Source organism: Kitasatospora sp. NPDC002543 (assembly GCF_053594915.1).
The window spans coordinates 57672-114987 of record NZ_JBSFWR010000008.1 but is presented as its reverse complement, the minus strand read 5'-3'; the positions used below and the strand labels follow the sequence as shown (position 1 = coordinate 114987).

The following is a 57316-nucleotide window of genomic DNA, read 5'->3' as shown; positions in this document are numbered from 1 at the left end:
CTCCTCGACGGTGACCTGGGAGATCCGCGAGTAGACCACGGCGGCCGGGTCGGTGATCAGCTCCAGGGCCTCGGCGATCGGCCCGCCGAAGCCGGCCAGCCGCTCGCGCAGCTGCTCGTGGGCGCGCTCCGGGTCCGGGCGGAAGTCCTCGGCCTCGGCGAAGACCGATCCCAGGTACATGTGCTCCGCGCTGATGGGGGTGAGCAGCGCCTTGGCCCGGAGGTTGCCGGAGGACATCACCACGCCCTGCACCTCGGGCGAACGCGGCAGCGTGACACGCCAGTTGGCGAAGCCGGTGTACTCGGGGAGGTACCTGTCGCCGTACAGGCGGCGGCGCAGTGGCGAGCCGATTCCGTCGAATCCGACGACCAGGTCGTAGCGGCCGGCGTGCCCGTCGCTCAGGGTGGCGTCGACGCCGTCGGCGTCCTCGGCCAGGGTGTCGACGGTGGTGCCGAAGCGGACGGTGACGCCCGCCTTCGCGGCGGCGTCGGCGAGGACGCGGGCCAGCGCCGGGCGCGGTATGCCGTTGTTGGCGGGGGCGTCGCCCATCCGGGGCTGCGGGATCCGCGCGAGGGTGGTGCCGGCCGGGTCGCAGATGGTCAGCACCTCCCATGCGAAGCCGACGGACAGGCAGTCCTCCAGGACGCCGATCTCGCGCATCACGTGCAGGGCGTTGGAGGGCTGGATGATGCCGACGCCGAGGGCCTCCGGCTGCTCGCGCAGCTCGGCGACGTCGACCTGGTGGCCGCGCTGGGCGAGGGCGGTGGCGAAGGTGAGGCCGCCGATGCCGCCGCCGTTGACGAGGACGCGCAGGGGTCTGGTCATGAGGGGTGCTCCGAAGGGAAGTTCACGGGGTGTCCGGTGTCCGGCCGGGAGCCGGTGCGGCGGGAGTCGGTCCGGCGACGGGCGCGGTGTCCGGCCGGAGTCGGTCCGGCCGGAGCCGGGTCAGCGGGCGGGTGCGGCGGCGAGGTCCATCAGGTGGTCGACCAGGGCGAGCAGCAGGTCCCGTCCGAAGGCGCGTTCGCGCACGTCGCCGAGCAGCATGGGGACCTGCGGGTCGAGGTCGAGGGCGGCCCGGATCTCGTCGGGGGTGCGGGTGTTGGTGTTGTGGAAGCAGTTGATCGCGACCACGAACGGGATGCCCCGGCTCTCGAAGAAGTCGATGGAGGCGAAGCTGGTCTCCAGCCGGCGGGTGTCGGCGATGACGATCCCGCCGAGGGCGCCGTTGACCAGGTCGTTCCACATGAACCAGAAGCGTTCCTGGCCGGGCGTGCCGAACAGGTAGACGACCAGCTCGGGGCTGACCGTGATCCGGCCGAAGTCGAGTGCGACGGTGGTGGTGGTCTTCTGGTCGACGCCGGCCAGGTCGTCGACGCCGACGCTGGCCCGGGTCAGGTACTCCTCGGTGCGCAGCGGGGTGACCTCGCTGACCGAGCCGACCAGGGTGGTCTTGCCCACGCCGAAGCCGCCGGCGATCAGGATCTTGACGGCGGCCGGGGCGGCGGGGGCGTCGATGGCGGAGTGGGGTGTTGCCATGTTCAGAGTCTCCGGAGTCCTTCGCGTACGGCCGTGAGCAGGCCGAGGTCCACGCCCCCGGCGGCCCGGGCCACCGAGAGCGGCGCCCGGGCCTTCAGCAGGCCCTGGGCGACCAGGTCGCCCAGCAGGATCTTGGTGACCGAGACCGGGAGGTCCAGGCCCGCCGACACCTCGGCGACGGCGATCGGGCGCCGACAGAATTCGAGGATCAGCCGGTGCTCGGGCTGGAGGCCGCGAGCACCGGCGCGGCTGCCCCGCGCCAGGGCCGCGTCGGCCTCCTCCTCGACCGTGGTGAGCACGGTGATGAGGGTGAGGTCGTCGCGTTCGGGCGCGGTCCGGCCGCGGGTGATCGTGTACGGGCGCACCATGCTGCCCGTCTCGTCCTCCGCGTCGTCCTCCAGCTCGCTCCAGTGCGGCACCGCGCCGCGTCGCCAGGCGTCGTCCCGGCCGGCCTGCGGGCCGGACCGGGGGCCCGGGGCCGTGTCGGGCCGCGGACCGTCGGCCGGACCGGTGACCGGTCCGGACTGCGGGCCGGCCTGCCGGCCGTCGTCGAGGCCGTCCCCCCAGGCGTCGTTCCCGTACGGTTCCACCCGGGTCAGCCCCGGTTCCTGGCGGCGAAGGCGTCGAAGGAGGCCGGGGCGGCGGGCGCGCCGGGGACGTCCTCGCCGCGGGCCGGGGTGGTGAGCTTCTGGCCGACCTGCTGCACCAGGGTGTGCATCGCGACGGACATCACCTCGGCGTCCACCTCCTGGGAGGCGACCACGGCCAGGTGGGTGCCCTTCGCGGCGGCGATGATGAACAGCCAGCACTCGGCGAGCTCGACGATCACCTGGTGCACCGGGCCGCCGTCGAACAGCGCGCCGACCCCGCGGGCCAGGCTCTGCTGGCCGGTGGCGACGGCGGCCAGGCGCTCGGCGTCGGCCCGCTCGATGGTGCGGGAGTGGCTGACCACGAGGCCGTCGTCGGACAGCAGGACGGCGTTCCTGGTCCCGGGCACGGAATCGACGAGTCCGTCCAGCAGCCAGTCCAGGTCCTGGTGGGTGGCGATCGTTCGGTTCATCACTGGTCATCCGTTCGTGTGGTTCGGGAGTCCGCGGCCGGAAGGGCCCAGGGAGACGGGTCGGGCGCGGGGTCCGCGGGGCCGGCGGGGGTGGGGGAGGGGCCCGGCGGGGCGGTGGGCAGCGGGTGCTCGCCGCTGTCCTGGGCCCGGGCGGCGCGGGACTGGCGCTGGAAGGCGCCGATCGCCGCCCCCGAGCGCCGCACCGGGCGCTCGGTCCGCTCGAACGGGCCCGCGGGCGTGGTGTCCTCGGCGGGCCGCTCGACCCACTGCGGCTGGGCCGGCGGGGGGACCCGCAGCTCGGCCGCCAGGCTGGCCTGCCGGACGCGTTGCGGCAACGGGGCCTGGCTGCCCTCGGCCGGGCTGAACGGCACCGAGGTCCGGTACTCGCGGCGTCGGCGCCGCTCGGCCAGCCGGTAGTGGTCGGCCGGGCGGTACTGCTCGTCGGCGTACGGCGCCTCGGCCTCGGTGACCCGCGCGTAGGCGATGTCCGGGTAGGCCGGGGTGCCCTGGGCGGGCGCCGGGTCGGCCGGGGAGCTGTGTTCGATCGGCTGCTCCGGCTGGAAGGGCTGCTGGGCGGCCGGGAAGGGCTGCTCCACCCCGTAGGACGGCTGCGGGCCGTACGATGGTTCAGCGCCCTGGGGCGGCTGCTCGCCGAAGGGCTGTTCGCCGAAGGGCTGCCCGGTCGGGTACGCCTGCCCGGCCGGGTCGGCCGGGTACGGCTGCCCGGTCGGGTACGCCTGCTCCGGCTGGTGGGCCGGCTCCGCCGGGAACGGCAGCGGCGGCACCGGGACGTCCTGGAGCGTGGCCTCCGGCCCTTCGGCCGCCCCTGCGTCCGCCGAGGGCAGCCGCAGCGGCGTCCGGACCGGCAGCGGCGTCGGAGCGGGCTCCGGCTCCGGGAACGGCAGCGGAACGGGTGCGGCCCGCGGGGCGAAGTCGCCCTGGGTGAAGGCGTCCACCGGGGCGACCGGCGGGCCGGCCGGCGCCTGGGCGAGCGCCTCGTCGGAGGCCGAGCGCACGGCCCGGCGGGAGCGGCGCACCAGCGGGATCGGCTCGGTGGCCGTGCCGCCGCCGCCCGGCAGCCCGGTGTCGCCCTCCAGGACCAGCTCGTCCGGGACGAGCACGACGGCCCGGGTGCCGCCGAAGGCGGACGGGCGGAACTCGATCCGCAGCCCGTGCAGGGCGGCCAGCCGGGAGACCACGTGGAAGCCGAGGCGGATGTCGTCGGCCCGGGCCAGCACGTCGGTGCGCGGCGGGCGGCTCATCAGCTCGTTGGCGGCGTCGTACTGTTCCGGGTCCATGCCGAGGCCCCGGTCCTCGATCTCGATCGCGAGCCCGCGGCCGACCACGGCGGCGCGCACCTCGACCGGCGTGGGCGGCTTGGAGAAGGTGGTGGCGTTCTCCATCAGCTCGGCGAGCACGTGCGCGACCGGGCCGACGGCCCGCTCGGACAGCCACGGGTCGCCTTCGATGTCGATCGAGATCCGGCGGTAGTCCTGCACCTCGCCCTGCGCGGCGCGCAGCACGTCCAGCAGCGGGACGGGCTTGCGCCAGCGCCGCTGCGGCTGGCCGCCGGCCATGATGACGAGGTTCTCCTCGTAGCGGCGCAGACGGGCGGTGAGGTGGTCGAGGTCGAAGAGGCCCTCCAGGACCTCCGGGTCGTCGTGCTTGCGCTCCAGCTCGTCCAGCTTGCGCAGCTGGCGGCCGATCAGCAGCTGGGTGCGGCGGGCGATGCGCTGCAGCAGCCGCTCGAAGCCGCGGTGCTGCTCGGCCTGGCCGACGGCGGACTCCAGGGCGGCGGAGCGGGCCAGGTTGAGCGCCTGGCCGAGCCGGGCCAGCTCGTCGGTGCCGCCGCCGTGCCGGCCGGCGGTGATGGTGCGGGTCTCGGCCTCGACGTCCACCTGCTCGCCGCGGCCCAGGCGCTCGACCACCTCGGGCAGGGTGCGCCGCATCTCCTCGGCCTGGGTGTGCAGGTCCTTGATGCGGCGGCGCAGCGAGCGGCTGAGCCGCCAGGAGGCGATGACGACCGCGACGACCGTGATCAGGCCGATGACGGTGGTCAGCACCACGCGGGTGAGCATGCCGAGGATGGCGCCCTTGGCGACCTCGATGATGCCGTTGGTGCGGTCCTCGATCGCCTTGACCAGCGGCGGGTTGAGCCCGTCGAGGGCCTGGCGCCACTGCTCCTGGGTGGCCGGGATCTTGACGGTGCCGTTGGCGTCGGCGGCGGTGGGCTTGAGCAGCGCCTGCTCGACGGCGGCCTTGCCCTGCCAGGCCGAGCTGTTGACCAGCTCCTGCCAGGCCGGTGCCTCGCCGTCCGGGATGTACGGCAGGACCTGCACGTTGAGCAGGTGGTCCTGGGCGCCGATCAGCTGCTGGACCTGCTGGTAGTCGGTGGCCGACAGCCGCCCGGTGGGCCAGCCGCGGGCCAGGACGGCGTCCTCGCGGGAGAGCATCTCCTTGGCCCAGAAGGAGTTGACCAGGGTCTTGGACAGCCAGGTGACCTCACCGGTGTCGACCCGGCTGAGCGCGGTGAACAGCCGCAGGTCGACGCTGATCAGGTCGGTGTAGTAGGTGAAGACGCTCTGCTGGTCGGTGGTGCCGCGGTCGACGGCGGCCCGCTGCTCGGCCAGCTTGCCCATGGCCTGGCGGGCCTCGACGACGGCCGTGCGGATCTCGGCCGGGGCGCTGTCGGCGGTCTCCCCGGAGAGGGTCTGGAACTGGCGGACGGCGTCGTCGGTCAGCTGGCGCTGGTGGCGCAGCTGGTCGGTGTTGGCACCGGGCCGGGCGAGCGCCTCGGCGCTGAGCCGACGCTCCTCCTGGAGGTTGTAGTAGACGATGTTGGACGGCTGGCCGGCCTTCTGGGCGATGGTGGCCTGGTCGGCCAGTCGCTGGAAGTCGGCGATGGTCTCGCCACTGGTCACGGCCCAGAGGGCGACCAGGGCGATGCTGGGGACGACGGCCAGGACGAGCAGCGCCGTCCGCAGGGACAGGCGTGGACGCCTGCGGGGGCCCTTCGGCGTCGGGGGTCGCCGATTCGCACGCGCGCGCAGAGCTGACTCCTTGGGGCTGGCGGGCCGGCCGGTGAGGGGGCGGGCCGTCCGGGGCACGGGTTTTTGACGAAGCGATACTAGTCATATCGTGTGATTGGAGTGAAAACCCGTTCGCCGCCTGGGCCGCGCTTGCGCACGCGGTGGACACAATGTCATTCAACCGTTGACCGTATGTATGCGGAGCAGGCGGTTCCGGGCTCGCCCGACACAGTGTCCACGAGTCGCCCGGCCGACGGATGTCCGGGGTGTGAAAACTGTGTGATGCCTCGCCGGGGGCCGGTTTCAGGGCGTCAGCAGGCGTGACCGGGTGGCCTCCAGCTCCTCCGTCAGCACCCGTCCGGCCGTCTCCGGATCGCCGTCGCGCAGCGCCCGGACGAGGTTCGCGTGCGCGTCGTAGCCGTGGCCCGGGTCCTCCGTGCGCAGCCCGAACAGGCCCACCAGGGCGACCAGTTGCTCGCGCAGAACCGGGGCGAACTGGGCGAAGAGGTCATCCAGGACGGGATTGTGCGCGGCCGCCACCACGGCGGTGTGCAGCGCGATGTCGGCCTCCACGAAGACCGTGTCGTCCGCCCCGCCCGCCGCCCGGCGGGCCGCGAGCGCGGCGTCCAGCGCGGCGAGGTCCGCCTCGGTGCGGCGGGCGGCCGCCAGCCGGGCCGCCTGCACCTCGACCACCGTCCGCACCTCGTAGACGTGGGCCAGCTCGGCGCGGCGCAGCCGGGCGGCCCAGTCCCCGGTGGGCCGGTCGGCGGTGACGAACACCCCGGAGCCCTGGCGGCTCTGCACCATTCCGGCCGCCGCGAGGGTGCGCAGCGCCTCCCGGACGGTCGAGCGTCCGACGCCCAGCTCCGCCGCGAGCGCCACCTCGCCCGGCAGCTTCCCGCCCACCGGCCACCCGCCGCTCCGGATCCGCTCCTCCAGCAGTGCGGCGGCCTGTTCGGCGAGCGGGGAGGGGCGGAGCACGGCCATCGGGTTCACCTGTCGGGTTGTCTGAGGACTTGGTCGTGGTTAGTCTACCCGGCATGCAGCCATGGACGCTTCCCGTGGGAGGCCTTCTTCTCGGCGGCCGCAGCGGGGCGTGACCGGACCGGCACCCCGCTGCGGGGCGCCGCCCTGCCGGTCTCCGGAACCCGTCGACGAGGACCGCCCATGCGATCGCCCGTACGCTTCCCGACCACCCTGCACACCCCCGCCGGGCCCGTCCCGGCCTCCGCCCCCGCCTGGAATCCCCAGCGCGGCGGCGCCATGCCCTCCCACCGCTACCGCCCCGCCCACGAGCGGGTGCACGTGCCCGCCCTGCTGCGCCGCTGGCCCGGCCGGCGGATCGAACGGGCGCCGCTGTGGGTGCCCGTCGACCTGCGCGACGGCAACCAGGCCCTGGCCGAGCCGATGGACCCGGCGCGCAAGCAACGGATGTTCGACCTGTTCCTGGCCATGGGCTTCAAGGAGATCGAGGTCGGCTACCCCTCCGCCAGCCGCACTGACTTCGACTTCGTCCGCCGACTGGCCACCACCCCCGGGGCCGTCCCCGAGGACGTCACCGTGGTGGTCTTCACCGCGGCCCGGGCCGACCTGATCGAGCGCACCTTCGAGGCCGTCGCGGGCCTGCCCCGGGTGGTCGTCCACCTCTACACCGCGACCGCGCCGCAGTGGCGGGACGTGGTCCTCGGCAAGGAGCGCGCCGAGCTGCGGGCGCTGATCACCGAGGCCGCGACGCTGATGGCCCGGCTCGGGCGGGGCCGGGACGGCCTGCGCTTCCAGTTCTCGCCCGAGGTGTTCAACCTGACCGAGCCGGACTACGTGCTGGAGGTGTGCAACGGCCTGACCCGGCTCTGGGACGCGAGCCCCGAGCGGCCCGTCGTCCACAACCTGCCGGCCACCGTCGAGATCGCCACCCCCAACGTGTACGCCGACCAGATCGAGTACATGGACCGCCACCTGGAACGGCGCGAGGCGGTCGTCCTCTCCGTCCACCCGCACAACGACCGCGGCACCGGTGTCGCCTGCGCGGAACTCGCCGTCCTCGCCGGTGCCCAACGGGTCGAGGGCTGCCTGTTCGGCAACGGCGAGCGGACCGGCAACGTCGACCTGGTGACCCTGGCGCTCAACCTGCACACCCAGGGCGTCGACCCGATGCTGGACCTCTCCGACATCGACGGGATCCGGCGCACCGTCGAGCACTGCAACCGGCTGCCCGTCCACGAACGGCACCCGTACGCCGGGGACCTGGTGCACACCGCCTTCTCCGGCACCCACCAGGACGCCATCCGCAAGGGCCTCGCCCGGCACGCCGAGACCGCCGCCCGGCTCGGCGTCCCGGAGCGGGAGGCGCCCTGGACGGTGCCGTACCTGCCGATCGACCCGGCCGACCTGGGCCGGGGCTACGAGGCGGTGATCCGGGTCAACAGCCAGTCGGGCAAGGGCGGCATCGCCCACCTGCTGCAGACCGGGGAGGGACTGGAACTGCCCCGGCGGCTGCAGATCGAGTTCGCGCGGGTGGTGCAGGAGGCCACCGACGACAGCGGGCGGGAGATGACCGCGGCCGAGCTGTACGGACTGTTCCGGGCCGAGTACCTGGACGCGGGCGGCGACCGGCGGTGGCGGGTCGGCGACGACTGGGCCGAGGTGGACGGCCGCCGGGGCAGCGGCGCCGGGCCGCTGGACGCGGTCGCCGACGCCGTGGGAGCGGAGATCCTCTCCTTCAGCGAGCACGCGGTGGGCCCCGGACGGGACGCGGTCGCCTACGTGGAGGCGCGGGTCGGCGGCGCCGGCCCGGTGTGGGGCGTCGGACGGGACGCCTCCGTGCTCACCGCCGGCGTACGGGCGGTGCTGAGCGCCCTCGGGCGCGCCCCCGGGTCCCCGGCCCGGATGTCCGGAGCGGGGGCCGGAGCCGGAAAACCGGCACCGGAGCCCCGGACGCGGAAGGCATGATGGGCCGATGAACTCCTCCCTCCCCACCCGCAGTCAGGCCGTCGCCGAGGCGCTGGCGGCAGCCGGCGTCCCGGGCGAGATCCGCGTCCTGCCCGACTCCGCCCGCACCGCCGCCGAGGCCGCCGCAGCACTCGGCTGCGAGGTCGGCGCCATCGCGAACAGCCTGGTGTTCATCTGTGACGGAGCGCCCCTGCTGGTGATGACCAGCGGCGCCCACCGCGTCGACACCGCCCACCTGGCACGGCAGTTGGGCACCGGCCCGATCGAACGCGCCACCGCCGCCCAGGTCCGCGAGGCCACCGGCCAGGCCATCGGCGGCGTCGCCCCGACCGGCCACCCGGCCAGGCTGCGCACCGTCGTCGACACGGCACTCGAGGCGTACGAGGTGCTCTGGGCCGCCGCCGGACACCCCCACACCGTCGTGCCGATGACCTACCGGGAGTTGCTGAACGTGACGAGCGGCGCACCCTCCACGGTGACGGACGAGTAGTCGCGAAGTCCGACCCGCTCCGAAGCTGCGAACACGCTCGGTGGGCGGATACTGGAGGAGTGGGGCGAACCGGACCGGGCGTCGCCGACAGGCCACCGGAACGGTGCGACCACGGGCAACGGCCTCCGGGTCCCGCGACCACGCCACCGGCGCAGGTCGCGACGGGCACACGGAGTGCCGACGCGACAACAGAGAGAAGCCGTGATGAGTTACTTCGGCCGTCGAGGAGACAGGGACCGTGGTTACGGGCGCGACCGTGACCGGGGCCGTGGCCGCAACCGCCGTGGACACCACCGTCGTCGTTTCGGCATGTGGTGACGGTGATATCCAGGACTGCGCACGGCAGTCCCGACTAGTGCCATCACAGGGGTCGGCGGTGCCACCGCCGGCCCCTCACCCTGGGGTCGTCACCGCCGCCGCACGGAGGGTGACGCATCGCCACTCCGGCACGGCGGGCCCGGGCCCCGAAGCGTCGCTCCCGGACCCCGGAACGACGTCCCCGAGAACAACGGGTCGTGGCCATGCGCGATGTGACGCCCCCGGGCGACCGGGCGGCGGACGAGAACGACGACCAGGGGCCGGTGCCGGACCCGCCCGTCGTCCCGCTGCGGGAACTGGTCCGCCGGTTCTGGCCCTGGGTCCGCCCCGACGCGCGCTGGCTCCCGGTGAGCGCGGTCCTGCTCGTGCTCGGAGCCTTCGGCGAGGTCGTCTCCGTCTGGCTGTTCAAGGACCTGATCGACGACGTCCTCGTCCCCCGGCGCTTCGCCGACTTCTGGCCGCTCGCCGCCCTCATGCTCGGCGCGTCCGTCGCCGCCGCGCTCCTCACCTTCGCCGGCACCTACACCAGCACCAGGACCGCCGAGCGCTACATGCTGCGGCTGCGCACCGACACCCTCGCCCACCTGCACACCCTGCCCCCCGACACCCTGGAGGCCCGCTGGCGCGGCGACCTGGTGGCCCGGCTGACCTTCGACATCGCCGAGATCGAGCAGATGGTGGCCAGCGGGCTGGTCGAGGGCGCGGTCGCCGCGGTCAGCCTGCTGCTGTTCACCGGGGCCGCCTTCTACCTGAGCTGGCCGCTCACCCTGGCCGCGCTGCTCGCCGCCCCGCTGTTCGTCCTCTCCACCAGCCTGTTCGGGCGCCGCATCCGGCGCCGGGAACGGCAGGTCCAGCGCCGTGCGGGCGGGGTCACCGCGCTGCTGGAGGAATCCCTGCGCAACGCCACCGTCGCCCGGACCTGCGGCCAGGAGAGCCGTGAGGTCGAACGGGTCCACCGGGAGGGCAAGGCCCTGCTCGACGCCGAACTCTCCGCCGCCCGGGTCGCCGACCTCTACCAGCCCTTCCTCGGAGTCCTGCAACTGCTGGCCGGGCTCGCCGTGGTGGGCGTCGGCGCGCTGGAAGTCATCCACGGGCGGCTCAGCCTCGGCGGCCTGCTCGCCTTCGCCGCCTTCATGGCCCAGCTGTTCGAGCCCGCCCAACAGCTCGCCGCCCTCGTCCCGCTGGCCGGAACGGCCTGCGCCTCCGGCGAACGCGTCCTGGAACTGCACGACCTCACCAGCCCGGTGCCCGAGCGCCCCACCGCTCGGGACACCGGCCCGGTCCGCGGCCGGATCACCCTCCAGGGCGTGCGCGCCGGCTACCCGGGCGCCACCGGAACCCGCGGGCCGCCCGTCCTCGCAGACCTGGACCTCGACCTGCGTCCCGGCGAGACCCTCGCCGTCCTCGGGCCCAGCGGCAGCGGCAAGTCCACCCTCGCCAAGCTCCTCGTCCGCTTCCTCGACCCCCAGGCGGGCACCGTCCGCCTCGACGGGCAGGACCTGCGCGACCTCACCCTCGCCTCACTGCGCCGGGCGGTCACGCTGCTGCCCCAGCAGGCCCCGCTGTTCCACGCCACCATCGCCGACAACATCGCCTACGGCCGCCCCGACGCCCCACCCGCCGACATCGAACGCGCCGCCCGCAACGCCGGCGCCCACGACTTCGTCACCGCGCTCCCGGACGGCTACCGCACGGTGATCGGCGCCGACGGCTTCCAGCTCTCCGGCGGCCAGAGCCGGCGCGTCGCCATCGCCCGCGCCTTCCTGCGCGACACCCCCGTCCTGGTCCTGGACGAACCCACCAGCGGCCTGGACCCGCACACCGTCGAGCAACTCGTCCCCGCGCTGCGCCGCCTGATGGCCGGGCGCACCACCCTGCTGATCACCCACGACCCGGCCTTCCTGCCGCTCGCCGACCACGTCCTCACCCTCGGGCCGGGCAACGCCGCCGGCCGGGACGGCGGAGCGGCGGCCGGCTACGCGCCGAGGTAGTGCACGACGGCCAGGATGCGGCGGTTGTGGTCGGTGGTGCGGGGCAGGTCCAGCTTGTCGAAGACGGCGTTGAGGTTCTTCTCCACCGCGCTCCGCGAGATGTGCAGCCGCTGCGCGATCGCGGCGTTGGTCCAGCCCTGGGCGAGCGCCTCCAGGACGCCGCGCTCGCGCGGGGTGAGCCGGGCCAGCGGGTCGGTGCGGGTGGTGCGCACCACCAGCCGGCGCACCACCTCCGGGTCGATCACCGCCCCGCCCGCCGCGATCCGCACCAGGGCGTCCAGGAACTCCTCGACCTCGGCCACCCGGTCCTTCAGCAGGTAGCCGATCCGCTCCGCGCCCGAGTCCAACAGCCGGGCCGCGTAACCGCGTTCGATGTGCTGGGAGAGCACCAGGACCCCGACGTCCGGCCACCGCTCGCGGATCTCCACCGCCGCCCGCAGCCCCTCGTCGGTGTGGGTCGGCGGCATCCGGATGTCCACCACCACGACGTCCGGCGGCTGCGCCGCCACCGCGGCCGTCAGCGCCGCCGCGTCACCGACCGCGGCCAGCACCTCGTGCCCCTCCTCGGCGAGCAGGCGGACCAGGCCCTCCCGCAGCAGGGTCGAGTCCTCGGCGAGGGTCACGCGCATGGCAGCTCCGCGGTGATGACGGTCGGGCCCCCGGCGGGGCTGTGGACGTGGAGGGTACCGTCCAGCGCGGCCACCCGCCCGCGCAGGCCGGTCAGGCCGCTGCCCGCCGGGTCCGCACCACCGCCGCCGTCGTCCTCGACCCGCACCGTGAGCACGGTGCCGGCCTGCTCGACCAGGGCCGAGACCGCCGAGGCGCCGGAGTGCTTGGCGGCGTTGGTGACGCACTCCGACACCACGAAGTAGGCGGCGGTCCGGACGGGTTCGGGCAGCGGGCCGGCCACCGCGTAGCGCAGCCGCAGCGGGACGGCGCAGCGCTCGGCCACCCCGCCCAGCGCCTCCTCCAGCCCCAGGGTGTCCAGCGCCGACGGGTACGCCCGCCAGGCCACCTCGCGCAGCTCCGTCAGCAGGTCCCGCGCCTCCCGGTGCGCCTGGCGCAGCAGGGCCTCCGTCCGCTCCGGGTCCTGACGGCGGTCCAGCCCGCGCCGCGCCCGGCCCAGCAGCATCGCCAGCGCCACCACCCGCTGCTGCACCCCGTCGTGCAGGTCCCGCTCGATCCGCCGTCGCTCGGTGTCCACCGCCCGCACCACCGCGGCCCGGCTGTCGGCGAGTTCGGCGATCCGGTGGCGCAGCAGCTCCGCCTCGGACGGCCCGAAGCACTCCCGGGCCGTCCGGGCGTCCAGCGCGGCCAGCGAGAACAGGCCCTGAACGGCGAGGAACAGCAGCACCCCGCCGAGCAGCACCTGGGTCGCCAGTTCCTCCCAGCCCAGCGAGCCGCGCAGCACCCCGCCGACCAGCAGCACGGCCAGCGCCAGCCCGAAGACCAGCAGCCCCAGCACCACCCCGGCGACCAGCCCGCCGCCGCTGCGCACCAGCAGGTAGCGCAGCAGTCTGCGGTCGTCCGCCCGGTAGTGGCGGGGGAAGCGGTCGCCGAAGAACGCGCGGCGCCGGGCCCGTTCCAGGGCGGCCAGCCGGCGCACCCCGGACAGCAGGCTCGGCGCCGCGTACGGGCGGGTGCGCGGCCAGAGCAGGAACGGGCCCAGGACGGCGGTCGCGAGGAGCAGGTACAGGGCGGCGAGCGCGGCGCTCGGGCAGCCGAGCAGAACTCCGGCGGCACGGCGCGGCCATGACGCGGTGTCCGTTCCCCTTCCCTGCACGGGGTCCGAGCTTACGGGGCCGGCCGGGACGGTGGGGGCGGTGGGGGCGGTCGGGCCGGTGGGGGCGGTGCGGGCTTCCGGACCGGCGGGGCCGGTGGGCGCCGCGGGGCCGGTCACCGGGTGCGGCGGTGCTGGGCGGCGCCGTTGCGCCCGCGCCAGCGCAGCACGACGTACCCGGCCGCGGCGACCGCGACCACGGCCAGGACCGCCTTGGAGAACAGGCCGACGTACGTCTCCACCGAGTCCCAGCGGTCCCCGAGCAGGTACCCGGCCATCACCAGCACGCTGTTCCACACCAGGCTGCCGATCGTGGTCAGCATGACGAACGCGGGCAGCGGCATCCGCTCGACGCCGGCCGGGACGGAGATCAGGCTGCGGAAGATCGGCACCATCCGGCCGAGCAGCACCGCCTTCGTGCCGTGCCGGGCGAACCAGGCCTCGGTGCGTTCCAGGTCGGAGGCCTTGACCAGCGGCAGTCGTGCCCAGATCGCGTGCATGCGCTCCCGGCCGAACAGGGCGCCCAGCCAGTAGAGGACGACGGCCCCGGCGACCGAGCCGAGGGTGGTCCAGGTCAGCGCCGAGACCAGGCTGATCACGCCCTGGCCGGCGGCGAAGCCCGTCAGCGGGAGGATCACCTCGCTGGGCAGCGGCGGGAACAGGTTCTCCAACGCGATCGCCAGACCGGCGCCCGGCCCGCCCAGGGTGTCCACCAGGTGGGCCGCCCAGCCGGCGAACCCGTCGGCGGGCTGTTGGGCGACGGCGAGGACGGTGTGCGGCATGCGGGGCTCCAGGGTGGTCGGGAGGCCGGCGCTGGTGCGCCCGGCTCTGCCCTCCACGCTAGAAATCGCAGGTCAGCGGCGGTATGCGGGTTTCCGGCGAACCTCCTGCGGAAAACCGCAGCACCGCACGGTGCGGTTTCCCGCAGGGCGTCTCCTGCTACCCGGGCTGAGCGGACCGGCGGTCCAGGACGGCCGTCGTCTCCCGGGTCAGCTCCCGGGCCCGGGCGACGGTGGCCGCCAGCTCGTTCGCCGACCCGCCGGGCGAGGCGAGCAGACCGCGTGCGACCGCGCCGAAGTCCCGCGGCGTGTCCGGCAGCAGCTCCGCCACGGCCAGGGCGCCCTTCTCGTTGAGGCACCAGCGCCGGTGGTGGGCGTACAGGGCCTGGACGAGGATGCCGACGGCGCGGGAGAGGCAGAGCGAGACGTGCAGGACGTCGGCGCGCACGGCACTCTTCGCGGCCGTCTCCAGCAGGAACCCGGCCTCCCAGACGGCCGCGGTGAGGGCCTCGCGCAGCGGCTCCGGATAGTCGGCGGTCTGACGCTTCAGCCGCGCCAACTCCCCGGTGGGGTCGGCCAGCTGCTGTCCGAGGGCGATCTCGCCCGGGTAGCAGGGGGACCAGAAGCCGAGCGGGTGGCCGGCCTGCGTCCCCACCTCGAAACGGCCCTCCCGGCAGTCCGCCCACACCTGCCCGACCCGGTCGAGGTCCCGCAGGATCCAGTCCACGGCGACACCGTCGACCCGGAGCCACGCCCCGCCGTTCACCCAGGGACCCCAGCCGCCCGGGCCGGCCACCTCGACCTCCGGCCCGGCGAGTTCCCGCAGCGCGTCCAGGTCGAGGACGCCGCGGTAGTACACCCCGAGGTCCCAGTCCGACTCCGGCCGCTCCTCGCCACGGGCCCGGCTCCCGCCGAGCATCACCCCCACCACGCCTGGCACACGGGTGAGTTGAGCGGCCATGGACTCGATGATCGCGCGCATGGGGTGATTCTGGCAGGAGCTTCGTCCGGCAGGTGGCTTTTCCGTAGGAGGACGTCCCCACTCCCCGCCACTCTCAACGTATAGCGCACGGGGGGCCTTGCCGCAAGGCCCCGGTGGTGCCGCAGAATCACCGGCTCAGGGACACGGAACCGGGGAGGCCGGGGAGTTGGGCGTGCGAGTGGTGTTGTCGACGTACGGGTCGCGCGGGGACGTCGAGCCGATGGCCGCGTTGGCGCTGCGGCTGACGGAACTGGGCGCCGAGGTGCGGGTGTGCGCGCCGCCGGACGAGGAGTTCTCGGCCCGGCTGGCCGAGGCCGGGGTGGAGCCGGTGCCGGTCGGGCAGTCGGTGCGCTCGCTGGTCAGCGGGCCGCCGCCGGCGCCCTCGGGCATCTCCGAGCGCGCGGCCCGGCTGGTCGAGCAGTTCCACGCGGCGGTGCTCGGGGCGGCCGCGCCGGGCGGCGCGGTGGTGGCCACCGGCCTGTTCCCGGCGGCGGCCGGCGCCCAGGCGGCGGCCGAGCGGCTGGGCGCCCGCTTCACGTACGCCGCCCTCCAGCCGACCGTGCTGCCCTCCCCGCGCCACCGGCCGTTCGAGTACCCGATGCGGCCGCACCCGCCGGAGGTGACGGACCCTCGGGAGCTGTGGGAGCTCGACGCGGCGGCGATGAACGCGCTGTTCGGCGCGGCGGTCAACACCCACCGGGCGGCGGTCGGCCTGCCCGGGGTCGACAACGTCCGGGACCACGTCCTCACCGACCGGCCGTTGCTGGCCACCGACCCGCTGCTCGACCCGTGGACGGTCCCGGCCGGGGCGGGATGGCCGGAGGCCGTGCAGACCGGAGCGTGGATCCTGCCGGACGCCCGCCCGCTGCCCGCCGAGCTGTCGGCCTTCCTGGCGGCCGGCGAGGCGCCGGTGTACGTCGGCTTCGGCAGCATGCCGCTGCGCGACCCGGCCGGTGCCGCCAGGGTGGCCGTCGAGGCCGTCCGGGCGCAGGGCCGGCGGGTGCTGCTCGGCCGCGGCTGGGCCCGACTGGCCGAGGTGGACGGGGCCGGGGACTGCTTCGCGATCGGCGAGGTCAACCAGCAGGCGCTGTTCCCGCGGGTCGCCGCCGTCGTCCACCACGGCGGCGCGGGCACCACCACCACGGCCGCCCGGGCGGGCGTGCCCCAGGTGCTGGTCCCGCAGATGGTGGACCAGCCGTACTGGGCCTCGCGGGTGGCGGCGCTGGGCATCGGCGTCGCCCACGAGGGCCCGGCCCCGACCGCAGAGTCCCTCACCGCCGCCCTCGGCCAGGCGCTCGGCCCCGCCACCCGCGAGCGGGCCGCCGCCCTCGCCGCCGACGTCCGCACGGACGGTGCCGCGGCCGCCGCGCGGCTGCTGCTCGGCTGAGGCGGCGACGGGCGGGGGAGGGGGCGACGGGTGGGGGCGTGCGCCCGGCCGGCCGCCCACGCCCGCGCTTCACGCCGGGAGGCCGCCGCCGATCGGGAGGCGGGTCCGCCCCCGGAGGCGGGCTCGCCTCAGGAGGCGGGCTCCGTGAGGTACTTGGCGCCCGCGTCCGGGAGCGCGTGGCCGTCCCGGTCGAAGAACTGCCAGGAGATCGCTCGCTTCTTCCCCGGGCGGGCCACCACCAGCGCGCGGATGGGGGAGTCGGCCACGGTGACGGGCTGCGGCTCGGTGGAGGTGCCGTCGGCCCAGGTCACCACCACCCGGCCGACGTCCGGGCCGAGCGAGAGCAGCACCACGTCGAGCGGGGCCACGGTGTCGCCCTTGCCCCGGTGGCCGACCAGGCCGCCGCCGAAGCTGGTCCGGCTGCGCGGGTCGACCGTGCCCGGGGCGGCCTGGGTGCCCTCGGAGTCATGGCTCTGCCGCACCCCGTCCACCGTGAAGTAGACGTTGACGACGTCGGAGTCGGGCTGCCGGTACCGCCGGACGTACTCCTCCGTGGGCTCGGACACCGCCGAGTCGTACCGGCTGCGCTCCTTCCACACCGCCATCGCCTGTTCGAACGCCCGCTCCTCCGGGGCCTCCGGCCACAGGGCCTCCCACAGCTGCCACTGCTTGCCGTCCGGGGTCCGGCCCTCGCCGAGCAGCACCCGGACCGGGGTGAGCGGATCGCGCACCGTGGCGGTCCCCGAGGGGGCGGCGGTCGCCGAGGGCGGCACGGCGCCGATGCCCGCCGGCCCGGTCGCCGGGGCGCTCGCCGGGCCGGGGCCCAGCCGGGCCAGGGCCCCGCCGGCCAGCACCACCACCGAGGCCAGCGCCACCGCGCCGACCACCGTACGGCGGCGGTGCCGCAGCCGGCGGCCGCCCGCCACGATGTCCGCCACCGGCGCCGGGCCGATCCGCGCGCCGGCCGCCGCCTCGGCCAGGCCGAGCCCCACCCACAGGTCCCCGCCGTCGTTCACGTCCGTCCCCGTCCCGTCCGGCTCCCGGTTCATGCCACGCCTCCGATGTGTGTCGTGTCCTTGAGTTCCACCAGTGCCGTGACCTGCCGGAGCCGTGCGATGCCCTTCGCGGCGTGGCTGCGCACCGCGCCCGCCGAGCACCCCATGGCCGCCGCGGTCTGGCTGTCGCTCAGGTCCTCCCAGTGCCGCAGCACCACCGCCTCGCGCTGGCGCGGCGGCAGGGTGGCCAGCGCGGCCAGCAGGGCCCCGCGCTGGTCGGAGCGGGCGAAGCCGTCCTCCGTCCGCGCGGCGTCCGGCACCGTGTCGACCAGCAGCTCCGGCGCCCGGCGGCGCCAGCGGCGGGCGTGCTGGTTGACCAGGATCCGCCGCACGTAGGCGTACGGATCGTCGGCGCGGCGCACCTTCGACCAGGCCGCGCAGGCCTTCTCGGCGGCCGACTGCACCAGGTCCTCGGCCGCGTACTGCTCGCCGGCCAGCAGGTACGCCGTGCGTACCAGTCGGGGCCAGACCGCGACGATGAACGCTTGGAACCCGTCGTCCCGATCGCTCTTCGTTTCTCCCATGAGCATCTCCGAGCACCTCCTTCACCCGTCCAGAGCCCGGGGACGGCGCGAAGCGCTTACCGGCGGCCGCGGCGGCTCCAAACCGGTTGGGTACCGGGGGCGGACGCACTACTATCCGCCGGATGATCATTTCTCATGACGTAGCAGGCAGTGGACCCGCCGTGGTGCTGTTGCACTCCTCGGTGTGCGACCGGCGGATGTGGGACGCGCAGTGGCAGCCCCTGATCGACGCCGGACACCGGGTGGTCCGCTGCGACTTCCGCGGCTTCGGCGACACACCGCTCGCGGACGCCCCGTACAGCGACACCGGGGACGTCCTGGCCCTGCTCGACCACCTGGGCATCGAGACCGCCGCCCTGGTCGGCGCCTCCTACGGCGGCCGGATCGCCCTGACGGCGGCCGCGCTGCGCCCCGAGGCGGTCGGCAGGCTGGCCCTGCTCTGCTCCGGCATCCCCGGACACCGGCCCAGCGAGACCCTGCGGGCCTTCGGCGGGCGGGAGGACGAGCTGATCGAGGCCGGGGAGATCGACGCGGCCGTCGAGCTGAACGTCGAGTCCTGGCTCGGCCCGGAGGCCGACGAGGAGACCCGGGCGAACGTCCGCCGGATGCAGCGGCACGCCTTCGACGTCCAGTCGGAGGCGACGGTCGGCCCCGACCGGGAGGACGTCGACCTCGGCCGGATCACCGCCCCCACCCTGGCCGTGTCCGGCGCCCACGACTTCCAGGACTTCCGCGACATCGCGGCCACCCTCCCCACCCTCCTCCCCGACGCCCGCCACCAGGAGCTCCCCTGGGCCGGCCACCTCCCCGGCCTGGAGCGCCCGGCCGAGATCACCGCGCTCCTCCTGGCGTTCCTCGCCGAGGGCACCGCGGCGGCGCGGTAGCGGCACGACGGGCCCCTTCTTCAGTGGGCCCCTTCTTCAGCGGGCCGGTTCGAGGAGGCGGCGCACAGCGGTCGGCGTGTGGCCGAGGTGGTGGCGCAGGGTGCGGGTGAGGTGGGCCTGGTCGGCGTAGCCGAGGTCGGTGGCGAGCGCGGCGAGGCTCGGCTCACCGGCCTCGAGGCGGTCCAGGGCGCGGGCGATGCGGACGTGGTGGCGGTGGTGGGTGAGCGAGACGCCGAGTTCGCGGGGGAAGGCGCGGCTCAGCCGGTACGGGGAGACGCCCAGGTGGTCGGCGAGGGACAGCAGCGTGCGGGAGGCCGGGTGGTCCTCGGCGATCGCCTCGCGGGCCGCCGCGACCAGGGCGCGGTCGCGGACCGCGGACGGACGGGCCGCCGCGGGCGTCGGCCCGGTGGCCGTCCGGCTGACGGCGGTGGCCAGCAGCCCCAGCAGCCGCTCCGTGGCGCCGTAGTCGACGTCCCCCGAGCGGGCGGCGGCGAGGAGACGGCGGTGGGCGAGGGCGAGCCGGGGGTCGACGTAGAGCGTCCCGGCGCCCGACCCGGGGCCCTCGCCGGCGAGGGAGCGCCAGAGCGCGGGCGCCACGTCGACCGAGGTGCACAGATCGCCGCCGCCCGGGTGGGCGAAGCTCTCCTCCTCGTCCGGCGTGCCGAGGTAGCCGAGGTTCGGGTCGAGGTCGGCGGCCACCCCGGCCGCCCGGCGACGGAAGCGGCCGTGCCGGACCAGCACCAGGCGGTAGCCGCGGTGGACCTCGGGCGGGGACCAACGGGTGTGGTCGTTGCGGCAGGAGACCACGCTGATCCGGAAGTCGGGCCGGGTGGCGACGGGTTCGGCGGTGAGCACGGTCGGCAGGGTACGGGCCGGGTCCGACAGCGGGGCGGCGCCGGGTCCGGCAGCGGGGCCGACAGCGGGGCCGGAACCGCGACCGGCAGCGGGGCCGTCACCGGGTCCGGGCGCAAGGATGTTCAAGACCGGCACGGCGGGCCGGAGGCAGGCTGGGCACCGCGATCGCGACAGCCGCCGCAACGGCGGCGGCGATCGCGACGAGTACCACGCATTCACCCGCGACCGCAGGAGCCCGCACCATGTCCGTGCTGAACCAGCCCGCCACGATCGTCCTCGACTGCGCCGACCCGGTCGCGCTCGCCGCCTTCTACCAGAAGGCCACCGGGTGGGAACTCTCCCACAGCGACCAGGACTTCGCCTCCCTCTCCCCGGCCGGGTCCGCGCCCGGGCTGGCCTTCGTCCGGGTGGAGTCCCACCGCGCGCCGGGCTGGCCGGAGGGTGGAGCACGGATGCACCTCGACTTCACCGTCGCCGATCTGTCCGGCGCCGTCGAGGAGTTGCTCGCGCTCGGGGCCGCCCGGCCCGACGTCCAGCCGGGCGAGGGGCAGTGGGTCGTCCTGCTCGACCCGCAGGGTCACCCGTTCTGCCTGGCGCCCGCCACCGCCGGCGACTGACCGTCCGGACCGAGGCGGGCGAGGAGCGTGCGGAGCCGTGCCGCACGCTCCTCGCCTGTCTCGGTGCTCGCGAACCGGGCGTCGCACCAAGGGGGTTCGATCTGCGCACGTGGCGGCGAGACGGCAGGATTCTCCGGATTCTCCGGATTCTCCGGAGCCGCCGGAGCCGCCGGCGCTCCGCCGATCTCTCCGAGCCGTTGCGGTGGCAACGGCCGAAAGCCGGGACTCGAACGCGTGTCGGGAGCCATGATGGCGGGGTGCACTTCACCTCGGAATCCAGCGCGGACGGCGTGACACGGCGCCACTTCACCCTCGACGGCGTACCGGGAGTGCTCTGGCGGCCGGACGGACCGCCCCTCGGCGGGCGTCCGCTGGTGCTGCTGGGGCACGGCGGCGGCGGGCACAAGCTGGGGCCGGGGATGGTGGACCGGGCCGACCGCTGCGTGCGGCGGCACGGTTTCGCGGCGGTGGCGCTGGACGCGCCGGGGCACGGCGAACGGGCGCGCAGCGCGCAGGACGAGCGGTTCGCCACCGAGATCGGGGAGTTGCTCGCGGCGGGGCGGCCGATCAGTGCGTGGGTGGCGCGGCACACGGCGGCCCTCGCGGAGCGGGCGGTGCCGGAGTGGGTGGCGGTGCTGGACGCGCTGGAGGCGGCTGAGGCGGATGAAGGACGGGTGGGGGGACTCGGGCCGGTGGGGTTCTGGGGCCTGTCGCTGGGGAGCGTGATCGGCATCCCGCTGGCGGCGGCCGAACCGCGCATCGCCGCCGCGGTGTTCGGACTGACGGGGCACGCCTCGCAGACGGAGGCGGCGGCACGGGTCGGTGTGCCGGTGGAGTTCCTGCTCCAGTGGGACGGCGAGCTGGTCCCGCGCGAGGGGGCGCTGGCGTTGTTCGGTGCGCTGGGTTCGTCCGAGAAGACGCTGCACGCCAACCCCGGCGGCCATGTGGACGTGCCGGAGCTCGAACTGGAGTCGTCCGAGAGGTTCCTGGCCCGGCATCTGCTCCGGGCGGAGTGAGCGCGGGCCCCGTGGGGTGCGCACCGCCGCCGAGGTCCACGGCCCCGGCGGCGCCGATGCCGGCCGATGCCAACCGTCAGTAAAACTTCGCAAAGGATTTCTCCCTGCAACGAACCTGACGGGCAATGGCTTCAACAGATTGTTGCAGCTCAGCGGCCCGGTGGTCACCCTTCGTGGATTTGGCGTAACACCTCGTGCCCCCTGGACTTCGCAAACCGTAGGAGTACGGTTCCGGAGGAATCGCCGGGGCCGACATCCAGGCAGGCCGGCCGTACCGGAAATTGGTGCGCAGCATGGGTTGGCAACAGGGTGGGGACGGCGCCTCGGTGGCGACCCGTCCGATATCCGGCAGGGTGGTCGCGGAGGTCCTGCGCGGCGTCGCGCAGGTCGATTTCATGCCGTCCGTCGTCTGCGGACTCTTCTTCGTGGCCGCACTGTTCGCGGCCGGCTGGCAGTACGGCCTCTACGCGCTGCTCGGCAGCGCCGTCTCCACCGCCGTCGCGTACGGGCTCGGGCTCGACCGGGAGGCCGTCGGGGCGGGGCTGCACGGGTACAACGGGTGTCTGGTGGCGCTCGGTTGCGCCGTCTTCCTCGGCCCCGGGCACCCGGCGACGGCCGCGATGGCGGTCCTCGGGTCCGCCGTCGCCGTGGTGGTCACGGCGGGGCTCGGGACACTGCTCGCCACCTGGCGGCTGCCCGCGCTGACCGCGCCGTTCTGCCTGGTCACGACCGCCGTCACGGCGGCCGCCCCCGGCTTCCGGAGGCTGTGGAACGGTGCCGGCGCGCCCGCCGCCCTGCCCGTCCCGGCCGACGGGCCGACCGGGCTGAGCTGGGACCAGCTCTGGCACGGCTTCTTCGCGAACATCGGTCAGATCTTCTTCATGCCGCGGTGGTACGTCGGCCTGCTGTTCCTGGCCGGCCTGTTCGCGGCGAGCCGCCTCGCGGGCCTGATGGCCTGCGCGGGAAGCGCCACCGGGCTGCTCACGGCCTGGGTGTTCGGCGCTCCCGGTGAGGCGGTCGGGCAGGGGCTGCTCGGGTACAGCGGCGTGCTGGTCGCCCTCGCGCTGTGCGGGGTGTTCCTGGCACCCGACGGCTGGAGCGCGGCCTACGCCCTGGCCGGCGCGGCCGGCGCGACACTCCTGACCCCGGCGCTCGGCGCGGTCTCCGCGCCCTTCGGCGGGCACGCCTTCACCTGGCCGTTCGTGTTGACCACGATGCTGTTCCTGGCGGCGGTGCCGGCCGTTCCGCGCCTGCGCCGCACCTGATTCCGCAGCCGGCCTCCCCGTATTTTCCGCCTGTCGAGGACTTCGCGATACGCCGAGGACTTCGCGATACGCCGGGGAGTTCGAGGACGCCGGGAACCCGAGGAGTTCGAGAAGTCCGAGGAGTTCCGGTGGCCGGAGGATTTCGGCGCCGGTGGACCGGCGGCTTCGAACGACGCTTTCCGTATGTCATCGGATTCTGGGAAAGGAAGAGTGATACCCGTGAATCTCTCGCCGCGTGAGATCGACAAGCTGTACATCTACGTCGTCGCCGATCTGGCTCGCAAACGCCGCGACCGCGGCGTCAAACTGAACTACAGCGAGGCCTGCGCGCTGATCAGCGAGGCGATCATGGAAGGCGCCCGGGACGGCCGCACCGTCGCCGAGTGCATGGAGATCGGCAAGCAGGTCGTCGGCAACGAGGACGTCATGCCGGGCGTGCGCGAGATGCTCCCGCTGCTCCAGGTGGAGGCGGCCTTCATGGACGGGACCAAGCTGGTCTCCTGCCACGACCCGGTGGGTGCCTGAGCGATGACCCGGCCCCAGAACGCCACCGTGGTGCTGGCCGGCGGGCACGAGAGCGACGGCGGACGGGACCTCGCGGCGCTGGTCGCGACCGGGCCCGCCGTGCACGCCGCCGCCCCCGCGGGCCGTCCGCTCACCGAGGCCGTACGGTCGGCGCTCGGCGAGGCGGGCGACGGGCCGGTCTGCGTCGTCCCGATGACGCTCGGCCGCGACCCCCGGCTGGTCGCCGACACCGCCCGGGCCCTGCGCTGGCTGGCCGCCGACGAGGCCCGCGGACGACTCGTCCTGACTGCCCCCTTCGGCGCCGCCGACCACCTGATCGGCTGGCTGCGCGCCGCCGCCGGCACCGCCCCCGACGGCGCGGCGCTGGTCACCGCCCCGGCGGCGGGCCCGTTCGAGGACGCCGAACTGTTCCGGATCGCCCGCCTCGCCCGCCAGTACGGCCGGCACCGCTGGTTCGAGGTCGCCTTCGACGGCGGCGACCCCGATCCGGCCGAGGGGGCGGAACGCTGCCGCCTGCTCGGCGCCCCCGAGGTGACGGCGGTTGCGGCCTCCTTCGGACCGGCCCTGCGCGCCGCCCTGCCCGGCGTCCGGGACGGCGGCCCGCTGCTGCGGCCGTCCGCCGTCGCCGGGGTGATCGCGGCCCGGACGGCGGCGGCGCTGCACCTGCTCGGGCACGGGGAGGACGGCATCCTGGCGGGCCTCGACGCCGAGCACGGGCACGGCTACGCGCACAGCCACGGGCCGGGCGAGCCGCACAGTCACGGGGCGGGTGAGCCGTACGGCCACGGGGCCGGTGAGCCGCACGGCCGGCACCACCATCAGCCCTCGGGACACCACCGGCACCACAGCCACACCCACGAACCCGCACCCCCACCCCCACCCCCACTCACACCCGCATCCCCACCCGCGATTGCGCACACACCCCCCACGGACCCGGCAGAGAGGAAGGCCAGCCATGTCCGGTAGCGCCGCATACCTGTACGGCGACGACCCGGTGGAGATCAACGCCGGCCGCGCCAAAGCCACCGTCACGGTCAGCAACACCGGCGACCGGGCGATCCAGGTCGGATCCCACTACCACTTCTTCGAGGCCAACCGCGCCCTCGACTTCGACCGCAACGCGGCCTTCGGCAAGCACCTGGACATCCCGGCCGGCACCGCCGTCCGGTTCGAGCCGGGCGACACCAAGGACGTCACGCTCGCCGAGTTCGGCGGCCACCGCCGCCTGGTCGGCTTCGCCAACCTCGTGGACGGCGGCATCACCGCCCCCGACACCCGGGCCCGGGCCCTCGACCGGGCCATCGCCCGCGGCTTCAGGGGCACCGACCTCGACCACAAGGACGACCGCCCGCGGGACTTCCACACGGAGGCCCACCAGGACCACCAGGACCACGGGGCCCGCCGGGCCCGTCAGGAAGGCGACCGCTGATGGCCATCCTCTCCCGCAAGCAGTACACCGACCTCTTCGGCCCCACCGTCGGCGACCGCTTCCACCTCGCCGACACCAACCTCGTGGTCGAGGTCGAACACGACTTCAACCAGGGCCACTACGGTGACGAGGCCGTCTACGGCGGCGGCAAGGGCATCCGCGACGGGATGGCCCAGGACCCGGCCGCGACCTCCGTCCAGGGCGCGCTCGACCTGGTCATCACCAACGTGGTCGTGATGGACGCGGTGCTCGGCGTCGTCAAGGGCGACATCGGCGTCAAGGACGGCTTCATCGTCGCGGTCGGCAAGGCCGGCAACCCGCACACCCAGAGTGGCGTGCACCCGCGGCTGGTCATCGGCCCCGGCACCGAGGTGATCTCCGGCGAGCACCTGATCGCTACCGCCGGCGGCATCGACACCCACATCCACTTCATCGCCCCGCAGCAGGTGCAGGAGGCGCTGAGCAACGGCATCACCACCCTGATCGGCGGCGGCACCGGCCCCTCCGACGGGACCAACGGCACCACCTGCACCCCCGGCCCGTGGAACATCCACCGGATGTACCAGGCCGTCGAGGACCTGCCGGTCAACGTCGGGCTGCTGGGGAAGGGCAACGGCTCGCTGCCCGGCGCGCTGCGCGAACAGGTCGAGGCCGGGGTGTGCGGCCTCAAGGTGCACGAGGACTGGGGCAGCACCCCGGCGGCGATCGACAGCGCGCTCAGCGTCGCCGACGAGTACGACGTCCAGGTCGCCATCCACACCGACACCCTCAACGAGTCCGGCTACTTCGAGGACACCCTGTCCGCGATCGACGGCCGCACCATCCACACCTTCCACACCGAGGGCGCGGGCGGCGGCCACGCCCCCGACATCATGCGGATCGCCGGCGAGCCCAACGTGCTGCCGTCCTCCACCAACCCCACGCTGCCCTACACCGTCAACTCGGTCGACGAACTGCTGGACATGGTGATGGTCTGCCACCACCTCAGCCACGACATCCCCGAGGACGTCTCCTTCGCCGACTCCCGGGTCCGCGCCGAGACCATCGCTGCCGAGACCGTGCTGCACGACGAGGGCGTCATCTCGATCTTCTCCTCCGACTCGCAGGCGATGGGCCGGATCGGCGAGTCCTTCACCCGGGCTTTCCAGACCGCCCACCACTGCAAGGACCAGCGCGGCAAGCTGGCCGGCGACAGCGAGCGCAACGACAACTTCCGCGTCCTGCGCTACCTCGCCAAGCTCACCGTCAACCCCGCCGTCGCCTCCGGCACCGCCGACCACATCGGCTCGCTGGAGCCGGGCAAGCTCGCCGACATCGTGCTCTGGCCGATCAACTCCTTCGCCGCCAAGCCGAAGATGGTCATCAAGGGCGGCGTGATCAACTGGGCGCTGATGGGCGACCCGAACGCCTCCCTGCCCACCCCGCAACCGGTGTACTACCGCCCGATGTTCGGCCAGTACGGCCGGGCCAGGCAGGCCACCCGGGTGTCCTTCATGTCGCAGGCGGCGGTGGACCTCGGGGTGCCGGCCCGGCTCGGCCTGGAGAGCCGGGTGCTGCCGGTGCGGCGGTGCCGCACGGTCGGCAAGCAGCACATGGTGCGCAACGACGCGCTGCCGAAGATCGCGGTGGACCCGGAGACGTACAAGGTCACCCTGGACGGCGAGCCCGCCACCATCGAGCCGGCCCGCGAACTGCCGCTCAACCACCTGTTCTACCTCGCGTGACCGGCACCGGAGCCGGCACTGGAACCGGCATGGGCACGGGCACCGGCACCGAACCCGGTTCGGCGGGCGGCGGCCCGGACGTTCGGGAGAGGCTGGAAGGTCCGGACGGCCTGGACGGCCTGCTGGTCTGCCTCCAGTTGACCGACTCGGCCTTCCCCAGCGGCTTCTACACCCTCTCGCACGGCCTGGAGGGCTACGCCCAGGCCAGGGCCGTCACCCCGGACACCCTGCCCGCGCTGCTCGCCGACCTGCTGCGGCACGGCGTCGGTCCGTCCGACGCCACGGCCCTGGTCCTCGCCCACCGGGCGGCCACCGCGGGCGACTGGGGCCAGCTCGCCGAGACCGACCAGCGGCTGCACGCCACCAGGCTCAACCGTGAGCTGCGCCTGGCATCCACCCGGACCGGCCGCCAACTCCTGGACATCGCCCGGGAGTCGGTGGGCGGCGAGGCGCTGGAGCGGTACGCCGGACTGGTCGCGGAGAAGCGCGCCCCCGGCTGCCAGGCCGTGGCGGCCGGGGTGGCCTACGCCTCGGCCGGCGTCCCGGTCGAACAAGCCGTCACCAGCGACCTGTTCGCGTTCTGCGCCAGCTTCGTCGGGGCGGCGCTGCGGCTTCGGCTGACCGACCACCGCAAGGCGCAGGTCGTACTGCGGGCGGCCTCCCCGGTCATCAGGGAGGTCGTGTCCGCCGCCCTGGTGCGGGAACCGGCGGACCTCGGCGGCTGCGTGCCGGTCGCGGACGCCATGTCCGGGCGGCACGAACGGGCCGAGGCCCGGCTGTTCATGAGCTGAACCCCGACACACGTACAACGAACGACCAGAGGAGGAGAGTTGACCGAGAACGTGCTCCGCGTGGGCATCGGCGGCCCGGTGGGATCCGGAAAGACGGCGCTGATCGAGGCGCTCGTCCCGGTACTGATCGCCCGCGGCCACCGCCCGGCGGTCATCACCAACGACATCTACACCCAGGAGGACGCCCAGCACGTGCGGCGCACCCTGGCCGGGATGCTGGACCCCGAACGCGTGGTCGGCGTCGAGACCGGCGCCTGCCCGCACACCGCCGTCCGGGACGACCCGACGATGAACCTCGCGGCCGGCGCCGAGATGCTGGAGCGCTTCCCGGACGTCGACACCCTGCTGTTCGAGTCCGGCGGCGACAACCTCACGCTGACCTTCAGTCCGGTCCTGGTGGACCTCTTCCTCTTCGTCCTCGACACCGCCGAGGGCGAGAAGATGCCCCGCAAGCGCGGCCCGGGCATCACCGAATCGGACCTGCTGGTCATCAACAAGATCGACATCGCCCAGTACGTCCGCGCCGACCTCGGGGTGATGGAGTCCGACGCCCACCGGGTGCGTGAGGGCGGTCCGGTGGTCCTCACCAACTGTCTGACGGGGGAGGGGCTGGAGGAGATCGCGGCCTTCCTGGAGACCTTCCGCAAGGTCGCGGCGTGACGGCTTCCGCCGCTGCGGCGGCCTCGGCCGAGGAGGCTCCGCCGGCCGGAGCGGTGCCCCGGCTCGACCCCCGGCACTACGAGCCGGCCCGCGTCCCGTACGAGGTCCGCCGCCATGCCGGGACGCCCGACACCCTCGGCGTCGGGCGCCCCGGCAAGGTCGGGCTGCTGGAGCTGGCCTTCGAGCGGATCGGCGCGCGCACCGAACTCACCGGTCACTACCAGAAGTCACCACTGCAGATCATGCGCCCGCTGTACTTCGACCCGGCCCGCCCCGACCTCGCCGTCACCTTCCTGATGTCCACCGGCGGCGGCATCCTCCAGGCCGACCGGCTCCGCACCGACCTGCACTGCGGGGCCGACACGGCGGTCCACCTGACCACCCAGGCGGCCACCAAGGTCTACCGGATGGAGCACGACTACGCGACCCAACTGGTCGACCTGACAGCCGGCCCGCGCGCCTACGTCGAGTACCTGCCCGAACCGGTCATCCCGTTCGTCGACTCCCGCTTCTACCAGCGGACCGTCCTCACCGTCGACCCCGACGCCACCGTGCTGGCCGGCGAGACCGTGCTCGCCGGCCGCCTCGCCCGGGGCGAGCGCAACGCCTACCGGGTGTTCGCCTCCGACCTCGAAGTCCGGCGCCCGGACGGTGGGCTGGTGGCATTGGACACCGTGCGGCTGGAACCCGCGCGGGCCGGGAACGGCGGGAACGGCGGGGTCACCGGGCCCGCGGTGCTGGCCGGACACGACGTGATGTCCAGCCTGTACGTCCTCAGCCCGCTCGCCCCGGCCGGCCGGATCGCGGACGTCCTGCACGAGGCGGTGGCCGGCCGTGGCCAGGGGCACGGCGACCTGCTGTACGGGGTCAGCGTGCTGCCCCAGGACAGCGGCGCCTGGCTGCGGATGCTCGGCTCCGACACCCGGACCTGCGCGGCCGCCCTGCGCGCGGCCTGGGACGCGGTGCGACGGCTGCTGATCGGAGTGCCGGCGCCGGAGCTGCGGAAGACGTAGCAGCGGGGCCCGGGGACCGCTCGTGATCTTCTTCCGGATCCGGTACAACCCCGGGGCGGGATGCGGAGTCCTGTACGGCGTGAACGAGGATGCGAGACGGGATTGCGCGCCGGACGAGGCGCACGGGGTCGGGTCCGGCGACGTGCCCGAGGCAGCGCCGGGCGAGCGCGGGTCGGACGACGCGGCGAAGGCGGTGCCGGACGACGGAGCGCGGGCCGTACCGGAGGCCGTAGCGGACAGCGCGCCGACCGGGCCGACGACGCCGCCCCCACCCGCCCGGCGCTGGATCGACCAGCGGATCAACCGCCGGAAACTGCTGACGGGGGTCGCGGGCCTGGTTGCCGTCGCAGCGGCGGCAGGCGTCAACGAGTGGGTCCGCCGGAGCAACTCCCACGGCCCCCGGATCTGGCACACCACCGCCGCGAGCGGACGGCTGGAGCTGACCACCGGCCGGCAACCCGCCCTCTACGTCTCGGGGTTCGACGGCACCGTGCGCGCCCTCGACCCGCGCACCGGCGAGGTCCGCTGGAGCCACACCGTCAGCACGCCCCACGACGCCGAAGCACAGGGCGGCTGGCCGCTGGCCGCCGGGGACGGGGTGGTCTGCGTGGCCACCGACACCCATCTGCGGGTCCTGGACGCGCAGTCGGGGGAGCAGCGCTGGGAAGCCGCCGCACCCTACTGGTCCGAGGCCGCGGGCAAGCAGCGCCCGGCCGTCGGCGGCGGCAGCGTGTTCGCCGCCCACGGGAGCGCCGTCCGCTGCTACGAGCTGACCACCGGCGACCCGCGCTGGACGGGCCCCGTGCTCCACGCGGCCTCCCTGGCCCTCGACGGCGACACCGTCTACGCGGCCGGCACGTCGGCCGGGGTCGTCGCCCTGGACGCCCGCACCGGCGGGCAGCTGTGGGAACGCAAGGTCGTCGCCAACAGCCCGCTCACCGCCCACCGGGGCGCCCTCCTCGTCACGTCCGAGTCGATGGGCGGCACGATCGTCGCCGCGCTGGACGGGACGACCGGTGACAGGCTCTGGGAATCCTTCCAGCACGGGGACCCAGGCCGGCCGGCCGCCCTCGGCCGGACGGTCTACATGGGCAACGGCGACCGGCTGTACGGCCTGGACACCGAGACCGGCGACTGGGTCTGGAAGGCCAACGCCTTCACCGGCCGGGCGGCAGAGGCCCCCGCCGTGGTCGCCACCGACGGCGGCGTCTACGCCGCGACGGCAGAGGGCCGGCTCTGGGCGTTCGACCCCTCGACGGGCGCGATGCGCTGGCAGGACGACTCGCAGCGAGCCGGCCGGGTCTCCCTGGCCGCCGCGGGAGGGACGGTCTACCACAGCAGCCCGGGCGGCGTCGTCGCCCTGGGAACGCAACCCGCACCCCCGGCCGCCTGACCGGCCTCAGGGCCCGGCGGTGAAGTGCGCGACGGCCCCGAGCCCGTCCCCGGCGGCCTGACGGACCTCGGGATCCGGGTCGGCGAGGGCGGCTCGGAGGATCGCCGTGGTCTCCGGACGGTCGGGCCACTGCCAGGCCAGCATGGTCAGCGCCTGGGCACGCACCTCCGGACTGGGGTCGTCCGCAGCGTGGGCGCGAACGAGGTTCTCGGCCATCTCGAAGTCCGCCACCGCATAGCAACTGAGCGCCGTGGCACGAACCATGGGGTGAGGGTCCTCGACGGTGCGATTCAGGAGGAACCGAGCAGTACTACGGCGCGAAACGTGCTGTTTGGCGAGCAGACTCAGCGCTATTTGCCTGAGGAGGAACGACTCTGCGTCAGCAGCCACCCGGGTGAGTACCGTGATTCTGTCAGGTGTGCTCGTCGCCGTGGCGGTCGTGATGTGTGTGGGGTTGCCGGCAGTGGCGATGTTCCACAACAAGGCCCACACGTCAGGGTGGTCGGGCCATCCGTGACAGAGCTCGCTGACCGTTACCGCTTGGATCACATCCGAGGGGTCGTTCACCGCGCGGTCGAGAAGCAGAGTGAGAGCCTGGTCGGTCGTGGGCCAGACTTGCATGAAGTTCTGGACTGCGATCATACGGATGATCTCACTGCTGCCGTTGACCGCGATTTCCCGTAGCTGTGCGGTGCTGTCGGAACGCTTCGGCGGGTTCGCCAGGAGTTCGACGGCGAGGTCGTGGTAGTCCGGCGATTCCTCGTCCTCCGTGGTGCGCTGGAGCAATGTGCGGGTATCCGGATGATCGAGCCACGCTCCGCGGAGCAGGCGTAGCGCGGTGGTCCGAGGCTCGGGGGAGGGATCCGCGGTCGCGCGATCCACGAGGAGTGGCAGGACATCGGGATGTTCCGCCCACCTTTCGACAAGAAGTTCCAGAGCGCGGGCACGTGACGATGCATCGGGGTCGTCGACCGCATGGCGGGACACCAGCGGGAAGACGGCACTGTGTTGGGGCCACCGCCTCGTCAGTTCGGTCAGGGCCTGAAGGCGAACGTTCGCTCGGCCATGGCCCGAGAGTTCCAGGAGTGAGGACGTGATGTCGGGGTGGGTGGCCCAGCGGCGGGCCAGGGATCGGATGGCAAAGGTGCGAATTGTTGGATGGCCGAAGGTCGCGAGGGCAAGGGAGGAACCGATGGCTGAATGGAACGCCACGGCCACTGCCGCTGCCGAGGTGCTCATCTGGGAGAACTGCCCTTGGAGATGGAACCAGCGGAGATAGCGCTCGTGTCCGGCCCGGGCCGTGGTCGCGATCAACGCGGCCAGCGCGGAGAACATCGGATCGGTGTCGCGTACGAACCTTGCCTCCAGCGCGTCGATGGCGGAGTCGACCGCCCGGTCGCTCTGTGCTTTCAGCAAGCCGATCTTCCGCACCTCGGCGAGCGCCTGGAAGGCCAGGACCAGCGAGCCCTCGTCCCGCCGGTCCAGCAGGTGGTCCACCACCTTCCCGGCGTCCGCCTCGCTCAACTGGTTGACCACCAGCAGCAGCACCTCGTGCCACGCCGGGTCGTCCGCCCGCCGGGCGAAGACCTCCTGGATCAGCTCCTCCGGCGTCCACTCCCTCCTGACCGTGTACCGCTGGAAGATGTCCGCCGCCGCGAGGTACTCGAGGAACGCCCGGTGGACGAAGCCGTACACCTCGCTGCCGTACCGGGCGAGGATGAAGTTGCGTTCCCGGAGCTGGTTCCGGAGTGTGCGGGCGGCGGCGAGGCACTGGTGGGGGAGGTAGCCGAACTGGGTGAAGTAGTCGCGGAAGACGGCCTCCAGCTCCTCCGCGTGGATGTGGTTGCCCGCGATGCCGCCGGTGCCTTCCTGCATGCGGCGGGCCAACAGTCTGAGCAGTTCCAGGCGTTCGCGGTCGTCCAACAGATCGAGGACTTCGGCGGCACCGGGCGTGAGCGGGACGTTCAGGTGTTTGGTGTCGCGGTCCCAGTGGGCGACGAGGACGCGTACCGCGTGCTCGTAGACGCCCTGGCGGTCGCGGGGCAGGGCCTGGCGGCGGCCGATGATGGCGAGGATGGTCAACAGCAGGGGGTTGCCGGCCAGTTCCCGGATGGGGCGGGAGGCTTCGACGGCGGTGGTGATGCGCTCGACGAGTCGGCCGGTGAGTTCGGCGTCGGTGGGGCAGGCGATGGCGTACCAGCGGCGGGCGAAGTCGGCGATCCGGTCCGGGTCGAGGTCCTGGAGCATGAGTTGGGTGAATCCGGCGCCGCTGAGCGGGCCGCGCTGGTAGCCGATGACGCGCGAGGTCACGACCACGCGTGCCCGGTCGTAGCGGGCGGCGAAGGCGGCGATGCGTTCGGCGGTGGCGGCCCGCACACCGGGGTCGAAGAGTTCGTCCAGGCCGTCGAAGACGACCACGGCCTCGCCCCGGGAGAGGAGTTGGCGCAGTTCGGGCCCGGGGAGGGACATTCCGGCGACGGCTTGGCGGTGGTCGAGGAAGTCCTCGAACGTCCGCTCGCGCCACTGCCCCTCGGCGTACTGGCGCAGTTCGACCACCAGTGGCACCAGCCCGTCCAGTGCGGCGAGCGGGCCGTCGGCGTCCTGGACGAGGGTGAGCGCGATGTACCGGGCGAGGGTGGACTTCCCCGCTCCCGGGTCGCCGAGCAGGACCACCCGCGCCCCGCGCGGCCCGGCGAGGACGGAGAGCACGTCCTCCGTCGGCCGGTTGAGGTATTCGGTGCGCAGCCGTTCGAGAGCGGACTGTCCGAGGTCTCCGGGTAGTGACTGCTCGGTGAACTCGCCGCTGGCGAGGAGTCGTTGGACGAGTTCGCGCGGCAGTTCCACCGGTGGCGGGTCCTCCCGGACCTGCGGGGTGACGAACACTTCCCGCAGTTCGACCGCCGGGTGCTCGCCCTGCTCGGAGAGCGGGGTGAGCACCTCCAGGTCGAGCCGGCCGTAGGTCTCCCGGACCCGCCGGGCGTACGCGGCGCGGGCGTCGGCCATGGACTCGGCGGTGACGGTCGGCCCGACCGTCTTGGTCAGATTGACCGTGCGGGCCTGGATGACGTCGCCGTTGACCGTGCCGGAGATGTCGTTGACCGTCGAAGTCTCTGGATCGCTCCCCACCCGGCCTAGGCTAGCCGTTCCACGAACTCCCGCTGCTCCGGCGTTTCGACGGCGTGCCGGTCGTAGTGCTCCCGCACGTACGCCACCGCTTCCGCCGCCGGGACGCCGTCCAGGACGGCGATGCGGGCGAGGCTGGTGCCCGTGCGGCCCCAGCCGCCGGCGCAGGCGAGTTCGACGCGTTCGGTGGCGGAGCGTTCCCAGGCCTCGCGGAAGGCGTCGGCGGCGTCCTCGGGGTCGGCGGGGAGGCCGAAGTCGGGCCAGCGGACCCAGCGGTGCGGCCAGTCGGTGCGGGGCGGCCGGTCGTCGTACAGGTAGAGGGCGAAGGTCGGCAGGGGGCCGGGCGGCAGGGGGCGGCTGAGGCCTCGGCCGCGCAGGAGGCGGCCGGAGGGCAGGCGCAGGATGCCGGGGGCGTTCGGGTCCCAGGTGGTGGGGTCGGTCATGTCGGCCTTCCTCGGGAGGGGTTCGGGGTCAGGATGCCGCGTGGAGTCCGACGGGTCCGCGCGGCAGGCCGGCCCGGTGGGCGAGGGCGGCGGCTTCGCCGCGGGAGGAGACGTCGAGTTTGGCGAGGATGTTGGCGACGTGGAACTTCACGGTCGACTCGCTGATGTGCAGTGCCGCCGCGATGTCCCGGTTGCGGCGGCCGCGGGCCAGCTGGTCGAGGACTTCCAGTTCGCGCGGCTGGAGGCCGTCGAGGGGGTCGGTGGCGAGGGCGGGTTCGGGCAGGGCGAGCGGGAGGTCGACGGTCACCGTGGTGCCCCAGCCGGGGACGGCCTCGACCCCGTGCCGCCCGCCGAGGGTGGTGATGCGGTCGACGGTGCGGTGGACGGTGAGGGCTTCGGCGGTGAGCAGGCCGAGGCCGTCGCCGCGGACCACGGCGCGCAGCCGTCCGTCGGCGGTGAACTGCCAGCTGACGTGCAGCCGGGTGGGCTTCTCCTGCTCCAGCATCAGCAGCACGGCGACCCGGACGGCGTCGCGGGCGGTGTGCGCGGCGTCGGCGGGGACGGAGCGGTCGGCCTCGGCGGGGGGTGCGACGTCGAGGTGGACCCGGGTGTGCCGCAGCAGCGGGCGCAGGTCGCGTACCAGCCGGGCGAAGGCGGCGTCGGCGGGCTGTTCGCTGAGCGTGCGGTCCAGTTCGGCGCCCTGGCGCAGGTCGAGGAGGGCGGTGACGGCCAGCTCGGTGGCGTTGCGCCGGGCCGTGGCGTCGTCGAGGTCGGCGGAGCGCAGTGGCGCGAGGATCGCGGTGAGGGCGGCGCTGTGGGTGCCGGTGAACTCGGCGATGGCGCGGGCACGGGCGTTGGCGGAGGTGCGGGAGGTGGCGGCCTGGGTGGGTGCGGCGTCGGTGGCGCGGTGGTCGGAGTGGGCGACCATCAGGTCCCACAGTTGTTGCAGGACGGCGAGTGCTCCGGCCGGTACCGGCGTGGCGCTGGTCCGGACGAGTGCCAGGACGGCGCCGCTGCCACTGTTCGGGGTGGCGGTCACGACCACCACCGGCCGGGCCTGACCGGCGAGTTCGGCCTCGCCCTGCCAGGGGTGGCCGGCCGGGGCGGTTCCGGCGGCGCGTTCGGCCAGTCGGGAGAGGTCGAGCGAGCCGATGGCCGCGATCAGTTCGGGCGGGCCGTAGCCGTGTACGGGGCTGAACGTGCAGACGCCGCTGAGCTGGGCGAGTGCGGTGTGCGGGACGAGGGTGGCGAGTACGGCGGACAGCCGGCGCAGGAGGTCCGGTCGGGGCGTGCGCAGCACTTCGAGCGCCTGGGCCAGCGCGTCCTCGGGGCGCCCCCAGTGCTGCCGCCAGGTCTCGTCGTCGCCGGCGGTCCCGGCGGTCCCGGCGGTCCCGGCGGTACTGATGGTGCCGATGGTGCCGTCCACGCCGCTCATGTCCCCCGTGTTCCCCATGTCCCCCATGCCCCTGCTCTCCCCTGCTCTCCCCTGCGCGCCCCGCGCCGCCCGCGCTGTCGCGATGCCGCTGCCGTCCAGCCTAGTTCGGGAGCCGCCGTTCCCGCCTGGCCGTTCGGACAGGTCGAACCGGCCGAAGGGCCAGCCGGAGAGCGGCCGTCCCGGCCACAGGATGGAGGACGTCGGAGGAACCCAACTTCCCGTAACCGGAGGACTTTCCATGACCAAGGCGATCGCCTTCCCCGAGTTCGGCGGCGCGGACGTGCTGCGCCCGATCGACATCGAACTTCCCGCTCCCGGCCCCGGCCAGGTGCGGGTCGCGGTCCGCGCGGTGGGTGTCAACCCGCTGGACCGCAAGCTGCGCACCGGCGAGCTGGCCGGGCTCTTCCCGGTCGTCTTCCCCCATGTCGCCGGTTTCGAGGTGTCCGGTGTGGTCGAGGCCGTCGGCGCGGAGGTGCGCGGCTTCGCACCCGGCGACGAGGTGTTCGGCGCGCTGATGGGCGGCGGCTACGCCGAGCACGCGCTGGTGGACGCCGCGACCCTGGCACACAAGCCGGCCGGCCTGGGCTGGGCGGAGGCCGCCGCGATCCCGGTGGCGGCCGAGACGGCCGAGCGCGCCCTCGCCGTCCTCGACGTGCGTCCCGGCCAGACCCTGCTGGTGCACGGCGCGGCCGGCGGGGTGGGCACCGTGTTGCTCCAGTTCGCCCGGGCGCGCGGGATCACCGTGGTCGGCACGGCGAGCGAGTCGAACCACGACCACCTGCGCGAGCTCGGCGCGATCCCGGTGACGTACGGGGAGGGCCTGGCCGAGCGGGTGCGGGCCGCCGCCCCGGGCGGGGTGGACCGGGCGCTGGACGCGGCCGGGCGGGGCGGGGTGCTGCCGCTGTCGATCGAGCTGACGGGCAGTGCGGACCGGGTGCTGACGATCGCCGACGTTCCGGGGGCGCAGGAGCACGGCGTCCGCTTCACCGGTGGCGCGGAGGGCGTCGAGCCGTTCTACGGCCGCGCCTTCGCGGCCGCGATCGCCCTGCACGAGGCGGGCACCCTGCGGCTGCCGCTGCACCGGGTGCTCCCGCTGGCGGAGGCGGCCGAGGCGCAGCGGATCAGTGAGGCCGGGCACCTGCGCGGCAAGATCGTGCTGACGGTGTGACCCGCGGCCTGACGGTCCGACGTCCCGCCCGCTGTCCGGTCTGACGTTCCGGCAGCCGTCCACTGCCCGTCCTGTCCGTGTCTGCCCGTTTTACCTCCGTTTTGCATCGGGCTCGCCATTTTCGTACGGTTTCATCCGTTCGGAGTAATTCGGCAGGCGGGCGCGCCGTGAATACGGCGGTGGGCCGTTCGGCCGACATGCGGTCCCTCGAACGGTCGACCAGGGTTGGCCGGGCGTGGGCGGCACCGGACCGCCTGCCCTGACGGTCAGGAGGACCAGGCGTATGGGCGGAACGGACAGGCGGGCGGTGGTCGGCGAGTTTCTCGGGACCCTGCTGCTGGTGCTGCTGGCGGTGGGTGCGGCGGTACTCGCGGGGGAGGCGATCGGTCCGGTCGGGATCGCGTTCGCGTTCGGCTTCGTGCTGCTCGCCCTCGCGTACGCGCTCGGCCCGATCTCCGGCTGCCACGTCAACCCGGCGGTGACGCTCGGCTTCCTGCTGGCCCGCCGGATCGACGGGCGCACGGCGGTGTCGTACTGGGTGGCGCAGCTGCTCGGCGGCATCGCGGGCGCGGGGCTCGTCCTGCTGCTGGCGAAGCAGATACCGGGGCTGGAGACCCACGAGAAGCTCGGCACCAACGGCTGGGGCGAGCGCTCCCAGATGCACATCAACGCCGGCGGCGCGTTCCTGACCGAGGTCGTCCTCACCTTCCTGCTGGTGTACGTCGTGCTGGCGGTCACCCACCGGCTGGCCGCGGTCGGCTTCGACGGGCTGCCGATCGGCGTCGCGCTGGTGGTCGTCCACCTGGTCGGCATCCCGCTCACCGGCACCTCGGTCAACCCGGCGCGCAGCCTCGGCCCGGCGCTGTTCGCGGGCGGCGAGGCGCTGTCGCAGCTGTGGTTGTTCCTGCTCGCCCCGCTGGTCGGCGGCGCGCTGGCGGCGGGCGTCCACCTGCTGACCCACCCGCAGCCCAACCTTCCGGTGGCGCAGGCCCTGGCCACCGACGCGCGGGTGTAGTGCGCGCGGCGCCGCTCGGCGGGCGCGGAGGCCGGGACCGTACCGACGGTCCCGGCCTCCGCCGTTTCCGGGGCTGCCGCTCTCCGGCCCGCTCCGCCCCGCTCCGGGCCGCTTTTGAGCCGACGACCGGTCGGATCCGGCGCACCGGTCCGGAGCTCCCCGACGCCCTCGTGCCCGCTGGGTAGAGTCGCGCCATGGTGACTGTGAGCGCGGGAACCCCCGGGGGCGGGCGGCTGGCCGGCCGTTCCTGCGTGGTGACGGGCGCGGCCAGCGGCATCGGGCGGGCCGTCGCCGAACGCTTCGTCCGGGAGGGCGCGGCGGTGGTCGCCACCGACGTGAACGAGGCCGGGCTGGACCGGCTGGCCGAACGGTTCCCGGGCGCCGTCAGCACGGTGGTCGGCGACGTGTCCCGGGACGAGGACGCCCGCCGGATGGTGGCGGCAGCCGTAGAACGGCACGGGCGGCTGGACGTACTGGTGGCCAACGCCGGGATCATCCCGCTGATGGACATCACCGAGGCCACCGCCGAGGACTGGGACCACGTGATGGCGGTGGACGGCCGCGGCATGTTCCTCACCTGCAAGTACGCGATCGAGGCGATGACCGCGCAGGACCGGCCGGGCGGCTCGATCGTCTGTCTGTCCTCCATCTCCGGTGAGGCCGGCCAGCCCGGCCAGGCGGTGTACGGGCCCGCCAAGTTCGTCGCCTCCGGCCTCACCAAGCACCTCGCCGTCGAGTGGGCCGGCCGCGGGATCCGGGTCAACGCCGTGGCCCCCGGCACCATCACCACCGAGCGGGTCGCCCGGCTGCACGACGAGCCCGGTGGCACCGAGTACCTCGCGGCGATCGAGAAGCTGCACCCGCTGGGGCGGCTCGGCGCCCCGGCCGAGGTCGCCTCGGCCGTCCTCTTCCTCGCCTCCGACGACGCGTCCTTCGTCACCGGGGTGGTGCTGCCGGTGGACGGCGGGTACCTGGCGCAGTAGCCGGCCCGGCCCCGCGGCGGTGGTCCGCTGCCCGGCGCTCCGGCTGTTCGGGGGCCGGCCACTCGGGGCCCGCCGCCCGCGCGCGGTGGCGCGGAAACTCGATGGCGCGCGATCCAGGGCCGTGCTGGAGTGAGCGGATGGATCATGATGAGGTGCTTGCCCTGTTCGACGACCGGCTCCGGCGCAACGCGCCGCCCGACCCGGGCTGCCGCGTCGAGCGCGACGGCGCCGTGCTCCGGCAGGTGGGTTCGGAGCACAGCTGGAACGGCGTGGTCTGGTCCGGACTGGACGAGGCCGGGGCGGACGCGGCGATCGCCGCACAGGTGCGCCACTTCGCCGGGCTGGGGCTGGAGTTCGAGTGGAAGGCCTACTCCCACGACCGCCCCGCCGACCTCGGCGCCCGGCTGCTGGCGGCGGGCTTCACCCCGGAGCCGGACGAGGCGCTGATGATCGCCCGGATCGCGGACCTGCCCACCGGAGCGGCCCTGCCCGAGGGTGTCCGGCTGCTCCCCGTGACCGATCCGGCCGGGGTGGACCTGATGATGGAAGCCCACGTCCAGGCCTTCGGCTCCGAGAACCCCAACCTGCGCGAGCGGATGCTGGACTACCTGCGGCAGGGCGGCTCGACGGTCAGCATGGTCGTCGCGATGGCCGGTGACCGGCCGGTCAGCGGTGCGCGGATGGAGCTGGTCCCGGGCACCGGGTTCGCCGGCCTGTGGGGCGGCGGCACCGTGCCGGAGTGGCGTGGCAGGGGCATCTACCGCGCCCTCGTCGTCCACCGCGCCCGCCTCGCGGCCGAACTCGGCTACGAGTACCTCCAGGTGGACGCGAGCGACCAGAGTCGGCCCATCCTCCAGCGCCTCGGCTTCGGCTGGGTGAGCACGACGACGGCGTACCTCCGCCGGCCGTAGCACCGGGTCGTGGCGCCGGGGCCGCAGTGCCTGTCGGGGCGGCATGCCGCCGAGTCCCCCTGCCGATCGGCAGGGGGACTCAGGTGTGTCCTCGCCTGGGTTGTGCCGTTCGGTACATGTGCGGGAGGGGCTGCCGGGGTCACTGTGGGGACACCGCGAGCGGGGGCCGTCCGGGCCCCCGGGAAGGAGCCCGGCATGTCCGACATCCGCCGTCCGAGGATCGATCACGCCCGTGCGCGGGCCCTGCCCGGAACGGGAGCCCCGCTGCGCGCCGGTCCCGGTGTCGAGGTCGGGGTCGGTGTCGCGGGCGGCGGTCCGCGCGGGGGCGTCCCGGAACGGCACCCCGATCGCCGCCGTCGGCGGCCGTACGGGGTCGGGCCGCCCTCAGGGCAGCCGCTCGACCACGACCATGGCCGCGTCGTCGTCCAGCCGGCCGTCGACGTGGGCGAGCAGGTCCTGGCGCAGGCGGTGGAGCAGGGCGGTCGGGCGCTCGGCACTCCAGGCGGTGACGCGTTCGGTGAGCGGGTAGAAGCGCCGCTGGGCGTCGCGGGCCTCGATCACGCCGTCGGTGTAGATCAGCAGCCGGTCGCCGGGCCGGAACGGGAAGGTCTCCGTCTCGTACCGCACCGGTGCGAGCTCGCCGAGGCCCAGCGGCGGGGCGGGCCGGCGGGCGGCGAGGGCGGTGATGCCGTCGGGGCGCAGCAGCAGCGGGGGCGGGTGGCCGCAGTCGATCAGGCGGACGGGGGAGCCGTCGTCGGGGATGTCGAGCAGGACGGCGGTGATGAAGGACTCGCCGGCCTCGCCGCTCTCCTCGGGGAGCTCCTCCGGTGGAGGGAACGGCAGTGCGGACAGCGCCTGCCGGTCCCGGCGTTCCCGCCGGTTCTGTCGTTCCCGGCGGGACTGCTCGGCGAGCTGGGCGAGGTCCCAGCTGACGCTGCCGTCCAGGTAGGCGGCCAGGTCCGGCAGCTCGGCGTGCAGGTGGGCGGCGGCGCGGAAGGCGCCGAGCAGCAGGGCCGCGTCGCCGAGCGAGGACAGGCCCTTGCCGCGCACGTCGCCGACCAGCAGCCGGGTGCCGGTGGCGGTGCGGGCGGCCGCGTACAGGTCGCCGCCGACCTGCGCCTCGGCCTCGGCGGCCAGGTAGACGGAGGCCAGGTGCAGCGGTCCGATCCGCTCCGGCAGCGGGCGCAGCAGCACCCGCTGGGCGGCCTCGGACACCGAGCGCACCCGGGCCAGTTCGCGCTCGTGCCGCTCGCGCAGTACCCGCAGGCCGACGATCAGCACCGAGACGATCAGTTGCGCGCTCAGCTGGGTCTCGATGTTCGCGCTGGTCAGGTTCTCGCGCACGGCGCCGATGGCGGTCAGCGCGGCGAACGCGAGCACGGCGACCCCGGCGGTGGCCCGGGGCCCGGCGAAGGAGGCGGTGAGGGCGGGGGCGACGATCAGCAGCGGGCCGAGGTGGATGTCGGGCGGGGACAGGACGTCGACGACGGCGATCACGACGATGAGCGCGAGCGTCAGCGCCGTCAGCACCCGGCGGTCGGGCCGCCAGGCGCGGCGGCGGTCGGGGGGATGCGGCACGGGCGGCGGGTGCGGCGCATCGGGACGCTGCCGGAGGGGCACTCCTCCTCTGTACACCGTGGAAGCGGCGGGGCGCACCCGGAGGGGCCGGTCCGTGCTCCGGGCCGCGTTCCGATCTGTCCGGGTCGGCCGGGTCGGCCGGGGCCGGTCGGGTCGGAGCGAGCCGTCCGGTCCGCTCGGTCAGCCCTCCTGGCCGTAGCGGGCCAGGTAGTCGGCGAAGCGGGCGACGTCCTCGTCGGACCAGTCGGTGAAGCGTGCGGTGAAGGAGAGCCGGCGCTGCTCGTTGGCGTCCTGCAGCAGCGTGAGTCCGGCTCCGGTGGCGCGCAGGATCTGGCCGCGCTGGTCGTCCGGGTCGGTCTCGCGGGCCAGCAGGCCGAGCTTCTCCAGCGCGGTGACCTGCCGACTGACGGTGGACTTGTCGAGCATGAAGTGCGCCGCCACGTCGGCGGCCCGGCAGCCGCCCCGCTCGGTGATCAGGTCGAGGATGCTGTAGGTGACCAGGGAGAGGTCGGGGTGCAGCTGGGAGGCCTTGTGCCGGGCGCGGCGGGCGAAGGCGGTCAGCTCGCGCTGGATGGTCTCGATGGACGACTGGCGGCCGGGCACGGCGTTCCTACCTCCTCGATATTTGTTGCACTATACAACGGATTTGCCCGGGGTTCCACGCCGCTCCGATGCCCGCTGCGCCGGCGCGGCCCGCCAGGCGCGGGCGGCGGCGATCCGGCGGGTCGCACTCGGGTGAGTGGCGAACAGTAGCTCAAGCAGCCTCGGCGGGTCGACATCGGAGACGTTCGCCACGGCCAGTCTGCGCTGCATCGCCACGAACTGCTCGACATCCCCGGTCAGTTCGAGGGCGTGCCGGTCCGCCCTGGCCTCGATCCGGCGGCTCACCGCGCACTGCAGCGGCCCCGAGAGGGCGCCCAGCAGCGCCGCGAGCGCCGCCAGCAACGGCAGCGCCCGGGCGTCGGCGGCATCCGACACCCCGGCGGCGTCCAGCAGCGGTCGCCAGTCGGCGAGCAGGCCGAGGACGGCCACCGCGACGGCCGCGCCGACCGCGCCCATCGCGGTACCGACCGGCACGTCCCGGTGCTTGACGTGGCCCAGCTCGTGCGCGACCACCAGCTCCACCTCGCGCGGCTCGGCGGTGGTCAGCAGCGTGTCGTACGCGACGATCCGGCGGGTCGCCCCGAACCCGGAGACGTAGGCGTTCAGCGCGGTGGTGCGGCGGGAGGCGTCCGCCACCAGGACGTCCCGGACCGGGACCTTGTCCCGCTCGGCCAGCGCCAGCAGCGCGGTCCGCAGCTCGCCTCGGGGCATGGAGGAGAAGCGGTTGAACACCGGCTCGATCAGCAGCGGGTGCAGAAAGGAGAGCGCGGCCGTCAACAGGGCCGCCGCGCCCGCCCCCGGCAGCCACCAGTACCGCGGCGACCAGGCGGTCAGCGCGAACAGCCCGAGCGCGAGCGGGAGGACGAGGACGAGGGTCAGCGCGAGGCCGCGCGCCGCGTCCAGCGCCCAACCGGCCCAGCCCTGGGTCACCAGCCCGTACCGGGCCCGGACGGTCCGCGCCCCGGCGCCGAACGGCAGCTGCAGCGCCTGGCCGAGCAGCACCAGGGCCGCCGCGCCGGCCAACACTTCAGCCGGCCGGGAGCCGCCGAACCAGCCGCCGACCGAGGTCACCAGCGCGGCGCCGGCCGGGGTGAGGCCGAGCAGCAGGGTGAGTGCCAGGCCCGCCGCCCGACCGCCCAGCGCCCACGGTGACTGCGCGCGGCGCAGCGCGCGGCCCCGGGCGCGCTCGTCGGGGGTGAAGTCCGGCGCGGGGTCCGGGGCGGGGTCCGGGGCGGGGGTCGGCGTGGGGGCCGGTGCGGGGGTCGAGTCCGCAGGGGGCGGGGTGGGGTCCATGGCGGGGAACGGCTCTTCCGGTCGGGTCGCGAGAGGGGCGGGGGCGACGGTTCGGCGGGGGGTCAGCGGTGATTCAGCATGGCGTACCCGGCCCGTGGGTGCCCACACGGTTGGTCGTGTCCCGCTCCGGGGGCGGGGTTCACTCCTGCACGGACCCGGTGGCGCCGTGGACGCCGGCGCGCAGCAACTGGTGGCCCAGGTCCACCAGGGCGCGGCCGACGGCGAACTCGTCGCCCACCTCCGGGGCGGGGTCGTCGTGCGGGTTGCGGCGGGAGCGGGTGTCGCTGTGCAGCACGTTGCCGTCGGCGTCCAGCACGGCGTGCACCCGGGTGGTGTCCTCGTCCTCGACCACGTGCAGGCTGAGCTGCCAGTCCTTGGTGCGCACGGCCCCGGAGGACTGCCGTTCGGCCCCGGAGGCCGCGGTCACGGCCTGTGGCGGGGCGGTGGCCGTCCCGTCGGCGCGGACGATCACCACCGGGCAGGCCCCGTGCACCGCGCAGCGGGTGGACACCGAGCCGAGCAGCGTCCGGGCGAAGGTGCCCCGGCCGCGGCTGCCCAGCACCAACAGATCGGCCCCGGCGGCCGCCTCCAGCAGCACCTCGGCGGCGTGGCCCAGCACCAGGCTCTCCCGGACCTCCACCGGGCGGTCGGGTCCGAGGATCTCGTTGATCTCGGCGCTCAGCGTGCGGCGGGCGGTCCGCTCGAAGCCGTCGTCCACCATCGGCGCGAACCACCCGTAGAGCGAGGGGTACTCCCAGGCCGCCACCGCGTGCACCGTCGCCCCGGTCAGCACGGCCTGGCCGACCGCCCAGCGCAGGGCCGCCTTCGAGGGGGGCGAGCCGTCGATCCCGACCACGATCCGGCGATCCCGCGCCGGCGGCCTCCGGCCCCCGGACGGGGCGCCCTCGGCGGAGAGCTGGTTGCTGCCCATCACGTCAACACCTCCCGGCCCGCGCGGAACTCGCACCCCGTACACCACGCTGCGCGCTCCGCCTCCTCCGCGCCAGGGACGTGGTGGCCGGGTCGGCCGGGAGGATCCGGCCGGACAGGCCAAGTGGCCGCCGGCCGGGGCACGTACGTCCGTCGACGCCAGGGTCGGGGCAGTCGGCCTTTGTGGCCGGAATGTTGCGGGATCGGGTCCAGGTGGTGGTGATTCGGTGGCGTAGTCTGATCGTTCTCGCATCATCCTCGGGGGGATCCACTCATGCGTCGTGCCGCGGCCGCCGTCGCGCTGTTCGTCGGACTGACCGCCGTCGCCTCCTGCGGGCCGGATGACCCCGAACCGGCCCCGGCCTCCGCCGCCCCCGTCCCGCCGGGCACCTCCTCGGCACCGAGCGGCTCGCCCTCCGCAACGGTGCCCGGCAAGAGCGCCCCGCCCCGGCCCGACGGCACCATCACCGTCGCCTTCGCCGGGGACGTCCACTTCGAGGGCCGCACCGAGGCCCGGCTGGCCGTCCAGGCCCCCGAGCCGGCGCTCGGCCCGATCTCCCGCACCCTCGCCGACGCCGACCTGTCCGTCCTCAACCTGGAGACTGCGATCACCGGGCGCGGCGCCCCGGAGCCGAAGACCTACACCTTCCGCACCTCGCCCAAGGCGCTGTCGGTGCTCAAGGACTCGGGCGTCGACGTCGTCTCGATGGCCAACAACCACGCCGTGGACTTCGGCGCCGACGGCCTCACCGACACCCTCGCCGCCAAGGACTCCTCGCCGATCCCGGTGGTCGGCGTCGGGCGCAACGCCAAGGAGGCGTATGCCCCGTACGTCACCACCGTGCGCGGGGTGAAGGTCGCGGTGGTCGCCGCCAGCCAGGTCGAGGACATCACCAACCAGAAGTGGCGGGCCGGCGCCACCAAGCCGGGCATCGCCTCGGCGCTGGACGTCCCGGCGCTGGTCAAGGCGGTGGAGACGGCGAAGCAACAGGCGCCGGTGGTGCTCGTCTACCTGCACTGGGGCGACGAGGGCAAGGCCTGCTCGACCGGCCCGCAGACCACCATCGCCAAGAAGCTCGCCGCCGCCGGCGCCACCGCCGTGGTCGGCACCCATGCGCACACCATGGTCGGCTCGGGCATGCTCGGCAACACCTACATCGGCTACGGCTTCGGCAACTTCCTCTGGTACGGCACCTCCAACTACCCCAACTCCAACGAGACCGGGGTCACCACCCTCACCCTCACCGCCGACGGCAAGGTGACCGGCGAGGCCTTCGCCCCGGCCACCATCGACGACAAGGGCATTCCGGAGCCGGTCACCGGCGCCACCGCCGAAGCCGCCCTCAAGCGCCGCGACGGCCTGCGCGGCTGCACCGGCCTCACCCCGCCGCCCGGCGCCCCGGCCGCCCCCGCCGGCGGTTCGACGGCTCCGGCGGCCACGGCCCCCGCCTCCACGCCTCCCGCGAAGTCCCCGTCAGGTCCCGCCAAGGCCCCGGCGACCCCCGCGGCCTCTCGCTAGGAATCCCCGCCGGTCGGTGGGAGTGCCCGGCCGCGTCCTCTCCGTCGGGCGCTCCTGACGTGCCTTCGTGCCGGGCCCTCGTGCCGGGCCTTCGTGCCGGGCCCTCGTGCCGGGCCTTCGTGTCGTGCCTTCGTGCCGGCCACGTGTTGTGCCCTCCGGCTGCGCTCTGCCGGGGGCCGCATCGATGCCGCCCTGCTGTTCTGCTGTCAACCCGCAGGCGGCAGCCCCCGTCCACGCCCCTCCCCGACCGTTCATGGCCGGCCGACCACGGCCGGGCCCCCACGCCGCGGGACACCGAGGCCGTCCGCCCCACAGGGCCGGGCGGCCTCGTCGTGTCGAGGGGGGGTGGGTTTCGGTCGCGAGGGTCTGTCGCGGGCCCTGCGGGACGCGGGGAGCGAGTTGACGTTCGTACAGACGCTCGGCGCAGGCGAACAGCTGTGTTAGGTTAGGCTTGCCTAATCTTGCTGGTCGGAGGGGATGTCCTGTGCAGCAACAGTCCGAATTCGCCGGTGCCGTCGCGATGGTCACCGGGGCCGGGCAGGGCATCGGCGCGGCCGTGGTGCGGGCGCTGGTGGCCGAAGGCGCCGTCGTCGCGGCGGTGGACCGCAGTCCCGGCGGGCTCGACGCCCTGGTGGCCGAGCTGCCGACCGTGCGTCCGTACGTGCTGGACGTCTCCGACGCCCGGGCCGTGGACGGCGTGGTCACGTCGATCGAGGACCAACTCGGCCCGATCGCCGTGCTGGTGAACGTCGCGGGGATCCTGCGAACCGCTCCGGTCGTCGAACTCGCCGACGGGGACTGGGCGGACACCTTCGCGGTGAACACCACCGGCGTCTTCCACACCAGCCGTGCCGCCGGCCGCCGGATGGCGGCCCGTGGGCGCGGATCGATCGTGACCGTCGGGTCCAACGCCGCCGGGGTGCCGCGGGCCGGAATGGCCGCCTACGCGGCGTCCAAGGCGGCGGCCACCATGTTCACCCGCTGCCTGGGGCTGGAGCTCGCCCGCTCCGGAGTGCGGTGCAACGTGGTGTCGCCGGGCTCGACCGACACCGAGATGCAGCGCGCCCTGTGGGGCGAGGACGCCGAGGCATCCGAACGCCGCGTGATCGAGGGCGACTTGGGGGCCTGGCGGGTCGGCATCCCGCTCGGGCGGATCGCCGCGCCCGCCGATATCGCGGAGGCGGTGGTGTTCCTGGCCTCCGACCGGGCGCGGCACATCACCATGCACGACCTGTACGTCGACGGCGGCGCGACCCTGCGCGCCTGAGCCCGGTCGTGGGCCGTTCCGCCCGTCCTCGCAGGTCCGTCCTCGCAGGTCCGTCCCCCGCAGGTTCGCCTCCGTTCGTCCGCCCCCGTCCGTCCGCCCTTGCCCGTCCTCCCGCAGAACCGTCCCAGACTGGAGAAACCGCCGTGACCACGGTGCACCACGCCCCTGCCGGGCCGATACCCGCCGGGCCCGACGCCTCGGCGACCGCCCTCGCCGAGGGCCCGGACCATGCCGTCATCGGCGCGGCCAGCGGACTGCTCGGCCAGTACCGGGCCGGCTCCGACGAGGCGTTCTTCGCCTCGCCGACCCGCACCCTGCTCGGCTCCGGCGTGCACGCCCGGGTGCCGCAGGACGGGCGGCCGCTGCCGGTACGGGTCGCCGAGACGCTGGCCGAGGCCGGCCGGGCCGGGGTCGAACGGCCGCTGGTGGTCGGCGCGGTGGCGTTCGACCGGGACAGCCGGGTCGAACTCGCCGTCCCCGCCCGGGTCCGCACCGCCGGGGCGCTGCGCGACGACCCGCTCATCGCCCTCCCCGCGCCGCAGGCCGAGCGGGTCGAGTGGCGGATCCGACCGGTGCCCGCGCCGGAGGCCTACGGGGCGGGCGTCGCCGCAGCCGTCGAGCGGCTGCGCGGCGGGGAGTTGAGCAAGGTGGTGCTGGCCCGGACACTGGAGCTGAGCGCCGCCGAGCCGCTCGACCTGCCCGCGATCCTGCAGCGGCTGGCCCGCCGCGACCCGGGTGGCTACACCTTCGCCGTCCCGTCCGGCGGCGGCCGCACCCTGATCGGCGCCAGCCCCGAACTCCTGCTCGCCCGGAGGGGAACGGCCGTCCTGGCCAACCCGCTGGCCGGTTCCGTGCCGCGCAGCGAGGACCTCGGCGAGGACGTCCGGCGCGCCGCCGCGCTACTGGAGTCGCCCAAGGACCTGCATGAGCACGCCGTCGTGGTCGACGCCATCCGGGAGGCGCTGGCGCCGTACTGCCGCACCCTGGAGGTGCCCGAACGGCCCACGCTGGTGCGGACGGCCGCGATGTGGCACCTGGCCACCACGATCCGCGGCGAGCTGGCCGACCCGGCGGTCTCCGCCCTGGAACTGGCCTGTGCGCTGCACCCCACCCCGGCCGTCTGCGGCACGCCGACGGACGTCGCGCGCCGGGTGATCGGCGAGGTCGAGCCCTTCGACCGGGGCCTCTACACCGGTATGGTCGGCTGGGAGGACGCGACCGGTGACGGCGAGTGGGTGGTGACCATCCGCTGCGCCGAGGCGGAGGAGCGGACGCTGTGGGTGTACGCCGGCGCGGGCGTGGTCGAGCAGTCCCGGCCGGAGGCCGAACTCGCCGAGACCAGCGCCAAGTTCCGCACCTTCCTGGACGCCGCGGGGGTGGCCCGGTGACGCCGCTGGAGACCGTCCGGGCGGGCTTCACCCCGTACCCCGCCGAGTTCGCCGAGCGCTACCGGGCGGCCGGGTACTGGCGCGGCGAGACCTTCGGACGGATGCTGCGCGAACGCGCCGCCGCGCACGGCGAGCGGACCGCGGTCGTCGACCCGGGCGGCCACGCGGTGGCGGCGACCGAGCGGCGCTGGACGTACGCCGAACTCGACCGCAGGGCCGACCGGATGGCCGCCGGACTGCTGGCCCGGGGCATCCGGGCCGGGGACCGCGTGGTGGTCCAACTGCCCAACGCCGCCGAGTTCTTCGAGGTCGTCTTCGCGCTGTTCCGGATCGGCGCGCTGCCGGTGTTCGCGCTGCCCGCCCACCGGTACGCCGAGATCGGGCACTTCTGCTCCTTCACCGAGGCGGCGGCGTACGTGGTGCCGGCCGTCGAGGGCGGCTTCGACTACCGCGAACTCGCCACCCGGGTGCGGGCGGAGAACCCCGCGTTGCGGCTGGTGCTGGTGGCCGGAGAGGACCCGGGGGAGCACATCAGGCTCGCCGACGTGCCCTGCGACGGCCCCGGCCCGGAGGCCTTCGGCGGGGAGCCCGGCCCGGGCGACGTCGCCTTCCTCCAGCTCTCCGGCGGCAGCACCGGCGTACCGAAGCTGATCCCGCGCACCCACGACGACTACATCTACTCGCTGCGCGGCTCGGTCGAGCTGTGCGGGCAGGATCCGGACAGCGTGTACCTGTGCGTGCTGCCCGTCGCCCACAACTTCCCGCTCAGCTCACCGGGTTCGCTCGGCACGCTGTACGCCGGCGGCCGGGTCGTGCTCTGCCCGCAGCCCGCCCCGGAGACGGCCTTCCCGCTGATCGAGCGCGAGGGCGTGACCATCACCGGGCTGGTGCCGCCGCTCGCGCTGCTCTGGCTGGACGCCGCCGACCGCGGTGCCCGCGGGTACGAGAGCCTGGAGGTGCTGCTGGTCGGCGGCGCCAAGTTCAGCGAGGAGGCCGCCCGCAGGGTGCGCCCGGCGCTGGGCTGCACGCTCCAGCAGGTGTTCGGAATGGCGGAGGGCCTGGTCAACTACACCCGCCTGGACGACCCGGAGGAGCTGATCACCACCACCCAGGGCCGGCCGATCTCGCCGGACGACGAGGTCCGGGTGGTCGACGACCAGGACCGGGACCTGCCCGACGGCACCACCGGCCACCTGCTGACGCGCGGCCCGTACACCATCCGCGGCTACTGGAACGCGCCCGGTCACAACGCGAACTCCTTCACCGCGGACGGGTTCTACCGCACCGGCGACCTGGTCCGGCGCACCCCGACCGGCCACCTGGTGGTCGAGGGGCGGGCCAAGGACCAGATCAACCGGGGCGGGGAGAAGGTCGCCGCCGAGGAGATCGAGAACCACCTGCTCGCGCACCCCGCGGTGCACGACGCGGCGGTGGTGTCGATGCCCGACCCGTACCTCGGCGAGCGCACCTGCGCGTACGTGGTACTGCGTGCCGAACACCGTGAACAGCCCCCGAAGAGCGTCGAGTTGAAGCGGTTCGTGCGCCAGCGCGGGCTCGCCGAGTACAAGGTGCCGGACCGGGTCGAGTTCGTCGCCGCCTTCCCCGCCACCGGGATCGGGAAGGTCAGCAAGAAGGATCTGCGCGCCGCGATCGCGGCCTCGCTGACCGCCCGCTGATCCCCCGATCCGCCCTCCAGACAAGGAACACCACCGTGGGCCTGCCCCGCATTCCCCGCTATCCCCTGCCCGCCGCCGAGGAACTGCCCGCCAACCGGGTCGCCTGGACGGTCGACCCGGCGCGCGCCGTCCTGTTGGTGCACGACCTGCAGAACCACTTCCTGGACGCCTTCGACGCCGAAGCCGCTCCGGTGTCCGAACTCCTGGGCAACGTCGCGGCGTTGGCCGGAGCAGCGCGGGCCGCCGACGTGCCCGTCGTGTACTCGGCGCAGCTCGGCGGGCAGAGCCCGGCCGAGCGCGGGCTGCAACAGGACTTCTGGGGTCCGGGCATCCCGGACGACCCGCGGGCCACCGCGATCGCCGGGGCCGTCGCCCCGGAGCCGGGCGACACCGTGCTCACCAAGTGGAAGTACAGCGCCTTCGTGCGCACCGAGCTGGAGCGGCTGCTGCGCGAGCAGGGGCGGGACCAGCTGGTGATCACCGGCGTGTACGCGCACATCGGGGTCCAGGCCACCGCCTGCGACGCCTGGATGCGGGACGTACAGGCCTTCGTGGTGGCCGACGCGGTCGCCGACTTCGGCCCGGAGGAGCACCGCGGCGCGCTGGCCTGGGTGGCCGGGCGCTGCGGGATGGTCGACACGGCGGAGACGGTGCTCGCGGCGCTGGGTTCGGCCGCGGCGGCGACCGCCCCGGGGGCCCCGGCCGCGGCCGGCGTGGCGGAGGTCTCGGGCGCGTCGCAGGCCCAGGATGTGTGGGAGATCGCGGAACTCGAGAAGGCGGGCGGCAAGTGACGGGCGTGGGCTTCACGGTGGAGCGGATCCGGGCCGAGGTCGCCGACCTGCTCGGCGAGGACCCGGCGGAGATCCCGCTGGACGAGAACCTGGTCGACTGGGGGCTGGACTCCGTACGGCTGATGGCCCTCGCGGGGCGCTGGCGGGAGGAGGGCGCCGACGTGGCGTTCGTCCAGCTCGCGGAGCGCCCTGCGATCGAGGCCTGGGCCGAGCTGCTGGGCGCGGCGTGATGGCGGCGGGGGCGGGCGGGGCGGTCCGGGACGCGGTCCGCGGGACGGCGCTGCCGACGGCACCGACGGTGCGGACGGTGGCGGAAGCGCCCGCGCTGCCCGCGCTGCTCGCGCTGCCTCCGCTGCCCAGCCGTGCGGCGCGGTACCCGGTGACCACCGTGGTGGGGCCGGTCGAGGCGCAGGCGGCGCGGACGCCGGACGCGCCGGCGCTGCTGCTCGCGGGCGGGGAGAGCGTCAGCTACCGGGAGTTGAACGCCTCGGCCAACCGGCTGGCGCGCGCCCTGGCCCGTCGTGGGGCACGTCCGGGTGCGGTGGTCGGCCTGGCGGGCCCGAGCCGTCCGGTGGAACTGGTGACGGCGCTGCTGGCGGTGGCGAAGTCGGGCGCGGCGTACCTTCCGCTGGACCCGACGGACACCCCCGGGCGCCGGGAGCGGCTGCTCGCGGAGAACGCGCCGGTCTGGGTGCTGGGGGAGGAGGTGCCGGGGGCGCCGGCCGGGCTGGAGACGGACGGCGAACTGCCGACCGACCCGCCCCGGGCGCTCACCCCGCAGCACCTGTTCTGCGTCGGGTACGGCCCGGGCGGGCGCCCGACCGCCGTCCGGCTCACCCACGCGGAGGCGGACCGCCGGGTGCGCGAGCTCCAGGCGGCCCACCCGCTCGGCCCGGGCGACCGGGTGCTGCAGCTGGGCCTGCCGCTCTGGGAGTACCTGTGGCCGCTGCGGACGGGCGCCGCGGTGGTGCTCGCCGATCCGTGGCAGGAGGGTGAGATCGGGGCGCTGGTGCGGGAGCTGGGCGTTACGGCGGTACGGGTGGCACCGGAGGCTCTGCTCGGCGGGTGAGGCCGGCCGCCGGCCGCTTGCCGCTTGCGTCTGCCGCCGGTCGGCGCACGGCGGACAGCGGGCGACGTTCGGATGACAACTTTCGGCGAACAGATGTCAGCGAACAGATTTCATCATCTGTTCGCTGAAAGTTGTCGGCTGTCACCCGTCGGTCAGCGCGACCCGGCCACCTCCCCTTCCGGGGCCGCCGCCGGCCGCGCCGCCGCCCGGTCCGCCGGGCCCGCCGCCCGGTCCGCTGCCGCCGCCTGCACCGCCAGGTCCACCGCGGTCCACGCCATCGCCACCGCGCCGTCCAGTACCGCCCGTTCCGCCTCCGCGCCCAGCGCCGCCTCCGCGAACGCCTCCTCGTGCGGGGCGCAGGCGCCGCCGGTGATGTCCAGCACCGGGTGGATCGACGGCACCGCGTGCGACACGTTCCCCATGTCGGTGCAGGCGAACGGACCGCTCTCGACCGGTTCCGGCCGGCCGAGCGCCGCCGCGTTGGCCCGCCACAGCGTCAGCAGCCGGGGGTCGGACCGCATGTCCAGGTAGTCCGGCTCGGGCCGGGTCAACTCCACCTCGCAGCCGGTGGCGAGGGCTCCGGCACGGAAGCAGGCCTCGACCCGGGAGCGCAGTTCGGTGAGGTCCTCGGCCGCCGAGGCCCGGATCTCGTACTCGGCGCTCGCGCTGTCCGGGATCAGGTTCGGCGCCGTTCCGGCCGCCGTGGTGATGCCGTGCACCCGCCACTGCGGCGGGAGTTGCTGGCGCAGCAGCCCGATCGCGACCTGGGCGACGGTGAGCGCGTCGGCGGCGTTGCGGCCCCGATGGGGGTCGAGGCTCGGGTGGGCGGCGCGCCCGGTGTAGCGGACGGACAGGGTGCCGAGGGCGAAGGAGCGGAAGTCGGCGACCTCGACGGGGCAGGGGTGGACCATCATGGCCGCGTCCACCCCGTCGAACGCCCCGGCCTCCAGCAGCAGGGCCTTGCCCGCCCCGCGTTCCTCGGCGGGCGCGCCGATCACTCGCACGGTGAGCCCGAGCCGGTCCGCGAGCGGGGCGAGCCCCAGCGCCGCGCCGACCCCGGCGGCGGCGATCAGGTTGTGTCCGCAGGCGTGGCCGAGCCCGGGCAGCGCGTCGTACTCGCAGACCAGTGCGACGGTGACCGGTCCGGTGCCGAGGCGCGCGTCGAAGGCGGTGGCCAGGCCGTGTGCGGGCGCGGTGACCGAGTACCCGTGCGCGCGCAGCAGTTCGGCGCACCAGGCGGCCGCCAGGTGTTCCTCGAAGGCGGTCTCGGGGTGGGCGTGGATGCGTCGGCTGAGCGCGAGCAGCTCGTCCCGGTGGGTGTGGACGCGGTCGCGCACGGCCTGCTTGGCCTCGGCGGGAGGGGTGCGCGGCTCGGTCGGGGTCATGGGTGACGTCTCCGGACTGTCAGGGGCCCGGCCTCGCGGGGCCGTTGACCAGATCATATGAGGTTAGATTAGGCTAACCTAAGTAAGGCGTTCCGGATCCCCGAGGAGCTCTCCACCCCATGCCTGCCGTCGAAACCCAGATCGCCGACAGCCAGATCGCCGACAGCCCGGCCGCCGACAGTCCGGCCGGTGACAGCCCGGCCGGTGACAAGCCGGTTGCCGACAGCCCGGCCGGTGACGGTCGGACCGCCGACGGCGAGGCCGCCGACGTCCCCCTGCTCGCCGCCCAGGCCGCCATCTGGTACGCCCAGGCCCTCGACCCCGCGAGCCCGGTCTACAACACCGGCGACGCCGTCGAGATCACCGGTCCGCTCGACGAGGACCGGTTCGAAAAGGCGCTGCGGCAGGCGGTGGAGGAGGCGGAGGCGCTGAGCGCCGTCGTCGTCACCGGCCCGGACGGCACGCCCCGCCAGCGGCTGCGCCCCGGCCGCCGCTGGCCGCTGCACCGCCTCGACCTGCGCGCCGCCGACGACCCGGCGGCCGAGGCCGAGGCCTGGATGCGTGCCGACCTCGCCCGCCCGGCCGACCTCGCCGAGGGCCCGCTGTTCACCCACGCGCTCATCCGGCTCGCCGAGGACCGTCGGCTCTGGTACCGCCGCATCCACCACCTCGCCGTCGACGCCTACGCGTTGACGCTCCTCGGCGACCGGGTCGCCGCCCTCCACACCGCCGCGGTCGCCGGCGCCGAGCCCGCGCCGAACCCCTTCGCCGGACTCGCCGAGGCCGCCGCGGAGGAGGCCGAGTACCGGGCGAGCGCGCAGTACGAGGCCGACCGCGCCCACTGGGCCGCCCGGATGGCCGACGCCGACACCCCGGCCACCCTGCCGGGCACCCCCGAGCCCGCCGACGGCGAGGAGAGCGCCGCGTCCGGCGCCCCGATCCGCCTCACCGCCGAACTGCCCGCCGGCACCCGTGAGCGCCTGGAGCGCGCCGCCGACACCGTCCGGGCCACCTGGGCCGAGCTGCTCCTCGCCGCCGCGGCCGGCTACCTGCACCGCACCGCCGGCACCCAGGACGTCGTCCTCGGCCTGCCGCTCGCCAACCGCCGCGGCCCGGCCGCCCTGCGCACCCCCGTCGCCGCCGCCAACGTGCTCCCGCTGCGCCTCGCCGTCCGCCCCGCCCACAGCGCCGAGGCCCTGCTGCGCGCCGTGGTCCGCGAGCTGCGCGCCGTCCGCCGCCACCAGCGCTACCCGCTGGAGGAGTTGCGCCGCGACCTCGGCCGCACCGGAGACCGCCGCTCCCTGTTCGGCCCGATGGTCAACATCAAGGCCTTCGAGAACGACCTCGACCTGGCCGGGCTGCCCGGCACCGTCCGCAACCTCGCCGCCGGCCCGGTCGACGACCTCGCACTGAACGTCTCGCCCGGCCCGGACGGCGCGCTGCGCCTGGTCATCGACGCCGATCCGGCCCGCTACGGTGCCGCCGCCCTCGCCGCCCACCGCGACGGCCTGCTGCGCTACCTCGACGCCCTCGCCGACCTCCTGCTCACCGACCCGCGGACGCCGATCGCCCGGATCGACCTGCTCGACCGGGACGGCCTGCGCCGCGCCACCGAAGGCCGCACCGAGCCCCCGGTCGAACGGACCGTGCCCGAGCTGTTCGCCGAGCAGGCCGCCCGCACCCCCGATGCGGTGGCCGTCCGCTCCGGCCGGGCCGCGCTGACCTACCGGCAGCTCGACACCGCCGCCGACCGCCTCGCCCACCGGCTGACCGCCCTCGGCGTCCGGGCCGGCGCACCGGTCGCGATCGCGCTGCCGCGCGGCACCGACACCCTGGTCGCGATGCTCGCCGTCCTCAAGGCGGGCGGCGCCTGCGTCTCCCTCGACCTCGCCCACCCCGCGCAGCGCCTCGCCGCCGTGCTGGCCGACGCCCGCCCGGTCTGCGCGATCGGCACCGCCGAGGCCATCGCCGGCCTCGACCTGCCCGACGGCCTGCCCACCGTCCGACCGGACGCGGCCGGCGAGGAGCCCGGACGCGAGCCCGGCGAGGAGCCCGGACGCGAGCCCGGCGACGTGAGCGGACGCGGGCCCGGCGACGTGAGCGGACGCGGGCCCGACGGCGCTCCGCCCGCGCCCGCCCCGCACCAGCCCGCCTACGTGCTGCACACCTCGGGCTCCACCGGCCGCCCCAAGGGCGTGGTGGTCACCCACGCCTCGCTGGCCAACCTGTACGCCGGCCTGGGCGAGGACCACATCGCCCCCGCCGTGCGCCGCACCGGCCGGGACCGGCTGCGCGTCGCCCACAGCGCCTCGTTCGCCTTCGACGCCTCCTGGGACCCGGTGCTCTGGATGGTCCACGGCCACGAGCTCCACCTGCTGGACGACGCCACCTACCGCGACCCGGCCGCGCTCGCCGCCCACCTCGACCGCGAGCACATCGACTACCTCGACCTCACCCCCTCCTACCTCGAAGTCCTGCTCGCCGAAGGCATCCTGGACGAGGGCCGGCACCGCCCGTCCGTCCTCGTGGTCGGCGGCGAGGCCACCCCGCCCGCCCTCTGGCAGCGCCTGGCCGCCGTCCCCGGCCTCCACCCGGTCGACCTCTACGGCCCGACCGAGACCACCGTGGACGCCTACGCCTGGACCCCGGGCCCGGACGGCGCCCCGCGCGGCCGGGTGGTGCGCGGCTCCCGCGCCTACGTCCTGGACGGCTCGCTGCGCCCCGCGCCCGACGGCGTCACCGGCGAACTGTACGTCGCCGGCGCCTGCCTGGCCCGCGGCTACCTCGGCCGCCCCGACCTCACCGCCGAGCGCTTCCTCGCCGACCCCTTCGGGCCGCCAGGCGGCCGGATGTACCGCACCGGCGACCTCGCCCGGCGCCGTCCTGACGGCACCCTGGAGTTCCTCGGCCGGGCCGACGACCAGGTGAAGATCCGCGGATTCCGGATCGAACCCGGCGAGATCGCCGCCGTCCTCGCCGAACTGCCAGGCGTCGCACAGGCCGTGGTGATCGCCCGGCCCGGTCCGCAGGGCAAGCGCCTGCTCGGCTACGCCGTCCCGGAAGCCGGCAGCGCCCCCGACCCGGAGGGGCTGCGCGCCGCGCTCGCCGCCCGGCTGCCCGCGCACATGGTCCCGGCGGCCGTCCTGCTGCTGGACGAACTCCCGCGCACCGCCCACGACAAGCTCGACCACCGCGCCCTGCCGGAGCCGGCCGCGACCACCGAGGGCGAGGCGCCCGCCACGCCCGAGGAGGAACTGGTCTGCGGCCTGTTCGCCGAGGTCCTCGGCCTGTCCCGGGCGCCCGGCCGGGAGGCCTCCTTCTTCGACCTCGGCGGCCACTCGCTGCTCGCCGGACGCCTGGCCGCGAGGCTGCGCGACACCTTCGCCGCCCCGGTCGGCTTCGCCGACGTGTTCCGGCAGCCGACCCCGGCCGGGCTCGCCGCCCACCTCCGGGCCGGCGGGGAGACCGAGCGACGCTCCGCCCCGGTGCCGGTGCCGCGCACGGAGCGGATGCCGCTCTCGCCCGCCCAGCGCGGCCTCTGGTTCCTGCACCGCCTCGAAGGCCCCAGCCCCACCTACAACATCCCGCTGGTGCTCACCCTCACCGGCCCGCTGGACCGCGGCGCGCTCGTCCTCGCCCTCGGCGACCTCGTCTCCCGGCACGAAGTCCTGCGCACGGTCTACGGGGAGGAGCCGGACGGCACGCCGTACCAGCGCATCCTGGCCCCTTCGGGCATCGAACTGCACGACGGGAGCGGCGACTTGGCCGGTTCCGTCCGGTACGCCTTCGACCTGGCCGCCGAAGCTCCGCTGCGCGCCACCCTGTTCGCCGGTGCCGTCGAAGCCGTCGGTGCCGCCGGTGCCGATGCGTCCGCCGGGTCTGCCGTGTCCGCCGCGTCCGCCGCGTCCGCCGACGGCGCGCAGCGGCACACCCTGCTCCTGCTGCTCCACCACATCGCGAGCGACGGCGCCTCCACCACCCCGCTGCTGCGCGACCTGGCCGCCGCCTACACCGCCAGGGTCGCCGGTCGCGCGCCCGAACTCCCCGAACTCGCCGTCCAGTTCGCCGACCACGCGGCCTGGCAGCGGGAGCGGATCGGAACCGCCGACGAGCCCAGCCCGCTGGCCGTCCGGCAGGCGGAGCACTGGCGCACCGCGCTCGCCGGACTGCCCGACCAGCTGGAACTGCCGCTGGACCGTCCGCGCCCGGCCGTCGCGGGCCACCAGGGCGCCACCGTGCCCTTCGCGCTCGGCCCCGAGGCGCACGCCGCCCTGGCCGGGCTCGCCCGGGCCGCCGACAGCACCGTCTTCATGGCCGTCCAGGCCGGGCTCGCCGCCCTGCTCACCCGGCACGGCGCCGGCACCGACATCCCGGTCGGCACCCCGGTGGCCGGCCGCGAGGACGAGGAGAGCGCCGCACTGGTCGGCTACTTCGTCAACTCGGTGGTGCTGCGCACCGACACGTCCGGAGATCCGAGCTTCCGCGAACTGCTGGCCCGCGTCCGGGCCACCGTGCTCGCCGCGCACGAGCACGCCGAGCTGCCCTTCGACCGCCTGGTCGAGGAACTCAACCCGGCCCGCTCGCTCGCCCGCCACCCGCTGTTCCAGGTGATGCTCGCCTGGCAGAGCCGCCCGGACGAGCGGATCGCCCTGGGCGGCGGCCTCACCGCCGACATCGCCGCGATCCC

General features: G+C 74.7%; 49 protein-coding genes (2 of these 49 only partly in view). 28 read left to right on the top strand and 21 right to left on the bottom strand.

Going from position 1 to position 57316, the window contains the following annotated elements:
- From ACWD4P_RS06120 to ACWD4P_RS06095, 6 genes are all read right to left on the bottom strand, one after another.
- A protein-coding gene (locus ACWD4P_RS06120; RefSeq protein ID WP_449778726.1) for an FAD-dependent monooxygenase crosses the window boundary here: on the bottom strand, positions 1-825 show its 5' portion. 309 nt of this gene lie to the left of the window's left edge; only the first 825 of its 1134 coding nucleotides appear in the window; its start codon is at positions 823-825; its stop codon lies beyond the left edge, outside the window.
- A 120-nt stretch (positions 826-945) separates the two neighbouring features.
- A complete protein-coding gene (locus tag ACWD4P_RS06115) occupies positions 946-1536 on the bottom strand; it encodes a GTP-binding protein (RefSeq protein WP_359830281.1) in 591 nt (196 codons plus the stop codon).
- A gap of 2 nt (positions 1537-1538) precedes the next feature.
- A complete protein-coding gene (locus ACWD4P_RS06110) occupies positions 1539-2126 on the bottom strand; it encodes a DUF742 domain-containing protein (RefSeq protein ID WP_449778725.1) in 588 nt (195 codons plus the stop codon).
- 5 nt (positions 2127-2131) lie between these two features.
- Positions 2132-2596: a roadblock/LC7 domain-containing protein gene (locus ACWD4P_RS06105; protein WP_359830279.1), complete on the bottom strand. Its 465-nt coding sequence runs from the start codon at positions 2594-2596 to the stop codon at positions 2132-2134.
- On the bottom strand, positions 2596-5517 hold the full coding sequence (locus ACWD4P_RS06100; RefSeq protein WP_449778724.1) for a nitrate- and nitrite sensing domain-containing protein: 2922 nt from the start codon (positions 5515-5517) through the stop codon (positions 2596-2598). Before ACWD4P_RS06100 ends, ACWD4P_RS06105 begins: the two co-directional genes overlap by 1 nt.
- Positions 5518-5928: 411 nt before the next feature.
- On the bottom strand, positions 5929-6612 hold the full coding sequence (locus ACWD4P_RS06095; RefSeq protein WP_449778723.1) for a FadR/GntR family transcriptional regulator: 684 nt from the start codon (positions 6610-6612) through the stop codon (positions 5929-5931).
- Positions 6613-6792: 180 nt separating this feature from the next.
- On the opposite strand from ACWD4P_RS06095, the gene ACWD4P_RS06090 reads away from it, so the two are divergent.
- The 3 genes from ACWD4P_RS06090 to ACWD4P_RS06080 all read left to right on the top strand — a co-directional run bounded on the left by ACWD4P_RS06090 (position 6793) and on the right by ACWD4P_RS06080 (position 11373).
- Positions 6793-8574, top strand: a complete 1782-nt coding sequence (locus ACWD4P_RS06090; protein ID WP_359829523.1) for a 2-isopropylmalate synthase — start codon at positions 6793-6795, stop codon at positions 8572-8574.
- A 7-nt stretch (positions 8575-8581) separates the two neighbouring features.
- Entirely contained in the window at positions 8582-9064 is a 483-nt protein-coding gene (locus ACWD4P_RS06085; RefSeq protein WP_359829522.1) for a YbaK/EbsC family protein, read from the top strand.
- A gap of 521 nt (positions 9065-9585) precedes the next feature.
- On the top strand, positions 9586-11373 hold the full coding sequence (locus ACWD4P_RS06080) for an ABC transporter ATP-binding protein (protein ID WP_449778753.1): 1788 nt from the start codon (positions 9586-9588) through the stop codon (positions 11371-11373).
- Here ACWD4P_RS06080 and ACWD4P_RS06075 read toward each other — a convergent pair.
- The 4 genes from ACWD4P_RS06075 to ACWD4P_RS06060 form a co-directional block, all read right to left on the bottom strand.
- Positions 11358-12002, bottom strand: coding sequence for a response regulator transcription factor (locus tag ACWD4P_RS06075; protein ID WP_449778722.1), 645 nt, complete (start codon positions 12000-12002; stop codon positions 11358-11360). The genes ACWD4P_RS06080 and ACWD4P_RS06075 overlap by 16 nt on opposite strands.
- Positions 11993-13156, bottom strand: coding sequence for a sensor histidine kinase (locus ACWD4P_RS06070; RefSeq protein WP_449778721.1), 1164 nt, complete (start codon positions 13154-13156; stop codon positions 11993-11995). Before ACWD4P_RS06070 ends, ACWD4P_RS06075 begins: the two co-directional genes overlap by 10 nt.
- A 113-nt stretch (positions 13157-13269) precedes the next feature.
- Positions 13270-13935, bottom strand: coding sequence for a DedA family protein (locus tag ACWD4P_RS06065; RefSeq protein WP_359829525.1), 666 nt, complete (start codon positions 13933-13935; stop codon positions 13270-13272).
- Between the two features lie 157 nt (positions 13936-14092).
- Positions 14093-14914 carry a nucleotidyltransferase domain-containing protein gene (locus tag ACWD4P_RS06060; RefSeq protein WP_449778720.1) on the bottom strand — a complete coding sequence of 274 codons (822 nt, stop codon included), beginning with the start codon at positions 14912-14914 and terminating at the stop codon, positions 14093-14095.
- Positions 14915-15086: 172 nt separating this feature from the next.
- Here ACWD4P_RS06060 and ACWD4P_RS06055 point away from each other — a divergent pair, with 172 nt between their 5' ends.
- Complete coding sequence (locus ACWD4P_RS06055; RefSeq protein ID WP_449778719.1) at positions 15087-16301, top strand: glycosyltransferase; 1215 nt, start codon at positions 15087-15089, stop codon at positions 16299-16301.
- Positions 16302-16429: 128 nt separating this feature from the next.
- On the opposite strand, the gene ACWD4P_RS06050 is transcribed toward ACWD4P_RS06055, so the two are convergent.
- Entirely contained in the window at positions 16430-17350 is a 921-nt protein-coding gene (locus tag ACWD4P_RS06050; RefSeq protein WP_449778718.1) for a hypothetical protein, read from the bottom strand.
- Positions 17347-17880: a SigE family RNA polymerase sigma factor gene (locus ACWD4P_RS06045; RefSeq protein ID WP_449778752.1), complete on the bottom strand. Its 534-nt coding sequence runs from the start codon at positions 17878-17880 to the stop codon at positions 17347-17349. The genes ACWD4P_RS06050 and ACWD4P_RS06045 overlap by 4 nt, the downstream gene beginning before the upstream one ends.
- Before the next feature lie 122 nt (positions 17881-18002).
- On the opposite strand from ACWD4P_RS06045, the gene ACWD4P_RS06040 reads away from it, so the two are divergent.
- Positions 18003-18764 carry an alpha/beta fold hydrolase gene (locus ACWD4P_RS06040; RefSeq protein ID WP_359826777.1) on the top strand — a complete coding sequence of 254 codons (762 nt, stop codon included), beginning with the start codon at positions 18003-18005 and terminating at the stop codon, positions 18762-18764.
- A gap of 36 nt (positions 18765-18800) precedes the next feature.
- Here the strand turns inward: ACWD4P_RS06040 and ACWD4P_RS06035 are convergent, their stop codons facing one another.
- Entirely contained in the window at positions 18801-19619 is an 819-nt protein-coding gene (locus tag ACWD4P_RS06035; protein ID WP_449778717.1) for a helix-turn-helix domain-containing protein, read from the bottom strand.
- Between the two features lie 242 nt (positions 19620-19861).
- On the opposite strand from ACWD4P_RS06035, the gene ACWD4P_RS06030 reads away from it, so the two are divergent.
- The 11 genes from ACWD4P_RS06030 to ACWD4P_RS05980 all read left to right on the top strand — a co-directional run bounded on the left by ACWD4P_RS06030 (position 19862) and on the right by ACWD4P_RS05980 (position 30052).
- On the top strand, positions 19862-20236 hold the full coding sequence (locus tag ACWD4P_RS06030; protein ID WP_449778716.1) for a VOC family protein: 375 nt from the start codon (positions 19862-19864) through the stop codon (positions 20234-20236).
- A 257-nt stretch (positions 20237-20493) separates the two neighbouring features.
- The gene (locus ACWD4P_RS06025) at positions 20494-21252 is read left to right on the top strand and encodes an alpha/beta hydrolase (protein ID WP_449778715.1); all 759 of its coding nucleotides are present in this window, start codon (positions 20494-20496) and stop codon (positions 21250-21252) included.
- Positions 21253-21545: 293 nt separating this feature from the next.
- Positions 21546-22517: an urea transporter gene (locus tag ACWD4P_RS06020; RefSeq protein WP_449778714.1), complete on the top strand. Its 972-nt coding sequence runs from the start codon at positions 21546-21548 to the stop codon at positions 22515-22517.
- A 219-nt stretch (positions 22518-22736) separates the two neighbouring features.
- A complete protein-coding gene (locus ACWD4P_RS06015; protein ID WP_359826764.1) occupies positions 22737-23042 on the top strand; it encodes an urease subunit gamma in 306 nt (101 codons plus the stop codon).
- A gap of 3 nt (positions 23043-23045) precedes the next feature.
- Positions 23046-24008, top strand: a complete 963-nt coding sequence (locus ACWD4P_RS06010; RefSeq protein WP_449778713.1) for a sirohydrochlorin chelatase — start codon at positions 23046-23048, stop codon at positions 24006-24008.
- A complete protein-coding gene (locus tag ACWD4P_RS06005; RefSeq protein WP_449778712.1) occupies positions 23998-24471 on the top strand; it encodes an urease subunit beta in 474 nt (157 codons plus the stop codon). Before ACWD4P_RS06010 ends, ACWD4P_RS06005 begins: the two co-directional genes overlap by 11 nt.
- Positions 24471-26195 carry an urease subunit alpha gene (gene ureC, locus ACWD4P_RS06000; RefSeq protein WP_359826755.1) on the top strand — a complete coding sequence of 575 codons (1725 nt, stop codon included), beginning with the start codon at positions 24471-24473 and terminating at the stop codon, positions 26193-26195. The genes ACWD4P_RS06005 and ureC overlap by 1 nt, the downstream gene beginning before the upstream one ends.
- A 29-nt stretch (positions 26196-26224) precedes the next feature.
- Positions 26225-26986 (top strand): urease accessory protein UreF, encoded by a 762-nt coding sequence (locus ACWD4P_RS05995; protein ID WP_449778711.1) that lies wholly within the window; start codon positions 26225-26227, stop codon positions 26984-26986.
- A gap of 39 nt (positions 26987-27025) precedes the next feature.
- Positions 27026-27646, top strand: a complete 621-nt coding sequence (gene ureG / locus ACWD4P_RS05990; RefSeq protein WP_449778710.1) for an urease accessory protein UreG — start codon at positions 27026-27028, stop codon at positions 27644-27646.
- Positions 27643-28659, top strand: a complete 1017-nt coding sequence (locus ACWD4P_RS05985; RefSeq protein WP_449778709.1) for an urease accessory protein UreD — start codon at positions 27643-27645, stop codon at positions 28657-28659. The genes ureG and ACWD4P_RS05985 overlap by 4 nt, the downstream gene beginning before the upstream one ends.
- Positions 28660-28801: 142 nt before the next feature.
- Complete coding sequence (locus tag ACWD4P_RS05980) at positions 28802-30052, top strand: outer membrane protein assembly factor BamB family protein (RefSeq protein WP_449778708.1); 1251 nt, start codon at positions 28802-28804, stop codon at positions 30050-30052.
- A 6-nt stretch (positions 30053-30058) separates the two neighbouring features.
- On the opposite strand, the gene ACWD4P_RS05975 is transcribed toward ACWD4P_RS05980, so the two are convergent.
- The 3 genes from ACWD4P_RS05975 to ACWD4P_RS05965 all read right to left on the bottom strand — a co-directional run bounded on the left by ACWD4P_RS05975 (position 30059) and on the right by ACWD4P_RS05965 (position 35080).
- Positions 30059-33055: a HEAT repeat domain-containing protein gene (locus tag ACWD4P_RS05975; RefSeq protein ID WP_449778707.1), complete on the bottom strand. Its 2997-nt coding sequence runs from the start codon at positions 33053-33055 to the stop codon at positions 30059-30061.
- 128 nt (positions 33056-33183) lie between these two features.
- Entirely contained in the window at positions 33184-33618 is a 435-nt protein-coding gene (locus ACWD4P_RS05970) for a protein-tyrosine phosphatase family protein (RefSeq protein WP_449778706.1), read from the bottom strand.
- A 28-nt stretch (positions 33619-33646) separates the two neighbouring features.
- Positions 33647-35080 (bottom strand): LuxR C-terminal-related transcriptional regulator, encoded by a 1434-nt coding sequence (locus tag ACWD4P_RS05965; protein ID WP_449778705.1) that lies wholly within the window; start codon positions 35078-35080, stop codon positions 33647-33649.
- Positions 35081-35291: 211 nt separating this feature from the next.
- Between ACWD4P_RS05965 and ACWD4P_RS05960 the strand changes: the two genes are divergently transcribed.
- From ACWD4P_RS05960 to ACWD4P_RS05945, 4 genes are all read left to right on the top strand, one after another.
- Positions 35292-36221 (top strand): NADP-dependent oxidoreductase, encoded by a 930-nt coding sequence (locus ACWD4P_RS05960; RefSeq protein WP_449778704.1) that lies wholly within the window; start codon positions 35292-35294, stop codon positions 36219-36221.
- Between the two features lie 283 nt (positions 36222-36504).
- A complete protein-coding gene (locus ACWD4P_RS05955) occupies positions 36505-37236 on the top strand; it encodes an MIP family channel protein (RefSeq protein WP_359826728.1) in 732 nt (243 codons plus the stop codon).
- Positions 37237-37430: 194 nt separating this feature from the next.
- Positions 37431-38219 (top strand): SDR family NAD(P)-dependent oxidoreductase, encoded by a 789-nt coding sequence (locus ACWD4P_RS05950; RefSeq protein WP_449778703.1) that lies wholly within the window; start codon positions 37431-37433, stop codon positions 38217-38219.
- Between the two features lie 137 nt (positions 38220-38356).
- Positions 38357-39130 carry a GNAT family N-acetyltransferase gene (locus tag ACWD4P_RS05945; RefSeq protein WP_449778702.1) on the top strand — a complete coding sequence of 258 codons (774 nt, stop codon included), beginning with the start codon at positions 38357-38359 and terminating at the stop codon, positions 39128-39130.
- Positions 39131-39514: 384 nt separating this feature from the next.
- Here ACWD4P_RS05945 and ACWD4P_RS05940 read toward each other — a convergent pair whose 3' ends face one another.
- The 4 genes from ACWD4P_RS05940 to ACWD4P_RS05925 form a co-directional block, all read right to left on the bottom strand.
- Positions 39515-40708, bottom strand: coding sequence for a PP2C family protein-serine/threonine phosphatase (locus ACWD4P_RS05940; protein ID WP_449778701.1), 1194 nt, complete (start codon positions 40706-40708; stop codon positions 39515-39517).
- A gap of 180 nt (positions 40709-40888) precedes the next feature.
- The gene (locus ACWD4P_RS05935) at positions 40889-41311 is read right to left on the bottom strand and encodes a MarR family winged helix-turn-helix transcriptional regulator (protein WP_359819208.1); all 423 of its coding nucleotides are present in this window, start codon (positions 41309-41311) and stop codon (positions 40889-40891) included.
- 30 nt (positions 41312-41341) lie between these two features.
- Positions 41342-42604 carry a M48 family metalloprotease gene (locus ACWD4P_RS05930; protein WP_449778700.1) on the bottom strand — a complete coding sequence of 421 codons (1263 nt, stop codon included), beginning with the start codon at positions 42602-42604 and terminating at the stop codon, positions 41342-41344.
- 139 nt (positions 42605-42743) lie between these two features.
- Positions 42744-43535, bottom strand: coding sequence for a universal stress protein (locus ACWD4P_RS05925; protein WP_449778699.1), 792 nt, complete (start codon positions 43533-43535; stop codon positions 42744-42746).
- 273 nt (positions 43536-43808) lie between these two features.
- On the opposite strand from ACWD4P_RS05925, the gene ACWD4P_RS05920 reads away from it, so the two are divergent.
- From ACWD4P_RS05920 to ACWD4P_RS05890, 7 genes are all read left to right on the top strand, one after another.
- Positions 43809-45053, top strand: coding sequence for a CapA family protein (locus ACWD4P_RS05920; protein ID WP_449778698.1), 1245 nt, complete (start codon positions 43809-43811; stop codon positions 45051-45053).
- Between the two features lie 484 nt (positions 45054-45537).
- On the top strand, positions 45538-46320 hold the full coding sequence (locus tag ACWD4P_RS05915; protein WP_449778697.1) for a 2,3-dihydro-2,3-dihydroxybenzoate dehydrogenase: 783 nt from the start codon (positions 45538-45540) through the stop codon (positions 46318-46320).
- A 143-nt stretch (positions 46321-46463) separates the two neighbouring features.
- On the top strand, positions 46464-47708 hold the full coding sequence (gene dhbC / locus ACWD4P_RS05910; RefSeq protein ID WP_449778696.1) for an isochorismate synthase DhbC: 1245 nt from the start codon (positions 46464-46466) through the stop codon (positions 47706-47708).
- Positions 47705-49384, top strand: a complete 1680-nt coding sequence (locus ACWD4P_RS05905) for a (2,3-dihydroxybenzoyl)adenylate synthase (protein ID WP_359819195.1) — start codon at positions 47705-47707, stop codon at positions 49382-49384. The genes dhbC and ACWD4P_RS05905 overlap by 4 nt, the downstream gene beginning before the upstream one ends.
- Positions 49385-49419: 35 nt before the next feature.
- A complete protein-coding gene (locus ACWD4P_RS05900) occupies positions 49420-50175 on the top strand; it encodes an isochorismatase family protein (RefSeq protein WP_449778695.1) in 756 nt (251 codons plus the stop codon).
- Complete coding sequence (locus ACWD4P_RS05895) at positions 50172-50405, top strand: phosphopantetheine-binding protein (RefSeq protein ID WP_449778694.1); 234 nt, start codon at positions 50172-50174, stop codon at positions 50403-50405. The genes ACWD4P_RS05900 and ACWD4P_RS05895 overlap by 4 nt, the downstream gene beginning before the upstream one ends.
- 77 nt (positions 50406-50482) lie before the next feature.
- The gene (locus ACWD4P_RS05890; RefSeq protein WP_449778693.1) at positions 50483-51244 is read left to right on the top strand and encodes an AMP-binding protein; all 762 of its coding nucleotides are present in this window, start codon (positions 50483-50485) and stop codon (positions 51242-51244) included.
- 152 nt (positions 51245-51396) lie between these two features.
- On the opposite strand, the gene ACWD4P_RS05885 is transcribed toward ACWD4P_RS05890, so the two are convergent.
- Complete coding sequence (locus ACWD4P_RS05885; protein WP_449778692.1) at positions 51397-52629, bottom strand: amidohydrolase; 1233 nt, start codon at positions 52627-52629, stop codon at positions 51397-51399.
- A gap of 119 nt (positions 52630-52748) precedes the next feature.
- Between ACWD4P_RS05885 and ACWD4P_RS05880 the strand changes: the two genes are divergently transcribed.
- A protein-coding gene (locus ACWD4P_RS05880) for an amino acid adenylation domain-containing protein (RefSeq protein WP_449778691.1) crosses the window boundary here: on the top strand, positions 52749-57316 show its 5' portion. 3016 nt of this gene lie beyond the right edge of the window; the window shows 4568 of its 7584 coding nt (coding positions 1-4568); the start codon lies at positions 52749-52751; its stop codon lies beyond the right edge, outside the window.

Bases quoted from the DNA above. Each gene is read 5' to 3' on its own strand.
- ACWD4P_RS06115 (WP_359830281.1), bottom strand. From the start codon at position 1,536: ATGGCAACACCCCACTCCGCCATCGACGCCCCCGCCGCCCCGGCCGCC.
- ACWD4P_RS06105 (WP_359830279.1), bottom strand. From the start codon at position 2,596: ATGAACCGAACGATCGCCACCCACCAGGACCTGGACTGGCTGCTGGAC.
- ACWD4P_RS06095 (WP_449778723.1), bottom strand. From the start codon at position 6,612: ATGGCCGTGCTCCGCCCCTCCCCGCTCGCCGAACAGGCCGCCGCACTG.
- ACWD4P_RS06090 (WP_359829523.1), top strand. From the start codon at position 6,793: ATGCGATCGCCCGTACGCTTCCCGACCACCCTGCACACCCCCGCCGGG.
- ACWD4P_RS06085 (WP_359829522.1), top strand. From the start codon at position 8,582: ATGAACTCCTCCCTCCCCACCCGCAGTCAGGCCGTCGCCGAGGCGCTG.
- ACWD4P_RS06080 (WP_449778753.1), top strand. From the start codon at position 9,586: ATGCGCGATGTGACGCCCCCGGGCGACCGGGCGGCGGACGAGAACGAC.
- ACWD4P_RS06075 (WP_449778722.1), bottom strand. From the start codon at position 12,002: ATGCGCGTGACCCTCGCCGAGGACTCGACCCTGCTGCGGGAGGGCCTG.
- ACWD4P_RS06065 (WP_359829525.1), bottom strand. From the start codon at position 13,935: ATGCCGCACACCGTCCTCGCCGTCGCCCAACAGCCCGCCGACGGGTTC.
- ACWD4P_RS06060 (WP_449778720.1), bottom strand. From the start codon at position 14,914: ATGCGCGCGATCATCGAGTCCATGGCCGCTCAACTCACCCGTGTGCCA.
- ACWD4P_RS06050 (WP_449778718.1), bottom strand. From the start codon at position 17,350: ATGAACCGGGAGCCGGACGGGACGGGGACGGACGTGAACGACGGCGGG.
- ACWD4P_RS06045 (WP_449778752.1), bottom strand. From the start codon at position 17,880: ATGGGAGAAACGAAGAGCGATCGGGACGACGGGTTCCAAGCGTTCATC.
- ACWD4P_RS06040 (WP_359826777.1), top strand. From the start codon at position 18,003: ATGATCATTTCTCATGACGTAGCAGGCAGTGGACCCGCCGTGGTGCTG.
- ACWD4P_RS06030 (WP_449778716.1), top strand. From the start codon at position 19,862: ATGTCCGTGCTGAACCAGCCCGCCACGATCGTCCTCGACTGCGCCGAC.
- ACWD4P_RS06020 (WP_449778714.1), top strand. From the start codon at position 21,546: ATGGGTTGGCAACAGGGTGGGGACGGCGCCTCGGTGGCGACCCGTCCG.
- ACWD4P_RS06010 (WP_449778713.1), top strand. From the start codon at position 23,046: ATGACCCGGCCCCAGAACGCCACCGTGGTGCTGGCCGGCGGGCACGAG.
- ACWD4P_RS06005 (WP_449778712.1), top strand. From the start codon at position 23,998: ATGTCCGGTAGCGCCGCATACCTGTACGGCGACGACCCGGTGGAGATC.
- ureC (WP_359826755.1), top strand. From the start codon at position 24,471: ATGGCCATCCTCTCCCGCAAGCAGTACACCGACCTCTTCGGCCCCACC.
- ACWD4P_RS05995 (WP_449778711.1), top strand. From the start codon at position 26,225: ATGGGCACGGGCACCGGCACCGAACCCGGTTCGGCGGGCGGCGGCCCG.
- ACWD4P_RS05975 (WP_449778707.1), bottom strand. From the start codon at position 33,055: ATGGCCGACGCCCGCGCCGCGTACGCCCGGCGGGTCCGGGAGACCTAC.
- ACWD4P_RS05970 (WP_449778706.1), bottom strand. From the start codon at position 33,618: ATGACCGACCCCACCACCTGGGACCCGAACGCCCCCGGCATCCTGCGC.
- ACWD4P_RS05965 (WP_449778705.1), bottom strand. From the start codon at position 35,080: ATGGGGGACATGGGGAACACGGGGGACATGAGCGGCGTGGACGGCACC.
- ACWD4P_RS05960 (WP_449778704.1), top strand. From the start codon at position 35,292: ATGACCAAGGCGATCGCCTTCCCCGAGTTCGGCGGCGCGGACGTGCTG.
- ACWD4P_RS05955 (WP_359826728.1), top strand. From the start codon at position 36,505: ATGGGCGGAACGGACAGGCGGGCGGTGGTCGGCGAGTTTCTCGGGACC.
- ACWD4P_RS05950 (WP_449778703.1), top strand. From the start codon at position 37,431: ATGGTGACTGTGAGCGCGGGAACCCCCGGGGGCGGGCGGCTGGCCGGC.
- ACWD4P_RS05945 (WP_449778702.1), top strand. From the start codon at position 38,357: ATGGATCATGATGAGGTGCTTGCCCTGTTCGACGACCGGCTCCGGCGC.
- ACWD4P_RS05930 (WP_449778700.1), bottom strand. From the start codon at position 42,604: ATGGACCCCACCCCGCCCCCTGCGGACTCGACCCCCGCACCGGCCCCC.
- ACWD4P_RS05925 (WP_449778699.1), bottom strand. From the start codon at position 43,535: ATGGGCAGCAACCAGCTCTCCGCCGAGGGCGCCCCGTCCGGGGGCCGG.
- ACWD4P_RS05920 (WP_449778698.1), top strand. From the start codon at position 43,809: ATGCGTCGTGCCGCGGCCGCCGTCGCGCTGTTCGTCGGACTGACCGCC.
- ACWD4P_RS05885 (WP_449778692.1), bottom strand. From the start codon at position 52,629: ATGACCCCGACCGAGCCGCGCACCCCTCCCGCCGAGGCCAAGCAGGCC.